The sequence below is a fragment of the Halolactibacillus miurensis genome (assembly GCF_900116255.1).
GTDB classification, from domain to species: Bacteria; Bacillota; Bacilli; order Bacillales; family Amphibacillaceae; genus Halolactibacillus; species Halolactibacillus miurensis.
In genome coordinates, this window is sequence record NZ_FPAI01000008.1 from 1 (window position 1) to 57,671 (window position 57,671).

The following is a 57,671-nucleotide window of genomic DNA, read 5'->3' on the forward strand; positions in this document are numbered from 1 at the left end:
ATGTTTCAGCTGCATAAAAAGAGCCGAAACATGTGAAATATAAGCTTGAAATTATTGGTTAAAACTTCTCGCCAACACCATTTGACAAAGAACCTATAAACCTCACCCCCGTGCCTTTGACACGGGGGTTATTTTGTCCCTTGATTGATGCCATTCAATCAAAGGACGTCATTTTCAATCATCGTTTCGTTCTCCTTTCGTTAACTTCCATCCTATTGCTTAAAGTCCTTACTGGTTAATTCTCGCCTTCTCCATAGGCTTTATCTCGCCTTATTTCTACTCGTATATGTCTCCCTTATCGAGACTTTCTCATTAGCGTCATTTTTCCCTCTCTAACGAAGATCATCGCTAAGTAAAACCGGTTATAAGCAATCGTTTTTGACTTCATTTGATTTTTTTTGAAATAAAATGATAGAAAATGATTGATTTTTGTAAGCGTTTCAGTTATGATAAACCTATAGTAAGAAACAAGCACTTTTATCTTTTATTTTTACAGCACATGACTTTAATTTCAGGAGGGTTAAAACATGAAAATCACTGAATTGTTGACAAAAGACACTATTCTACTTGACATGTCAGCGACATCCAAAGCAACCGCGATTGACGAACTGGTTGAGGTATTGTTATCGGCAGGAAAAGTCAATGACAAGCATCAGTTTAGAGAAGACATCAACGCACGCGAAGCCCACACTTCAACAGGGATTGGCGATGGCATTGCGATTCCACACGCGAAGTCTAAAGCCGTCAAGACACCGGCAATTGCCTTCGGTCGGAGTCAATCAGGGGTCGATTACGACGCGCTTGACGGGAAAGACAGTCACTTGTTCTTTATGATTGCCGCACCTGTTGGGGCAAATAATGAACACCTTGATACGTTAGCCCGACTATCCAGTATGTTAATGGATGAGAGTTTCCGCCAAGGAATATTAACAGCTTCTTCTAAAGAAGAAGTCTTAAACTTAATCGATCAAAAAGAAGCTGAACGCGAGGAAGGTGAATCACAGATGAGTCACTCAACGAAACGCATACTAGCTGTAACCGGTTGTCCAACCGGTATTGCCCACACCTATATGGCCGCCGATGCCTTAAAGGCAAAAGCGAAAGACTTAGGTGTTGATATCAAAGTCGAAACACGTGGGTCTGGTGGGGCGAAAAATGTCTTAACCGATGAAGATATTGCCTCAGCCGATGCGATTATTATTGCGGCTGATACAAATGTTGACCAAGAGCGGTTTAGCGGAAAAGTACTCATTCAAGCAGGTGTTACCGACGGGATTCGTCGTCCTGAACAACTGATTAACGACGCGCTCAAATCTGATGCACCTGTTTACCGCGGCAGTGGTAACCGATCGACTAGCGCAAGTAGTGGCAAACAAAAGAATGCTTTCTATCGTCACTTAATGAACGGTGTGAGTCATATGTTGCCGTTTGTTGTCGGGGGCGGGATTTTAATCGCCCTTGGCTTTATGTTTGGGATTGAGGCACACGTGGAAGGTCATGAAACGTACAATGAATTTGCCCGGGCGCTTAATACGATTGGTGGCGGAAATGCTTTCGGTCTGATGATTCCGGTATTGGCTGGATTTATTGCGATGAGTATCGCTGACCGGCCTGGACTCGCCCCTGGTATGGTTGGTGGCTTTATGGCAGCTCAAGGGACAAGTGGTTTCCTTGGTGGTTTAATTGCTGGTTTTATGGCAGGTTACATTGTCGTACTGTTAAAGAAATTGTTTGCCAATATCCCACAATCACTTGATGGGATTAAAACGATTCTGATTTATCCATTACTCGGCATTTTCACAACCGGGATCATTATGTTTTATGTTATTGAACAACCGGTTGGTGCCTTTAATACGGCCTTAGGTGATTGGTTACAATCACTTGGGACTGGTAACGCGATTTTACTCGGTTTAATTCTTGGTGGTATGATGGCCGTTGATATGGGTGGTCCGATTAACAAAGCAGCCTATACGTTTGGTATTGCGATGATCGCAGAAGGATTCTTAACACCACATGCGGCGATTATGGCGGGTGGTATGGTGCCACCACTTGGTATTGCGCTTGCGACATTTGTCTTTAGAAATCGTTTTACTAAAGAAGAACGTGATGCTGGTGTGTCTAACATTATTATGGGGGCAAGCTTTATCACTGAAGGCGCGATTCCATTCGCGGCAGCTGACCCGGGACGCGTGATTCCTTCGCTTGTTGTTGGTTCAGCAGTATCTGGCGCCTTATCCATGTTCTTTGAGATTGGTCTTCCTGCACCTCACGGTGGGATCTTCGTTATTCCACTCGTGGAAGGTAGTGCCCTGATGTATATTGTCTCTATCTTAATTGGAGCTGTCATCTCAGCCATGATGCTCGGTCTATTAAAGAAACCAATCAAAGCCTAACGATTGTAACATCACGTTTATATTGATAGACAAGAGGTCTTAAATAAGCTTTCTTCTCTATGATTTAAGCACGTAACCAAGCCGCGGTTACGTGCTATTTTTATGCGTTTTTTATACATTGATTCATTTAATATGGTACAATAAGGCTAGTCATGATTATCGAAAATTTAGAAGGAGGACACTTTCATGCCCTGTCCCCACTGTACGATCGTTGGACATAAGATTACCTTTTCACTTGATCGTGAACGAATTGACTTAATAAAAAATCATTTCACCCAACACAACTTCCCGATGGATATAGAGGAGGATCAACTAACGACCCACGAACAAGGCGCACGTGAATTAGTCGACTTTCTTTTGGCTATGGACTTAGCGACTGATGTTACATTTAAAATCAATAGCTATGACTGGTTACCACTAAGCGACTTTAAAGATTATCAAGACGCCTCATGGGTTGATGAATTGTTGTTTGAACCGTTCATTCAGATGCATTTCCAACCGATTATTAAGTCTAACGGGGAGATTTTTGCTTATGAGATGTTGTCGCGCTTTGTCGATCGCCAAGGTAAGAAAATATTTCCGGATGTGATGTTTCCTGCCGCAAAAACACGGGGACGGACCTTTGCCTTAGACCGTATTTGTCGCATTAATGCCGTTCGACAAGTGAAACGCTTATTGCCGAACCAAAAAGCCTTTATCAACTTCATTCCAACCGCCATCTATTTACCTGAATTTTGTTTAAAAACAACGACAGATCTTGCCCATGCGCTTGATATTGATAGCTCTCGATTTGTGTTTGAAGTCGTTGAGACAGAACAAGTAAAAGATACGGCTCACCTTCAATCAATCCTTAAGTACTATCAAGATAATGGTTTTCAATATGCGTTAGATGATGTCGGAAGTGGTTACAATACGCTGAACTTTTTAAAAGAATTAAAACCACCCTATATCAAACTTGATCTCACCTTCGTTCGCGATGTCAACCGAGATCTTGACAAACAACGGATTGCAAAAGAAATTCTAAAGATGCGTGACCAATTCGACGCGATGGCGCTAGCAGAGGGCGTTGAAACAATAGAAGAATTCAACTGGCTCAAACAAGCCGGCTTTGATTTATTCCAAGGCTACTTATTCGGTAAGCCAGAAAGCGAGCCACTCACAACCCCATCGATTGATTTAACTTCTCTTTAACTCACAAAGAGCCCGAGATATGATTGTCTCGGGCCCTTTCTTTTTTAAAATCTGTTCCTAAGGCGCTTGCTTTCATGCTTGAAAGACGACTGTTTGTCGCTTTCATTTGTGGAAGAAAGTTGTTTAAAAAGGTAAAACAAAAAACAAACCTCTTACATTTTGGCCGATTCATTAGCCAAAATGAGAGGTTTGTTTCTAGTTTGTATCCGTCATTTGTCTGTGCATTTTATTTTTTTAATGCTTTTTTATCTCACAAATGAAACTGTCGACGATACATTAGCCATCCACCCGCAAGTAATACACACCAGAACCCAAAATACATGAAGAGATACATCGTTGTAGCCGTCTCCGGTAACGCTTCATGATTACCTTCTTCTTCTGATTGGTTATCTTCGTGCGAATCTTCATCAGGCGAAGCTGATTCATCCGTTGGATCATCCCCTGGTGTTGCTTGATCGGATTCGTGATCTTCCTCTTTATCTGCGTCCGCTTGATCATCTGGATTGTCAGTGTCGTCATCGACTACATCGTCATCTGATTCCTCTGGTGGCGTCATATCATCGTTATCGTCTGCCACTAGTTGTTCGATTAAACCGTAGCTACTAAAATGCTTCACATGCATGATAACTTCACCTGTTGTTTGATCCACGGATATAATATCTGCATTGTGGTCAAATACCATCGCGTTATCATCATTGACATAAAGAATATTTAAACGGGTCCAATCGGATACTTTAGTCGGGTCGATCTTCATCTTTAGTGTAATCCCTTCTTCACTAAAGTCAATCGCTTGATCATCCCCTGATAAAACAAAACGGGTAAAACGACTGATAACGTGATAGGCGTCTTGATCAATCATTGCCGACAAGCTATCGGTGATATCTTCCATTGTCAGTGTGACTTGGCCGTGATTTTTTAAGGCACTGACCGGGATACTGACGGTTAACTGTTCTGATGTTAATTCAATATGCCCTGAATCGTCTAATTCGGTTACAAGTGTTTCAGTAAATGTAACCTTACCATTCGGTAAGTCTAGTTGATACACAGCTGTTTCATCGTCCGATATGACGCGATCAAAACCTGCGACGGCATCGACAAGCACTGGCGTCATCTCATCTGAGTCATCCTCACCTTCTGAATCTGTGTTATCTCCTGAGTCATCCTCATCTTCTGAATCAGGGTTACCTTCTGATTCGTCCTCGTCTCCTGACCCGACCACGACCTCATCAAACTCAGGCCCCGCTTTTATAAGAGGATGAGTCGTATCATAATAATCCGAAATTGCTTCATCATCTAACGCCTGTCCATTATAAATGATGACGTCATCGATATAGCCTTTATATGGTGAATCCCAGTAGTTGACCCCAAGCCCAAATGTCGCTTCATTTGTCTGAAAGACATCCGGGAAATCATTACCTTCATAAACTTTTTCACCATCAATATAGATTTGAACATGACCAAAACTAACGGTAAATGTTACCTGTGACCAGGCGTTGACCGGGATCATAAAATCGAGTTCTGCGTCATACCACGTTGTCCCAGACCACAGCTTCGTTTTCCCATTACCATGTGAGCCGCCAGGTAAAAAGGAAAGCCAGCGCTCAGCCGTATCTGCCGCAAAAAAGGCGGAAGTAAAATCAACAAGGGTCTCTGGTTTTAACCAAAAAGAGACGGTGTATTCTTTCTCTGTGATCAGCCCTTTCCCTAGGTTCACACCTGAATCTCCGTCAAAGTAAAGCGCACGCCCTTCTCCTGCTTCTACAAATGTCGCGGTCTCTCCTGGTTGGTCCAGGCGCTCTTTTGTCGGGGTAACACTCGTAAAGTTGCCGTAACTATCTTGTAAATGGTCATTAAAACTAAAGTGAGCGCTCGGTGTTACGTCTGGTAAGGTTGTACTGACTTCCGGCACCTCACCTTGGTAAAGGTCCTTCACATCTTGATCCGATACCGTATAGGACTGGTAAATAACAAGTTCATCCATCCAGCCTTTAAACGCTGAATCAAATGGATTGACACCGAGATAGATAGTAAGCGCCTCGCCATTAACAACCGAATTAAAGTTATTAAAGCTCGTCTTCTTTTTACCGTCAATGTAAATATGTCCTTTACCGTATTCATTTGTTAGGACGACATGACGCCACTCACCTGGTGTGGCTACTTCATTCGTTATCCCATCAAACCATTTTTCTGTCGGGGTGGTGACTCTTGACCAAACTAAAATCTCATCATTCCACCCTTTTGGATTAACGGTGAACCAATGATCCGCATCACGCATAACAAAAAGTGACGGGGTAAAGTTTGTGGTCACTTCAGGGTTAAACCAAAAACTAATCGAGTAATGGTTATCTGTTAGTAACCCTTCCGGTAACACTAAACCTGATTGCCCATCAAAGTAAGCCGCTTCGTTTTTTTGTCCTGCTTCAAACGAGATACTCCCCTCATTCGTTTCATCATCATGTGGGGTGTCATCTGTCACAATTGCCGCATCGAATTGACCGGTTTCATCATCTAAATGACCGTCAAAACTAAAGTGTGCTTGTAACGTTGGTTGTTTTAAACTCCTCACGACGATATCAAATGTCTTTGTCTTAACAACATCGTTTAAAGTAACGGTTGCTTCAAGTGTGACAACCGCATCCGCGTCACCAATTACCGGACGCGTCACCGTCCCGTCTGAACTTATAACGGCATCATTTGACGATACCCAAGTAATCAATGCCCCTTTGGTCCCCGTTGTTGGTAAGGTCACGTTTGATATTGTCTCACGAGGTAAATCAAGCGCTAATAACGTTTCTGTCACACTCTCTTCGTCTGTAAGGGCACTCGCTGGATGCATGATGCCCCATAGAGATTCGCCATTTTCACTTAACGCCGTAAACGTCGTCAGCCACTGGGCACTTGTTTCATCCCATTGCGTTAAGACCACACCTTTTGCTGTTAGTTCCTGTGTTTCAATCGTTAAGTAAGCGCCGTCTAATGACCATGTACCAGTAAGTGTGCCGGTTATCGTATAATCATCATGAAGTTCAATCAATGTTGATTCAACGATCTCGACTGCATTGTTTTTACCATGATTCACATATTTATATGTGCCCACAATTTCCTCTACACTGATGGATTCATCCAGCACTTCCCCAGCATAGCGTAAAGGCGCCATCACACGCCAACCGTCTTTGTTATTAAAGAGTTGGTGCACGCGCAGTTCATGTTGTTCGCCGCGATCCGGGAACCTTGCATGAAAGACGTTAAACTGTTGGTTCGTCGCCCAATCAGTATAAATGGAATTGTGTCCTGGTGACACATAACCGTAGCCCCTGCCTTCACCTGGTTCACCTGTTGCTCTCGTAAATAAAAAGTTTCCCGTTAATTTATTACCATACCCCGCATTATTGACACCACTCGGTAACACCGCAGGTTCGCCTGCCCTGTCAAGATACGGTCCATCTGGCTGTTCTGAGCGGAACTGACGCATATGGTAGCCACCATCTGCCCCTAGCCAACCATAGGTTACATATAAATAGTAATACCCATCATTAGCATTATACTCGACATAAGGACCTTCACCGGACTTCGTGTAGCCCCCTGAGATTTTCGTACCGAAATAACGGTCAATCATTCGACCATCCGCGGTTGTTCCATCCTCTCCTGGATGAATCACTTTCCCGGTTGTTTGGTCTACTTCTAACATAAAGATGCCACCTGACCATGAACCGTATGTCATCCATAGTTTACCATCAGCATCATAAAAGAGATTCGCATCGATCGCATTGGTGAAAAGCGTATTATTGTAGTCACCAGAAGCGTTAAACCAACCTTCTCTCACCCCACGGATGACCCCTTGTTCAATCAGTTCAGGGATATTTGTCCCGTCTACATGTTTATTGACATCACTCTTATCATCATACGCTTCTTTATTGGTGAAGCCTGAATAAATAAGGGTATCCACATGTTCATACGGTCCTTCAATTGTCTTCGATACAGCATAGCCAATCACAGAGCGAATATAAGTAGAAGAAGCACTATAATAGATCATATAGGCACCCGTCGTACCATCTTCCCACTGATAATCTTTATTAAAGAACGCTTCCGGTGCCCATACCGCATAACCTCCAGCACTATCGGCATCATCTTCACCTGCCCATAAGAAAGCTTCAGCTAAATTCTCACTCAAGTCTCCGTATAAAGCATTACCCGGTGTTTGATAGCCATTGGTGAACGTCTCCCAGTTCATTAAGTCGGTTGATTTAGCTGCTTCGCCGTGCGTCCCAAACGCATAGAAATAACCATCACTGGCGATAATTGATGGGTCATGCACACTCACATTCGTAAATGTTGGGACGTTTTGTTTTTCTGGTAATGACGGTATGTCCTCATTTGATATAGTGACATCACCCGGTTGTTCCGGCGTCTCTTCTGGTTCTTCTATACTATCATGACCAAAGCTAGGCGCGGTTGTTGCATAATACGATTGAATCATCGACTCGGTCACGTTCGTGCCATCATAGAATACCAACTCATCCATTAATCCATGATAATAAGCATCTGGAAAGGGATTAAATCCGAGTAAAAATTCATTGTGTCGCCCCGTAAATAAGTCGGGTATACCTGACATTGTTCCGATTGCTTCACCATTAACATAGATGGTTGTGACACCACTATCTGATGCGATAAAGAAGTGATTCCATTCATCATGGTTAAGCTCTGGTAAAGGCTGATAGTGATAACTAGCTGGTAAAGTATCTTTTTCACCTACTTGATAAATGTACTCACCCTTACCACCAATGGCTGGCGACAAGCCCATTCGCGATAGACCCATGCCTGCATAAAAAGCACTTGTAAAATTAGAAATCTCAGCGGTTTGCTTAAGCCAGAAGCCTACGCTATAAGTATCTGATGTAAGCAAATTATCCGGCAGCTTGATCCCGGTTGTGCCGTCAAATCGTACAGATTGATTCACCCCATTCTCCTCATACGTGAATGTATAATCTGATTGTTCTCCCCATTCCGACACACCCTCTTCATAACGTGTCCAAGCTGTGCCTGTTTTTTGACTATCGGTTTGATCGGCTAAATTCCCATCAAACGGGAAATAAGCCGTCGGTGAGACGGTTTGTCCACCCTCTTCATCTGGTACTGTCGTTTCTGCGATTAACCTTAAAGTTGACGTTGGAAGCAACAAAGAGATAATTAAAATCATCGACACTAAACGCTTCATCTAACATTCCTCCTGTAAGTGATCTATACGTATAAGAAAATGAGAACACACACTAAAAAAATCCAGCTCCTTTCCTCGATAGTTCAATCGTTTTAATCAAGTCCATTCGATTAGTAAGCGTTTTCATTTTGCTTGATTATACGTACATAATTATAATTATAATATACTAGATAAAAGTTATCAGTACAAGTTGTTTAGCATTTATACAAGTTCAATCAATATTAATATAAACATCAATATGACATATGTATAATACAATAACATTTACTTTTTAGTTAACAAAAGTGACAATCATTGATCCATCCTAAGATACCCAGCCACAGATGTATGTCCATGTCTGAAATCGATAAAAAAACAACCTACTAAACACTGCTTATGCAGCTTAGTAGGTTGTTTAAAAGTTATTTATTGCTCAATAACTTAGGCGGTCACAAACGCGTCCACTCTTTTCATGACGGCTTGTTCAATCGCATTGAGTTTTGATTTTGTTTCAAGTTCTGCTTTACCAGTCACACCGAAATAAAACTTCACTTTCGGCTCTGTACCAGATGGACGCACACAGAACCAAGACCCATCATTTAAGAAATATTTCAATACGTTTGATTTTGGTAGATCAATCGTAGACGCTTGATCTGTTTTTACTTCTTTTCGTTGACTTGTCTGATAATCTTCAATCGCCGCAACAGTAAACTCACTTACCTCAGTAGGAGGTGTTTCTCTAAAATCACGGATTAATGCGTCAATTTTTTCAGAGCCTTCTTTACCTTTTAACGTGAGTGATCGCAGTGATTCATAGTAAAAACCATACTTTTCAAATAGTGCTTCTAGCCCTTGGTAAAGCGTCTTACCTTGTTGTTTATAGTAAGCAGCGACTTCAGCCGCTAGCATCGCTGCTTGGACGGCATCTTTATCACGGACAAAGTCACCAACTAAATAGCCATAGCTTTCTTCATAACCGAATAAGAATTCACGCTCATCTGATTCAAAGTTATAAATTTGTTCACCAATAAATTTAAAACCTGTTAAGGTATCGATTGTCGTTAGTCCATGATATTCAGCAATATCACGGCCAATTTCACTCGTGACGATTGTTTTTAACACCGTTAAGTTTTTATTGAAATGGTTCGTTTTCTTTTTCGCTTCAATTAAGTAATCAAGCATTAGCGCACCGACTTGGTTACCCGTTAAGACGACAAACTCACCGTCATTATTTTTAGTCGCCACACCCACACGGTCAGCATCTGGATCCGTTCCTATTAAAATATCCGCATCCGTTTCCATTCCTTGTTTAATAGCTAAAGTGAACGCTTCACTTTCTTCTGGGTTAGGTGATTTTACGGTACTAAACATTGGATCAGGTAATTCTTGTTCTTTTACGACATCAACATGGGTAAAGCCCATATTTTGAAGCGCTTCTCTAACCGGTAAATTACCTGTCCCGTGAAGAGGTGTGAAAATAATTTTCAATTCATCCTGGACAGATGCAATCATATCTTTATCTTGTACAATCGATAATAAAGCCGCTTGATAAGCACGGTCAATATTTTCTCCTACCATCTCAATCAAGTTTGCTGCCTTCAGTTCCGCTTCGTTACCTGCTGAAATCGTTAGTTCATTTTCAACCGCATTTACTTCAGCAACGATTTGTTCTGCCTCATCAAGTAACACTTGGCATCCCTGGTCGTTGTAAACTTTAAAACCGTTATATTCTGGTGGATTATGACTGGCAGTTACCATGATGCCGCTAAAGCAATTGAGATGACGTACCGCATACGATAACTCTGGTGTTGGTCTGAGTGCATCAAACACATAAGCCTTAATCCCGTGGGTTGCGAGTACTTTTGCTGCTTCCATAGAAAATTCCGGCGATTTAAACCGTGAATCATAAGCAATCACGACGCCGCGTTTTTTCGCTTCTTCACCATTTTTCTCAATGTAGTTACTTAAACCTTTCGCCGCTTTACGGATTGTATAAATATTTAAGCGATTCGTTCCTGGTCCTAATTCCCCGCGCATACCGCCGGTACCAAATTCAAGGTTTTTGTAGAAACTGTCTTCTAACTTCTTCTCATCATCTTTCATTTCATCTAACTGTTGTTTTAATTCTGCGTCAAGCTGTTCTGCTTGTAGCCATTTTTCATAAGCTTGTTTATAGCTCATTTGTTTCGCCCCCTAAACAATTGATAGTGCTTACACGTCTTTATTATACCAGAAATAGCTAACTTGTGAATAAAAAAAACGAAAAGAGTTACCGATAAGGTAAATTCTTTTCGTTTTTACTTTATTTGATGATCAACATGCATGATTGTTCGTGTTTTTTTACTTTTCTTGTTTCAATACCGCAACACCAAATGGTGCGAGGTTTAAGTTGTCTGTTACTGTTTCATCCGTCAACAGCTCCACATACGCTTGGTCGAGTCTGACTGTCACCGCAGTAGGGTTAAAGTTCATCACAAAAATATAAGCCGCTTCATTACTTTCACGTTTACTTACCTGAACACCCTCAGGTAGCTCACCTGAAAAAGCAGGTGTGATATTCAGTCTATCGATTAACGACCGGTAAAAATCTTGTTGGAACCTAAGCTCAAATCGAGCCGCTTGATAATAAGCTTGACCTTCACCGAGCGTATTAACCGTCAGTGCTGGGTAGCCTTGGTAAAAGTCTTGATCATACGTCATCAACGTAGCTGCTGTTTCAGTATGGGCCAGGTCACATAATTCTTTAATGCGATATGTGCCATTTAAAGCTAACGCATTACCGACTAGTGTCGTAGCAGCATTGTATTCCCCGTCACTTAACGCATCGATTTCTTCTGACCAAATACCTAACGTCGTTCTTAGTGGTCCTGGGAACCCGCCTAAATGGGTCAAGTCTGTTTCATTCACAATCCCTGACCAGTAAGTGGAGACAAATGTGCCACCCTTTCTTACATAGTCTTCAATTTTCTCACCGACTCCACTTCGAACCATATATAGCATTGGGGCAACGACGAGTGTGTAAGGAGATAAATCACGTTCTTCGCTAATCACATCGACATTTATACCAAGCGCATGTAAGGCACGATAATGTTCTAATACAGTTTCCTCATAGTGGACGCCGATATTACGCGGGCCTTGACTGTCGTTAATGGCCCAACGGTTTTCAGTATCAAAAATAAGGGCCACTTTAGCATGAATCCGCGTGCCAACAACCTCTTTTAATGCTTCAAGTGAATGGCCAACCTCCGTCACTTCTTTAAATACACGGGTATGTTCATGACCCACATGATCAACCACTGCTCCGTGGAATTTTTCACTGGATCCTCTACTTTTACGCCACTGGAAATATTGGACCGAATCAGACCCATGGGCGACCGCTTGAAGTGAACTTAAGTGATGCATCCCTGGTTTCTTTAACTTACTAATGTCTTGCCAGTTCGTCAGACTTGGTGTGGATTCCATTAATAAGAAGGGTTTCCCGTCTTTTAATGAACGGAACCAATCATGATTCATCGCCGTATAGCTCGCAACCGTTAAATCATCTTTAGCCCCGTGCCAAGTAGGATAGGAATCCCATGAGACGATATCTAAGTCATCTTTAAATCGGTCATAGTTTAAGCCATCAAATAACTCCATAAAGTTTGCGGTGACTGGAATATCTGGATTTTTCGCCTTAAGTGGTTTGACTTCGTGGCGATAAAAATCAAGTGTTTGATCAGTCACAAATCGCTTCCAATCAAGATTTTGACCGTGGACAAACTCTTCACCGTGTGGCGCTGGTGACTCGACTTGAGTAAATGATGTGTACGTATGACTCCAAAAGGTTGTCCACCATGCTTCGTTTAACTGATCAAGTGTTCTATATTTTTCTTCAACCCACTCGCGGAAGGCTTGTTGACAATAATCGCAATGACAATCGCCGCCATACTCATTGGAAATATGCCAGCCTAACACTGCCGGGTGGTTGCTATAGCGTTCTGCTAACTTTGTATTCATGATCGTTGTTTTCTCGCGGTACACAGGTGAGGTGTAACAATGATTATGACGCATGCCGTGTAAGTTACGCTTACGGTGTTCGTTTACCCGCAACACTTCTGGATATTTTTCTGACATCCACGTTGGACGAGCACCGGTCGGTGTCGCTAAAAAGACGGACACGCCATTGTCGTATAACCGGTTAATCACTTCATCTAACCACTCAAAATCAAATACCCCTTCTGTCGGTTCTAATTTAGCCCATGAGAAAATCCCGACCGACATGACATTGACTTTTGCTTGTTTCATTAAGCGTAAATCTTCCTCAAATATTTGCGGATCATGGGCCCATTGTTCTGGGTTATAATCCGCTCCGTGTAACATCACAGGGTTTTTTGTTACTGATTGACACATATTATTCACCTTCATTTTCTTATATAATTAACTCATTGACAAAACGTCAGTTATTCCGTTCACTTTTAGTATAAAGCGCTTCCTAACTGATTAATAGGGGGAAAATAATCTACTCAAGGTTCAGATTATTAAACTTTTTCATCCCATTAATCTTTTTTGTGTGTATCACGGTACTGTTTCGGTGTCATCCCCGTCTTCGTTTTAAAGGTTGAGACAAAATGACTGACCGCATTATAACCGACCATCTCGGCAATTTCTCTTAACGTGAGCGTGACATCCGTCAATAAGAGTCGTTTGGCTTCACGCATGCGCAGTTGAACTAAAAAGGCATACGGACTAAGACCGAAGGTCTCGTGAAATAACTTATTGATATGTTGCGGACTTAAATGCGCATGGGCACTCATTTCTTGCAGGCCGATATTGTCCTGGAAGTGCGCTTCTAAAAAGTCAACAATTGGCCTGACCCGGCTAAACGATTGATTCTTTGTTAGAGCTGATTCAATCTCTCCGTATTGTTTAATGGTCATTAAAATGTCATACATATAACTCGAGCGAATAAAACTTTCACTGATCGTCTCTTCATGTTGATCCGTTAAAAAGCGAAACACGCGGTCAATACTTGTTTTAAAGACACCGGGAGTCTTTTCTTGATAAACGGCCGCTTGATTCATGGCAAGTACGTCTAAAATTTTATCAACAGCTTCACCACCAAACGTTGCATACACGGTTGACCACGTCTCTGTTTTATCATAATTCGGATGATAACTATGCGCTGTATACGGCGGCAGCAACAACCCTTCTCCTGGTTTTAGCGTAATCGTTTGATCGATACACGTAATGACCCCTTCACCTTCAATTGTTTGAAGCCAGTGATAGTAGGGGTAACCTTCCGGGCGTTCAAAGTCCAGTTCTTTCGGGTTATACCCAATCGAATCTAGATAAATCGGTACGTTATGATGATCGGTATACGTATACCTAATTTTCTTCTCCATCGTTCACATCCTCATCCCTCTATTAGGTTGATCGATACTGTTTATTTTTTAGTTTGACTACATAGGTCCCACATAGCCACCCCTTATGTTCTTAGTATAACTTATTAAGTTATTTTAACAAAGCCCTTTCCCTCCGATTGCTTGTTTCAACACCGTTTGACCATTAATTCGATAATCTTCTTAAAACAGCCTAGTCAAACGAGTGAATATGTTTTAAAATAGACATGTTAAAGACCGAAACATAAAGGGAGCGAATGTGGTGACAAATAATCAATTGAAAGATGAAGTAAAAGTATTTAGTTTAAGTTCAAATAAGCCATTAGCTGAGGCGATTGTTAAAGAACTAGGCATTGACTTAGGGGATTGCACAATTAAAACGTTCAGCGACGGTGAAATACAAATCAATATTGAGGAAACTGTACGTGGATACGATACTTACATCATTCAATCTACTAATGATCCGTCGGATCAGCATTTAATGGAAACGTTAATTATGTTAGATGCCTTTAAGCGCGCATCAGCCAAAACCATTAACGTTGTTATGCCTTACTTTGGTTACGCGAGACAAGACCGTAAAACGCGCTCACGTGAACCGATTACCGCTAAATTGATTGCTGATTTAATCGAAAAAGCAGGCGCTACTCGTGTAATGGCGATGGATTTACATGCGACACAAGTACAAGGCTTTTTCGATATTCCAGTAGACCACTTAAATGGCCAACCGATTTTAGCTGATTATTTTATTGAGAAAAACTTAGAAGATGTCGTTGTCGTAGCACCAGATCACGGCAGTGTTAAACGCGCGCGCTCATTTGCAGAAAGACTCAACGCACCGATTGCGATTCTTGACCGCCGGGGACCACGTGACACAGTTGAACATGGTCATTTATCTGTCGTAGGTGACGTTGAAAACCAAACGTGTATCTTAATTGATGACATCGTCGATACTGGCCGCCGCATTTCTACTGGCGCTGAAGTCCTGATCAAAACAGGCGCAAAAGAAGTCTATGCGACCTGTACGCACGCTGTTCTGTCTGGGATTGCTAAACAAAACATCGAGCTGTCTCCGATTAAAGAACTCGTTGCAACAGATACGATTAATATCTCAGAAGACAAACGCTTTGATAAACTAACCGTTCTTTCAACCGCTGAACTATTCGCCGAAGCGATTCGTCGCGTACACTTTGAAGAACCTGTTAGTCCATTATTTAATTACTAATCATTTATAAAGAGAAGATGCCCCAGCATCCTCTCTTTATTTCACTTTATTGTAATCGCTTTTATATTTGTTCTTTCTATTCTTTTTAATCTTATCCACCTTTTTTATCCTCCATCACTCAAGGCGTTCGACACCTCTCAATGAATCAGATAGGTAAGTTAAAATTACAATTATACCCAAAATATTATATATGATATCTTTACTTTTTCATACTGAGAATCCTTTTTGTTCTTATTTTATCGCTTTCATGTTAATATGAAATTAAGACATAATACGAGGAGAGATTACATGGACAAGAAACGTTTAATTATTTATCCGCTATTATTTTTAATTACCCTCGCCATTGCCACCCTTGGCTTTACTCGCTTTGGTTTCGATGGTCTGATTCTACCGATGGGGGTTACCTATCTCTATTTCACAATGATCTTCCTCATTGCGACCGCCATTAAGAACAACTCTATCGTTGATATCGGTTGGGGTATGGGATTTGTGATTGGTAGTTGGGCTACTTTACTGACGACAGATGACAAAACAACGTTATCTTATATCGTTGTCGGCTTTATTACCTTCTGGGGATTACGGCTAAGTCTAAGATTGTTAAGACGAAATTACGGGAAACCTGAAGATTTCCGTTACCGTCAATGGCGCGAGGAGTGGGGAGACAATGTCGTCCTGATTGCCTTCTTCCGAGTATTCATGGTTCAAGGCATTATTAATTTCGTCGTTGGCTCTGCCGGTTACGCGGTTATAAAATATAATACGTTTGATTTTACTGGTGTTGGTCAGTGGCTTGTTTATATTGGCTTAGCCATTGCTTTTACCGGACTATTCTTTGAAGTTGTTGGCGATGAACAGTTACGTCAGCATATTAAAAAGGGCACACGGACGTTGTTACAGTCTGGCCTTTGGTCAGTGACCCGACACCCGAACTATTTCGGCGAGATTCTCATTTGGATTGGCCTTTACATCGCTGGTCTGTCCATGCTTGTGGCGGATGAGATTTCCGTTATCTTCTATGTTTCACTCATTCTTTCACCTGTGATTATGAGTACGGTTCTAATTAAAATCTCGACACCGCTCCTAGAAAAAAACATGGAAAAATATGATGGCTGGGAAGACTATAAAAAACGCGTACCAATGATTTTCCCTTGGGGGAAAACGGACGCTTAAATACGATGACAACAGATGACGGTCACAGTGCCGTCATCTTTTTTTGTCTACCTTCGTCTGTTTATAATGCGGGAACATTAACGACATAATACCTTGCCTATTTTTTCACATTTTAAACAGGTTACTTTTTTGCTTGAAAATCAGCGTGAATCCGATATAATAGGAACGTTGCACAAAAATGTGTACACGTGGTTCGCAATCATCCCACGTAAAAAAACTAGCAGGAGGAAAAAATATGTTGAAAACAAAATCTTTAGTCACCAATGCGGTGATCGCGGCTCTTTATATAGCGATCTCGCTCGTACTCGAACCACTCAGTTTCATGAGTGTTCAGTTTCGTGTACCAGAAATGTTTAACCATTTGGTCATCTTTAGTCCAAGATACTTTTTTGGGATTGTTATGGGGGTTTTTATCACCAACCTCTTTAGCCCACTTGGCGTGTATGACCTGTTCTTTGGCGTGGGTCATTCCATCATATCACTCGGCTTACTCATTCTCATTCGCCGTTCAGTGAAAAACGTGAAAGCTTTGCTTGTCATTAATACGGTGATTTTTACTGCGACGATGGCGATTATCGCGCTTGAGTTATATCTCGCACTAGAATTACCTTTCTGGGCTACTTATTTAACGACAGCCCTTGGCGAATTTGGTGTAATGGCGATTGGTGCACCAGTGATGTACGCCTTAAATAAATCACTAAACTTCAACAAAATTATCGAACAACTCTAATGATTGCCTTGTTTCTATAATAGAAATGAAGATTGGCTTGATGATGATCATAAAACCATCCGTTCTTAAGTCAAAGCGGGTGGTTTTTACTATTTAGAAACAAAAAAAGCCTCCCCTGGCACAATACCATCACCGATCACCTCTTGTTAATCGGATGACGACTTACTCAGTACTCTAGGGAGACTTCTTTAATTATTATACAATTTTTTACCGATAGGGCTAATTAATTGCTGTTAAAAAACAAGGCATTAATCCACTTTTGAAAAATCCCCTCGTCTTCTGGTTCTAAATCTTCTAACCCTTCGTGATACACCTGGTAATGATTTTTCCCATCATGCTTAGCCGCATACATCGCTTGGTCTGCCCGGCGAATGAGGGCTTCTTTCGTTTCACCATGTTCAGGATATAGACTGATGCCAATGCTGGCGGACACTTTTAGTTCATGTGATCGAATAAATACCGGTGATTGTAAGCTGTCAAGAATGCGTTCGGCAATGGTTTCGATTTCTTGTTGTTCTGTCTCTTCAAACACAACGATAAACTCATCTCCACCGAAACGCGCAATCAAGTCTTCTTCCCTGACACAGTCATCCAGTCGCTTAGTAATCTCGACGAGATACAAATCACCTACCTCATGGCCAAGTTCGTCATTAATCGCTTTAAAATCATCTAAATCTAAAAACATCATAGAGAATGGATGACCGTGACGTTTAGAGCGTGCGAGGGCTTTTTTAATATGACGATCCAACATTTTACGATTCGGTAAATCCGTTAAATCATCAAAATACGCCATTTTTCTTAACTGATGTTCTAACGTTTTTTGTGCCGTCACATCAACAAACTTCCCGTAAATTTTAATAATCCTACCTTTGTCATCGGCGATCGGCTTGGCGATTTTTTGAATCCACTTCTCTCCCTCGGTCGGATGAGTGATCCGGAAAGTGTGATCAACACTGACGCCTTGAAATAATAACCGGTGATGGTCGACAACATCAGCTAAGTCATCTGGATGAACAAGCTGATGCCATAAGCGCCCATCTTGGTTAAACTGTGCTTGCGTATAACCAAATAACCCTTCGACACCAAGCGAGTAGTAAAACGCGAGTTGTTTAACATCTTCAATATAAAGCGTTGCCCCGTCAAACGCATCAAAGAAAGCTTCATACTCCGCTTTATCGCGTTCTGCTTCTGATAAAGTTTCCCTTAAGAGAGCAACATCGTTCGTTTTTGCACTAAGGGCTTGACTCATGTCATCGATCTGCTTCGTCTTTTCACGGTGATAATAACCGCTTAAACCCAAAACAATGAGTGATAGTATCACGGTGACAATTGATGATATAAATGTTGATATCGCGATGAAACAAACTAACCCGATGATACTTTTGTAAGCGTATTGATTTAACCATGGTTTCATGATGTCTATCTCCTTCATCGTATATAAAATGAACAGGTTAAATAAGAAAAGTTTCCTTTCTTTTCTCTCTTTCTTTTGTCAATATTAAAATTTTATCAGCAAATAATGAAAATGCAAACAAAATCGTTAAAAAAGTCCCCATTATTTTAAAGATTATTCTTTTTAGCCGTTTGGATCACAATAAGCCCTTTCATCCCATTTACAATTGTGTTTAAACTCGCTACAATAGGGAACGTTAAAAGTATAAACATCCATACGATAACGGCAAAATATTTGAAAAAGTATGACGCAAAGCTACGGATCTAAGGAGTCTCCCACTCTATGACCGCCGAGCTACCTATGGAATGGTAGGATGATTTATCTTTTGAATCACATTATCGGAAGAAGGGATTCAAATGCCAACGATTTTAATCGTTGATGACTCTCGTTTTATGCGACAATGGCTAAGGCGAATCATTCAACAACAGAAAGCGTACACCATCATTGAAGCTAGTAACGGAAACGCAGCCGTTCAACTATACAAAGACAATCATCCCGATCTTGTCTTAATGGATATGATCATGCCACAGATGACAGGACTCGTTGCTTTACAAGCCATCATTGATTATGACCCTAAGGCAAAAGTAATGATGTGTTCCTCTATGGGGACAAAACAGCACGTACGAGAGGCCCTTCATATCGGTGCTAAAGACTTTGTCGTTAAGCCCTTTTTTGATGCCCTCCCCGAACGGGTTCATAAACTTCTTTATCACTCAAGTCATTAATTTTTTCCACTAATCGCTAAGATTAGTGGTTTTTTACACATAACAATTAGTCATATCCACCTATCTGTAGTATACTTATACGTAACTATTCTAACGAGATGCGAGGTGATACCCATGCCGAGTCAACGTTTTCACTCCCTTACTAAACATGAACTGTTAGCGCTTTATGATTTAAAAGATTTTGCGATTATTATTTTTGACGAGACACTCACTTTAACATCTATTTCACATACAAGTCCACCAATTAAACAGTGGTTCTTAAAACATAACCTGTCGAGCCCTATCCATATTCAGGAGGTGCTTGACTTAAATGATACGGCTTACGATATGTTAACGACTTCTCTACATACAGATGGTAAGTACACCTTAACAGCTCCAGCCATACATGAACATGACACATGGGTGACGGTTCAATTGGAAACGGTCCAATTAAAAAATACCGTCGCTATTATCGGTACTTTCCATCTCTATCAAGACGTGATGACACTTCATTCACTCGCTAAAAATGTGCTCTATCACGAAACACCTAACGGTGTATTCACTTTGAATAATGAGGGTCACTTGATTTATGCGAATGCGATTTCGAAAGAACTTTTTCATCATACCGACGCATCAAGTGAAGGGTTACATTTTCTTGATATCATTAGTACCAAAGACCATAAAAAAGCACAGTTAGCTTTTAATAAAGTGATAAGTGGTAATACAACGGAACTTGAATTAACTGGTCTTACGAAAGACCACCAACAAAAACAGCTGCACATAAAAGCCATGCCACTGTCAAAACACGGTGAGATCTATGGTATCGTTGGACTGTTACGTGATACGACCGAAACGTATCGTATGAAAGAGCGATTAAAACAGTCAGAAGTCGAGTACCAATCGTTGTTTAAAGAAAACGTGGATGCGGTGATGACCTTTGACTTAGACGGACATTTTACTGCCTTAAATGAAGCTACCACTAAACTCACCGGTTATCACCGAAGCGATTTACTTGGTCGAACATTTAACTTTCTTATTGAACCAGACTTACTTGCCCGAACACTCACGAACTTCCATGCGACCGCAAACGGTCACTCGATTGAATATGAAACAGTCATTCAAACAAAACAAGGCACAAAACGGACGTTGAATATCACCTTGATTCCGATGGTGATTGATGATCATGTGCACGGCATTAACTGTATCGCTAAAGACGTGAGCGAAAAGAAACGTCTGAATGAAGAGTTACGTTATTTCGCCTATCATGATCATTTAACGGGGTTAAAAAATCAAATCGCTCTCTCCAAAGATATTGATCAACTCATTAATGATCCTATCATCACATCCTTTGGGCTTTTGTTCATTGATTTGGATCGCTTTAAACTGATTAATGACACCCTCGGTCATGCGAAGGGTGATGAGTTATTAAAGAAAATCGCGAAGCGGATTCTCACGACTCAAGTAGACATGCGCCAATTTTACCGCTATGGTGGTGATGAATTTATTATTGTCTATCAAAACGCACACATAAAAGATGTCGAGCGCTATGCGAACGAGTTGATTCACTTAATGAGTCAGCCGTATGTGATTGATGGCATTGATATCGTCAACACACCCACCATCGGTGTGAGCTTTTATCCAGACGATGCATTAACTTCTGAACAACTCGTGAAAAAAGCTGATCAAGCGATGTATCATGCCAAAAATATTGAACGGGGCACGGTTCAGTTCTATCAAACGAATCTTCCCGTTCAAATGGAAGGGATATTAGAAATAGAATCATCTTTGCGTAAAGCGATTGAACACGATGAGTTTGTCTTACATTATCAACCACAAATCGAAACAAAAACAGGTGTCATCCACGGGGCGGAAGCTCTTATTCGCTGGGAATCACCAACACGTGGATTAATTCCACCGAACGTCTTTATTCCACTGGCGGAAGAAACAGGACTGATTATCCCAATTGGGGAATGGGTGATTGAAGAAGTTGCCCGAACGATCCGTTCATTAAAAAAAGCTGACATTATCCTTCCCATCAGTATAAACTTATCTATTCGTCAGTTTTACCAGCGTAACCTTGTCGAACGGATAGAAACAATTTTAAAACGTTACGACGTGGACCCTTCACTGATTACGATTGAAATTACTGAATCGATGGCGATGGATGCCGCAACGGCCCTTGTGATTTTACAAGAGTTAAAAGCGCTTGGTGTAAAGATTGCCATTGATGATTTTGGGACTGGTTATAGTTCATTAAATTACTTGAAGCAATTTCCGATTGATTATTTAAAAATTGATCAGTCGTTTATCTTTGATATTTTAGATGACCGTGACGACCGGGATATTACTGATTCGATTATTTTACTTGGTCATCGTCTCAATATGTCACTTGTCGCTGAAGGCGTCGAGACCAAAGCCCATGTTGAATTATTACGCGGGATGCACTGTGATATACTGCAAGGCTATTACTTTAGTAAGCCAGTACCTAAAGATGCCCTGATCGACTTTATCACAACCTATGAACACACTTAACCATCCCCCTCTTTTTTTATCATTTTAAACGATTTTAAAAGCACTGCCTGAGTCATCAGACAGTGCTTTTTGTTTGGGTTATTTTAAGCTTTTTTTGTCATTGTTTTTTAACGTGCTACTCGATCTTAATAGAAGAGTTCATCAAGTGCTTGTTGGTGATATTGATTGATTTTTTCTGTTAAGTCAGCAGAAATATCATATGGATTCACATCACCATTAATTGCTGCAGCTTCAATATCTCCATATTCACCACCGAAGTAAACTTCATCTAAGAACGTTTGGAATCCTGGCATCGCCGCGCCACCTAATGGAACCGGTGATTTCGCACGTGCTAAGAAATCATCATAATATTGTTCTTCAGGAAGTAATTGACGTAAGCGATCCCATGTTGCGGCATCATCAACGATTGGTAAGCCGTCTGGATGAGTAAATACTTTCGTACCGTCTTCTCGCGTTAACGTTTCAAATGCTTCTAACTTCGCATCCCAACCTTCTAGACCCCAACCGAAGAATTTAAGTAATTCATAAGCTTCACGTGGGTGTTCTGTCGCGGCTGAAATCGAACCAAAGTCAACAAAGGCTGGTTTGTTTTCTGTTGAAGCTTCGTCACCTTTTGGCACAACGTAAGGGACCCATTTGATCCCTTTATCGACAAACTCATCTGTCTTAAAGAGGTCCACTGTCCACCATGCATCCATTTGCATCGCTACGCGACCTGATGAGGCAGCCCATAGTAAACGGTCACCAAAAGCAGCTTCTGCTTCATCTGTATCAAAGAATGGCGAGTGGTTACCATTACGCACAAGTTCAGCATGGAGCGCTAAAGAATCATCCCACCAACCAGTGAGGTCATACTTTTCTCCGTCCCAACCAAATTCACCAATATTGTCACCGTTCACAATCGGTCCCATTGTGACAAGTTTAGTGAAAGTATTGTATCCAAAGATGCCTTCTTCAGGCACGGTCATTGTTTTAATTAAGTCAATCATTTCATTCCATGTCCAATCCGGTGATGGCATCTCAACGTTTTGTGCTTTGAAGAGATTTTCATCTAAGAAGATTGTGTACGGTAAGTAACCGGCAGGTGCGGCCATTTTACGTTCACCATCAAAATATCCTTGATCTTTCAATGTATCTAAGATCATATCACTTTCTGGATCACTTTCAAATAACTCAGTAAAGTCACCTAACCACATGTTTCTAATGGGCACATCGACGTTACCTAAGTACCAGAACACATCTGGTAAGTCACCTGTTGATGCGAGGTTTGTTAAATGGTCATTCCAACCTTCTTGTTCAAGTTGATGCAATTCTACTGTGATGTTTGGATATTTTTCCATAAACTTCTCAGCTAAGAATTGTTGCAGTTCAAAGTTTTGCCATGACGCATACGTTAACGTAATGTCCTCTTCTGTCATTGGCGGTAAGCCAGCTGGTTCATCTGTTCCTTCATCGTTACCTTCATCACTGCCACCATCTGTTTCAGCATTCGAATCGTTACCACCATCATCGGCAGCACCATCATCTCCACACCCTGAAACTACTAACACTAAAGCCATCAATACCGACAAGATCAAAAGCCATGATTTTCTCGTCATTTTTACTTCCCCCATTCTTTAATGGAATTTAATTTATATCACAGGGCGAAATTATTCGCCCGTAATACCAGTGTTGTCGACACTTTCAACGAAGTATCGCTGTAAAAAGAAATACGTAATAAGGAGTGGTAAAATGCTGACCATCGTACCGGCCATCTTAATCCCCTCATTAATCTTGTTTGGTCCTGCTTCTGTGGCAGGATAGAGTGTTTCATAGTTTTGACTAAACGACTGTAACTGTAATAAAATCGTCGTTATATCTGTGCTCGAACTCGTTAAATACAGCGAGGTTAAATACGTTTCATTCCAATACCAGACAAATGAGAATAAGAACGAGACGATAAAGGCTGGTACAGCCATTGGAATCGCAATTTTAAAGAAGTTAGTAAATTGACTCGCCCCGTCAACTTCAGCCGCTTCATAGAGCGACTTCGGTGTTTGTTTAAAGAACTGATAAAAAATCAGAATGAAAATGGTACTGTTTAACCCTTGCCCAAGTCCGGCGGGAATAATAAAGGCTAAGATTGAACCCGTTAAACCTAAATCACTAAATAACCGGTAAGTCGGCATCATGGTAATTTGCGGCGGGACGATAAAGCTAAAAATCATCAGTCCAAACCAAAACTTTTTAAGCGGAAAGTCAAAACGACTAAATCCGTATCCAACAAGGGACGCAATCATCACTTGTAAGATGGTTGGAAACAGCGCAATCTGTAAACTTCCAAGTAAAGCCGGTCTAACGTTTAAGACTTCATACGCTTGTTTATAGTTAGTCATGTAGACGCTGGAAGGAATCCAGTTAATCGCCGTATCAAGTAAATCATTTAATGACTTCATACTCGTCACAAACATATAGAGAATCGGATATAAGTACACAAAGCCAATCCCAAGCAGTAACGTATAAATCACAAATTTTAGTAAGAAACCTTTACGATCATTAAACCCGAGGAAGAAGTGTTCCATTCTCAGTTTAATTAAGCGCAGTTTTTGTTTGGTGTTTAGTGTGTCATTCTTAAGAATAGTGACAACACTGGTTGCGTTTTTTGCTGACAAGTGAATCTCCTCCTCACGCTCGTGTTGATTTCTTTTCTCTAAAGACTAAGAATATAATCAGTAACATTAACGCAATAATCACCGCATACATCCAAGCCATCGCAGAAGCAAAGCCATACCCTCTTGTTGCATTAAACATATTGGCATAAATCAAATCAATGATCGGATTCTGCCCACTGTTCGCCAGTGAAATAAGTGTATACACAAGATTAATTAATATAATCGGCTTGATTGTTGGTAAGGTAATCTTCCAGAAACATTCCCAACTCGAGCCCCCATCGATCTTCGCTGCTTCATAAAGATTCGGATCGATTTTTTGTAGCGAGGCTAAGAATAACAGAATCTGTACTCCTGAATACCAAAGAATCGTAATGATTTGATTAAACAAGTTACCAACGACTTCCGCAAAGAAGTTTGGTAAGAAACTTGTTAGAATGCTCATAATCACGTCTTGGTCTAACATCGGTATCGCAGTAGCTCCCTGATCAACCAGTTGGTTGATCACCGGGCCACTAGCGACAATAACCGGTAAGAAAAAGATGGTTCTAAATAGTCCTTTAAATTTCACGTCTTGATTCAGTAACATCGCAATGACTAACGCAAAGACGACGATGACAGGAATCCGAATCAATGTATCCACACCAAAGCTAAATAATTCCGTAATGAAAAACATATCTTGTAGCCACACATCACGGTAGTTATTAAAGCCGACATAAATGAACTTTAATCCGAGTGGGGTAATTCGCATATTGTTGAGACTATAGTAGAAACTTTGAATCATTGGGTACAAGACTAAGACTAAAAACCCGACGAGCCAAGGTAAAATAAAGAGATACCCATAAATTGTTTCACGTTTTAATTTCATTGTCCTGTCACCACCTTGTAACTCATTGCTTCAATCGTTTCTGATCCACTGTTTAAGGTTTGATCCGCATAGTTCACATAAACAATGGTGCCGTTATCATACGTCACTGTTGTTAATTTACCTTCACGTGTGTAATCATCAATCATCGCGCCACTTGTCGCGTCATGTACCGCACTTAATTCATCATAATAGTGTTCAATCGTTTCTTTATAACGATCATACTGCGAACTATAAATCCATGATGAATTTGTATTAATCAATGCTTGCGGTGACTCTGCCGTTAATAAGAAAGATGGATTCAAGCCTTGTTCAACTAACTGTAAGAAGAATTCATCTTGATTCGCTTGGAAGTTAACATACTCTGAGTAGAGCGGCATCGTTCCACTTAACACGAGTGACAAGAACGGGATATCTTCGTCTGTGAACACATAGTTTGACGATTGGACCGGTGTATTCATAAACGCATCCGTGCTACCCCACAGGTAACTAAACGGTTGATCTAATACTAAGTCAAGTGATGCACTATAATCTTCTACAACCGGTTGATACGTATTTTTCGTCGTCATTCGGTCGAATTCTTTGCTGCCTTCACTGTAGCTAAATAATGTATGGGTAATGCCTGACAACATCACACCGCTTAATTCTTGATCAAGATAATCCTCTTTTAAATCGGTTAGTAAGTCAGCACTTGTTTCTGGATGTAAGTAATGGAAGATATCGTACACATTGCCGTAGACTTCTTCTTCATACCGACGTTTATTGAATTTACGCATGACTTTAAGCTGCGTATTTGACAACTCTTCTGTATTAATGCGTAACCCGTCGTGTTTCAAGTACAACGCAATCCCTTTATCCTCGAGTGATTGCTGAAAGGCGGTAAGTGATAGATCATCATCTAACGCATTGTTTGCTGCTACATGTCGAATCGGTAAGCCGCCATAAGGGCCACCGTCTTGCCAACCAGTAAAGACAGACATCAATTGATCGCGACCGTTCGCCTGAATATCTGAAAGAATCTCTTCTGCCTGTTTAAACGTCGTCATCGGAATGGTTTTCTTAAACAGTAAGCCGTCTTCAAGTTCGGCACCTAAAAAATCGGTACGCAGTTTAAAGTCACTTTCTGTCACGTTAAGTAAATCATTTTCTAGTAAATACTCACGGTATTCTTTCGCCAGTCCGACATAATCAGCCGCATCACCAGAGACAAAATTAAAATGCACTTTAACATTAAAGTCATTACGCGTCCGTTGACGGACGACCATCGTCCCCGACTCTTGTGAAGTCGGTTGGTTGTAGACTTGACGGTAAATGAATTTTGACGTGATCCAGTTGTACGGTAAAATGGCGCCGTTTGGATAACTTTCAAGCTTGGCACTATATTGACCTTCTTCAATAATGCCGATATAACCCATTTCAGTATCGGTGTGTACCATACCATAAACTGGCATCAAGATTTTTTCGGTATCGTTAAATGGGTTCATCCCATTAAAGAGCGATAACACAAACGGATCGTCTATTCCCACATTTTCACCATAAATCATTTTTGAGTACGGTTGAGAGAACTTTCCGTTGTTATCATCCAAGTGAATCAGCGCCCCGGAACCATCCGGAATCATCATGTATCCTTCACGTTCTCCGAGAAGACTAGACCCTAGAAACGGATACACATAGATACTTGAGATTTTATATTGATCGGAAGACTCAGTAATGGATTCTTTCGGAATATCAACGGTAATACCTTTATCTGTTAAGGTAACTGACACGTCAAAACCAATCTCTAAATCAGGGTAATCTACTGAAGCCGTAAAGCCATCGGCCCTTGTTTCAACTGTTTTCTCTGGATTTTCAGAGTACATGTCGGCTTGATAAACGACAATGTTTGTCCCAACTAAATACTCCATGACGATGCCGGACTTCATAAAGTTCGTCCAAGACTCATTCCCACCAATGGGTTCTTCTACGGTTGAGTACATCACCGCACCTGTTTGTTTGTCTCTTAAAATAACCGAGAGATTTTCTTCTTTTAAATACAATTCATAGTAATTATTTTCTGTTAAGAACTGATGTCCTTGAATCGTTGCTTGTTTTTTTTCGTAAACATGTTGAAGTTCTTTTACTTCATCCAGTTCCTCATCATCCACCTCAACAGCAGGTGGTGGCGTATTTTCTCCTGGCGGTGCTGGTTCTTCTGTCGGTGCTTCTGTATCAGGTTCAGCAACAGGTGGTACACCAGGGGACGCGACATCCCCACCCGGCGCATCACTTGAGAGGAAGGTGTACAGTAACCCGCCGAAAATGACGAGAAACAACACGAGCTTAATGATTGTTTTTATTTTCATTTCTTTTAAACGTTTACCTATTTTCAAAGCGATACACCCCCTCATTAAAGACTGACACGACGAACTGGACCATTTGGACAACAAGGATGTAAATGATAAACAGTGAGAGTAAAGTAATGATCATCATAAAAATTGTAATAAAGATGATTTTAATCGTTTCTCTAATCGTATAGTCATTCATTTCTTTAATCATCATAAAGATTAACACCGCCACCCACGCATAAATAAGCGTGTTAGCTAAGCTAAGTAAATACTGTTCATTCAAAGTTAAGACATTACTGATCAGAATCGTCCAAGGTTTGAATAAGAAGTAAGGCATAAAGCTATAAACAAAACCGATAAAGACGTGTTTGAATTTCCCTTCTCCGTCATTGATGGTCGTAATTAAATAATTGGAACCGACAACGAGTGCAAATAAACCAAAGAACAGAGCCGTATCCATCCCTAACGCATATTCACCTTCGACAACATTGCGGAAAATAAACCCAGTAAAGTAACGATCGATAATATACATCACATAAAGAATGATTAACCAAAAACTGGCCGAGAACACACTCCCTTTATTTTCATACTGAATACTATAGAGCGTGTTGAGCGGATGTTTGATCATGTGGCGAATAAATGCCACATCTTGAAAGAATGTTAATCGATACTTTTCTGTCAACTTATCCAAAAATGTTTTCACGGTCTTTGTCTTACGTTCAAAATATCCATAGACTTTGACAAGAACAACGATCAGAACGATGATAAAAATCAAGGTCATAATATGTTCTCTCATCCATAAATTACGCACTTCCCAGAAAGCATTACTGTAACCAGTAATATACTTGGCCTGACGAAAAGCTGTCAGTGCTTCGCCGTATTGTTCTTCTTTATACAAGGCTTCACCTAAACCTTGATAAGCAAAGTCAAACAAACCATTTAGCCGAATCACTTCTTCCCATGGACCCTTACTCGCTTCATAATCCCCGTTTTGATATAAGTACAACGCTTCGTGAACTAAGTCCGCAAATTCTGTCGGCTTAAATAATTGAATTTGGTTACGATCACTATCAAGTGCATAAAGATGGTCATTGTCATCAACCGCAAGAGCGGATAAGCGTCTAAATAAACCGACGCGCTGTCGACCATCATCTTGGCCACCAAAGACAAATAGTAGGTTTCCTTCGGATGTGTATTCGTAAATAAAGCCATCTTCAGCCCCAACAAAGATATTTTCTAGACTACCAATTTCTACTGAGACTGGAAAATCATCTTGGACCCGCGTGTCGAGAATATTGCGACCGGCCACGTTCAACTTACGTAAGGCTTGCACGCGCTCACCTTGTGAGACGTTGTAGACGAGGCCTTTCTCATCGATATTAATATTTGTTGATGTTGACGGGACAACGTCTAACATTTTATCTAACTGTTCTTCGGTGAAAATTAACTTTCTAAAGGCGGTAAGCGGCGAGACCGCTGTCGCATTCGGTGCGTAGTAGCCTAAAAACTGTCCTGTATTAGCATTAATTTGAATGATTCCATTCGCATTTCCGCGAGAAATAATATAGACATTATCGCGCTTATCAACCGCGACTTTTTGCGGAACAAAGTTTGCCGTCTCACCGAATAAAATCCCTTCCGGACGACCAAACTCATTCACGAGTTCACCGTTTTCAGTAAAGACAAACACTTTCATCTTGTTTTCATCTGCGACATACACGAGGTCATCATGAGAAATAAATAACCCCGTTGGCTTTTGTAAAACATCTTCACCGAACGCGCGGACAAACTCACCTGACTTTGTACCGACTAACACTCGGCCATTACCGGTATCGGCGACGTAAATAAAGCCGCTTCGACTAATTTTCATATCTTGTGCTTGCGTAAATAGCTCATCACCAAACCGCACAATTGTTTCACTTACAGTATAGGCTGTTTGCGTTTCAACATAACGACCGTACCCGTCTTCGGTGAATGTTTTATAAGCTGTATTCGCCTGTAAAACATCAGCTGATTGAGTGAAAACAATGAGACTAAGGAGAATGAGCGCTACTATCTTTTTCATCGTCATCATCTCCTTTATTTTAGTCCTGAGTGCGCCATCGTGTTCATAACCTTACTTTGCAAGAACACAAAGAGAATGAGGTTTGGAACAAACATAATCATCGAAGCAACCGCGGCCATCCCTTGACCAACGACGACGTTCGTTTGTGCCGCTAGCGTATTCATGAAGAAAGCCAGTGTCCGCATATTTTCACTTGTCGTATAGAGATTCGATGTCTCCATATCATTCCAGACCAGTTGAAACGCTAAGATAGCCGCTGTAGCGATGGCCGGCTTAATCAGTGGTAAGATGACGCGCCAGTAAATTTTAAAGTCGGTGGCCCCGTCAATAACCGCTGCCTCAATGAGCGAATCAGGTATTTGATCAATAAACTGCTTGATTAAAAATAACCCTACCGGCATCGCCACAAGTGGTAACACATGCGCAAAGTACGTATCTTCTATCCCAATCGTTGTCACAGTTAGAAAGCGTGGAATCATCACCGCAATCGGCACAAACATGAGCGCCGTGTTATTCACTTCTAACAACATCTTCTTCCCGCGGAACTGTTTCTTTGATAACGCATAACCCGCAAGGGTTGATAACGCCAGTGATAAAAACACGACAATCACTGTGACAAACAAACTGTTAAACACATAACGTGACAACGGAATACCAGACTGTTCAGCGAGTTGCGACAAGTTTTGAAAGTTTTCCAAGGTCGGATTACTCACAAAGAATCTTGGCGGGAATGCATATAATTCATCGAGTGGTTTAAAGGCATGATTAAAGATAAATATAATTGGTAAAGCCATGAAGATCGCAAAAGGTACTAAAAATAGATAGAACTTCAGTTGGCTTACATGAAATTTTTGTGGGTTAATCCCACTGCTTTTAAATGCCATACTATCCTTCCTTTCTTATGCCTCACTAAAGAGTTTTTTCGAGATGGTCGCAAAGAGATAAATGATGAGTAAGAGCACCACCGATAAGGCAGCCGCATAACCCATTTCAAAGCGAATGAAACCATAATCTTCAATGTGGTTGACCATTAACTGACCGGCATAAGACGGTGTCGGATTGGCGCCCGTCAACTGGACCCCAATCGCACCAGCATTAAATGTACCAACGATCGCCATCACTGCCCCAAACAACATTTGCGGTTTCATCGATGGAATCGTAATATAAATGAGTTCTTGAAAACGATTTTTAATCCCATCAATCGCCCCTGCTTCATATAAGGTTTGATCAATGTTTAAGACACCGGACATCATCGCTAAGAATCCGACACCCATACTACTCCACAAAGCAACGACAATCATAATGACTAAAATATAACGGGTGTCTTGTAACCAAATAATCGGTTCATTAATGACACCTAACGTCATTAAAATATGATTCGCATAGCCTGATTGGTTCCCACTAAAAATGACCCGCCAAACAACAGCCATCGCAATCCCCGCCGTCATAGATGGCGAGTAAAAAATAAGCGCAAATACTGTCCGTGGTAATTTCGGCAATTGGGCTAACACCCAGGCAAGGAGGAACGATAAAATGTAGCCGCCAGGCCCGACAATCACCGCAAATAAAATCGTATTAGGAAGCACATACTGCATAAAGATTTCATCTTGTGTTAATAAGTTAATGTAATTCATAAACCCTACAAAATTAGGTGTTTCAATCGTGTTAAAGTTCGTAAACGATAGAAAGATCGCCATCACAACTGGCACGACAATAAACAAAGTAAATAGTGTAAGGTAAGGTGCTAAAAATAGATAGGGACTTTTTTTATTTCCTTTCATATCTTAGATCCTCCTCCCTTAGTCTCGAATCGAAAGTTCTGGATTGGGATAAGGTTCAACAATAACCCCATCCACCATAAAGCCGAACTCCTCGAGTTTTCTTTCTGTTTCACGATTTACCCGTTTACTCGCAAGGTCGATCGCGGTTCTTAAATTCTCACCATCAAGAACGATGGCATTGTAAGCATTACTTAGTTCACGTTCGAGTAAATAACTACCTGGTACACGTGGTACTTCGGCAATCCACTCGGCTTGGTCTAAAATCACTTGTTTATGATCATGTTTCCACGGCAATTCTTGATAAGCTGAAAGATTCGCTGTATTCCACATATATTCTGGTCCGTAAGTGGTCTGAAGCGTATTACCAAAGGCGACTTGCGTATCCGCATTTGCCCACCATTTCATAAAGGCCCAGGCGTCATCAATTTTTCCAGTATCTTTAAACATGATGTTACTTTCAGCGCCACCCGTTGACCAGCGCTCGATGTCACCCGATTCATTTTCAATTCCCGGAATAAGGGCAATATCCCAGACGTTCTTAATTTCTGGTGCCGCATTTAAAATTAAGTTATACATATAGTAATCACTGATCCCAATCGGAATTGAACCATCTCTAAACTGTTGATAAAAACTTGGCACATCATACGGGACGTTATAAATGGTAAACATTTCGGTTAATAAGCGTACCCCTTCAATCGCCTGATTACTATTTAGCTCCGTTTTATGAATCGTCTCACCATACAATTGACCTCCGCTTTGATAGATAAGCGGCATCGTTCCCGCAAAGATTTTCATCCCTGGCATACCGGCCGTTGGATAGAAGAAATTCATTCCTAAACGCTGTAGTTCTGGTAAATACGAGCGTACGTCACTAATCGTATTTGGAATCGGTAAGCCCATTTCCGATAAAATATCTTCCCGGTAGAACATGACCCAGAAGTTCATTGTATCTGGAAGCGCATAAACCCCACCTTGAATTGTCGCTGGGACAAGCATACCTGGCGCAAAATCACTGGCCACGTCCTCGTAACCTTCTAACTGCGATAAATCTTCTAGTGCCCCGCGGATCCCTATTTCAAATGGTAACGCGTAGTTCACACCAAGCGCGACATCTGGTGCTTCACCTGCGGCATTAGCCAAGATGAGTTTATTTTGGTCAGGCATCATCGATAGGTCAACTTTCACACCGGTTTCTGATGTGAATGTTTCATCAATCAGTCGCTGCATAATTTCTACATATTGACGCGGACGATTGACCCATACTTGTAAGTTTTCATCATCTGTATTTGATACGTCATAGTCTTGTTCCCCAAAGGTATTCACAAATCGTTTAATACTGCCCCATGTTTTTTCAAACCACGAAGCCGATTGAGGTATCTCAACATCTTCTTGATAGAAGTAGAAACGATCAATGCCCATTCCGTTGTTATTCATCTCTTGCATCAAGTTTCCTAAGTAAGCGGTCACCGAGTTTGTTCCGGTGGCGAGCTCACCTTTTCGTTGAGCGAGTTCTCTTGGGTTAGCGATGAGACTTCTTAATTGTTCTTCTGCTACGCGTAAACCACTAAAGGCACCGACCTCTCCTGATGACGGGTTATACGACTTCATCTCTTCGTATAGGTTATTCATCCGATCAGCCCAGTCAGTCATTAATTCAAACACACCAGGAATGTAGTCATTAACATCAATATCACGGAACCGGTCAACATCTGGTCCGACGAGATTGGTGAGTTCTAATGATAACGCTTGAATTTCACGCGTAAGTTTCTCAATTTCTTCAAGCGCTGATTTAATCGGCGCAATCGAAATTTGAAAACTGACATCATTGACGCCTTCTTCTAAGTACACCGTTAACAACTCATCCGCATCATCGACTAATGAGACATGTTGATAATTATTTTGATAAAAGAACGGATAATCTTTTAGTAACTCATGTGGGAATTCACCGTTAATCTGAATATTCATGAATACGGGAAAGTCCGCTTTTGCATCTTGTTGATAATTTAGTCCTAGATGATAAAACCCTGCTTCTTCAACCTCAACTTTGTAGTGAATCGTATCACCCGGTGTTTTAAATGAATCCGGATCGATATGATTTAGCACCCGTTTATCGCTGCTATAAGGAATTAAATTAACATTATAAGAACTGTTAGCACGTATAGCCGAATTGTTGCGTAAGTCAAGTTCATTGGCCGCTTCTACTTCGATAAAAGCATCACCTGTGACCGTCCCTCGTTCATACGATGGGACTTCTATTTGACTACTGATTTCAACTGATTTAATTAACAGGTTCCCCTCTGAAATGGTTAAAGCTAAATCATTGTTACCTCGTTCAAGTTTTACCATTAATGGTAAACTTGTCCGATAACTTGAATCAATCACGTATTTCATTTGCCAATCCTCGTATTTCATTGGCTGTGGAATAATCTCATTCCCGTATTTATCAAGTGGAATCTCCTCTGGATTTTTCCAGCCGTGTTCAAAAATAAGATTTTGCATTTCATAAAAGGGTGTCTCACCATTAACTGTCATCGAGAGCTGCGTAGGTAACACATTCTCTCCCTTAATTTTGTATTCGAAACCGATAATATAATACGCGGTTTCTGGTACGTCAACGGTCAGGGTACCGGTCTGGTCTTGATCAATAAAAATCACCGGTTCACCTTCGTAAGTGTCTTGTTGCTCACTGTTAAGCGCACTGACGTCATCAATGATAATTGGTGCCCCGCTATAATGCTCGCTTTCCGTTCCTTCTATATAACGGCTATAACGACCTTCTCTTACATCTTCTGTGATTAACGACTCCGCCGACGCGTCCCCCTCAGCTTCTACATGATGGATCGGTTGTAGTAAACCAAGGCCTAACCACACCATCAAGACACTACTGATGATGACACGGCTATCTCTTCTTCTTTTCAAAACCATCACCTCTAACTCATTCATAGTCTTTTACGATAATTCCGATAGGTTATCCGTATCTTTTTTTCTATCGCTTATTCACTTATAAATATATACGTATATGTAAGCGGTGTCAATGATATATTAATAAATTATCTTAATTTTTTTTGATTTTAATTAACCTTTATGTTAATATGTTGGTGAAATAACTTATATAAAGTACACAATCACCCCATATTCAATTTTTTTATGTTAACTCACTTATTAACTAACTAAAAACGTAAGGAGAATAATTCTATGCAGGCTCAAATTGATTCCACCTCTTTACCGCTGTATGAAGCGCTGGCCAGTGAGGTTCGTTTAAACATTATTCGCTACTTATCCGAACAGCAACTGAATATTAAACAACTTGCCGAACGCTTAGACCTATCAAGTGCCATCGTTACCCGTCACGTCAGTAAGCTCGAAGAAGCTGGCCTTATCCGGACGGAAAAAACCAAAGGGAAATCAGGCATTCAAAAAATCTCAACGCTTGTCGTTGAGGATATTTATATTAGTTTCCCTAAGAAAGTGCAGGCCGCTTATGCTACCCATGTTGTCTCAGTCCCGGTCGGACACTTTACTGATTTTAACGTCTCACCGTCATGTGGTCTTGCCTCTACAAAAGACTTCATCGGACCGGTTGATCAACCGAAATACTTTTTATCACCGGACCGAATGGATGCGGGAATCCTTTGGTTCACCAAAGGTTTTGTTGAATACAAACTACCGAATTATTTAGAAGCGCATCAATCGCTCCAACAAATTGATATTTCATTTGAAATATCGTCTGAGTTTCCATTCGCTAATCCGCACTGGCCAAGTGATATTACTTTTTCACTAAACGGCATTGAACTAGGTGAATGGCAAAGTCCCGGTGACTTTAATGATGAACGCGGCCGACTGACACCAGACTGGTGGCCAGAGACAATTAATCAATATGGTTTACTGAAAACGTTACGGATTACCTCACACGGGACGTATATTGACGGAGATCCGATTTCTGAGATTACCACCAAAGCTTTTATGGACATCTCCGATGCGTGGTCCTTAAAATTCGAAGTCAAAGAAGAGGCGAATCACGTGGGTGGGTTAACGTTGTTCGGGAAATCTTTTGGTCATTTTGAACAAGATATCGTTGTTAAAACCTATTATCTCTAAAGAAAAACGATTAATCGGGCAACTTGTCTATACTTGTACGGTTAAGTCCTCCTAATAAAGTTGACTATGATGCTCGGTCCATACTACCCTATTCAAATCGTGACTGAGACGAAGGAAAATAATCCACTAAAAAAACGTACAGCGAGTCGATCGCGGTACGTTTTTCTCATTGTTAAAGGTTACTCAAAATAGTCATTCAGTTCATTTTTAAATTGACGAATGCCCTCATCACTTAAGATCACTTTGCCATCAAAGAACACATGATTATCTTCGCTTACTTCGCCGGTAATCATACATTGCTTCGTTGGTTTGTATTTACTTAAGATCACACGTTCACCATCAATAAAAATTTCTAGCGGATCTTTCGGCTCAATATCCAACGACCGTCTTAATTCTTTTGGTAAAACAATTCGACCTAAATGGTCTGTCTTACGGACAATACCTGTACTTTTCACATCGATCACTCCACTTCTTTTGTTTGTTTTTCATATGTTTGAGCATTTTTAACAATGTTTACAGTTAGTTTTTCCCTTTTCCTCATTTTTAAAACCTTTATCTCAAATTTAAGATATTTTTTTATTTTTTGCTTTTTCTATCTCTCCTATATCGTTTCATTCATGACTTATCCTAACTGGACACGCGCGCCTTGATGGGATAGTCTATCTATGTTACAGTTATTTTATGAACATGTTCATAAAATAAACACGTTTTTTAGGAGTGGATGGCAGGTGGATAAAAAAGCACTACAAAGAAAACGCATGTGGCAATATTTCATTGATGCGGCTGTCGATATTATCGAAGAGGATGGATTAGAATCATTAACGATCCGTAGAGTCGCTGATTTGGCTGGTTATACGTCATCTACAGCTTATAACTACTTCGATGATTTAAGTCATCTTAAGTTTTTTGCGTCACTTAAATTTACTAAGCCTTATATTGATGACATTCCAAACTACATTAATAAGAAACAACCGACACTCATCCAATGGCTTGGGTTATGGGAATGCTTTTTAAAGCATAGTTTTAATGACCCTCACATTTATTACATGGTCTTTGTCGGAGATTTAGGCGACACAGCAAAAGATTTATTTAAAAAATATTACACAATGTACCCAGAAGAACTTCTGGCTGTGCCAGATGAATTAAAGGGCATTCTTCAAGAAGAAAGCTTTTCAAAACGTAGTGCTGACTTTTTATCAAAAAGCGTGACCGAAGGCTATCTAGATGAAGCAGACCTCTCCACACTGACAGAAGTGACGCATATGATTTGGGTAGGAGCTCTTGTTCATTATTTAAATCATCGGCGCAGTTGGACAAAAGACGATGCGATTCACTATGTTTACCGTGAGGTTGAACATGTGGTTATGCGCTACGTTAAAGAGGAGAAAAGAACAAAACTAAAAAAACAGCTGCTGAAGAAAAAATAAAACAAAACTAAGTGATACCGCTCGTATAAGTGAGCAATACAATAGAGATAAAGGATGAGAGAACATGGTTTTTAACATACAAGATTCAGACACACGACGGGTAAAGACAGATTTTGACCGCAAGGTCAAAAAACTAGAGCACGTCAAAATCGCTATGCCTGACGGAAAAACACTAAGGGCCCATATTTGGTTACCTGAAGATGCTTTAGAAAATCCCGTACCCGCCTTATTAGAATACTTACCGTATCGTAAGAATGATTTTACCGCGATTCGCGACTCGGCTCGGCACCCTTATTTTGCGGGCCATGGTTATGCTAGTATTCGCGTCGATATTCGCGGGTCAGGTGACTCGGACGGGATTTTACTTGATGAGTACTTAAAACAAGAACAAGACGACGCGCTTTCAGTTATTGACTGGATCACCAGTCAACCGTGGTCGACTGGTCGTGTCGGTATGTTCGGAAAGTCTTGGGGCGGCTTTAATAGTTTACAAGTCGCCTCACGTGAACATCCAGCCTTACAAGCCATTATTACTTTATGTTCGACAGACGATCGTTACCAAGATGACGTCCATTACCGCGGGGGCAATATTTTAGCTTCTGATATGTTGTGGTGGGCATCAACAATGTTTACGTATAACGCTCGCCCGCAAGATCCATCAGTCGTTGGTGACTCGTGGCGTGACAACTGGCTACAACGTGTAATGGAAACACCGCCGTTTGCGATTGAATGGTTATCTCACCAACGACGTGATGATTACTGGAAACATGGGTCGATTAATGAAGATTACAGTAAAGTGAACATTCCTGTCTTTGCGGTCGGTGGTTGGCAAGATGCTTATACGGACGCGATTTTTAGAATGGTGGAACATTTGCCAAACGCCAAAGGCTTGATTGGTCCATGGACTCATGAATACCCAGAAGTCGCAACACCAGAGCCGACGATTGGTTTTCTTCAAGAAGCCGTTCGCTTCTTTGATCATTGGTTAAAAGACACAGATACCGGTATGTATGAGGAACCAAAATTTCAAGCTTGGATTCAAGAACCTGAAAAGCCTCAAGTGACTTACGATAAAAGACCAGGTCGGTGGATTGGGATGGATCACTGGCCAAGTGAGGACGTTACCAGTGAGAAATGGTATCCGAATAAGCAGTCGCTTACCGAGGCAATGAAAGACACCAACACTATACTTATACCAAGTGTTCAAGAACATGGATTTTATGCGGGGACGTTTTGTCCATTCGGTCAGCCTGGGGACTTACCCGCTGACCAACGTCTAGAAAACGGTAAAGCGGTTGTTTTTACATCTGACGCTTTGACAGAAGATCGTGATTACTTCGGTGAACCTGTCTTTCATGCGCGACTATCAACCGATCAAGATAATGCGATGGTCGTTGTCCGTCTTATGGATAAAGCACCTACCGGTGAGTCCACGTTAATAAGCTGGGGCATGTTGAACCTCAATCACTATAAATCGCATGAACACCCAGAAGCACTTGTTCCAGGAAACATCTATGACGTGAAGGTTAAACTGGATAGTCTTGGACAGAGGTTAACGAAAGGTCATCGATTAGAAGTTGCGATTGCACCAACCTACTGGACTAAAGCTTGGCCATCGCCAAAACCAGTGAATCTAACCCTTCATACAGGGATGGGTACGTATCTCGACCTGCCTGTTAGACAGCCGAATGAAAGAGACGAGGACGTGCGGGTGTTTGATATGGCAGAAACCGCCTCTATTATTGAGCGAGAAGTCTTGCGCAAAGAAGAGCGGTCATTCGATATCGTTCATCGTCCCATTGATTCAACGTGGCAAGTGATTGATTATTCTGATGAGGGTAGCCGTAAGCTCATGCACAACGGCGTTGAACACGGGAGTATTAATAAAAATATCTACTCTATTAAAGAGAATGATCCGCTCTCAGCGACCGCTGAATGTTACTGGGAATTAACGGTTGGTAGAGATGCGTGGCAGACGAAGGTTGAAACGTACAGTAAAATGACGTCAGATGAAGAAAACTTCTATTTAACCCATACCATTAAAGCCTTTGAACACGACCAAGAGGTCGCTTCAAACAAGTGGGAGCATACAATTCCTCGTGACTATAATTAAATTTAAAAAACCGCTAAGGCGAGTCGACTGACTGCCCTTAGCGGTTTTGTTGTTCTTTCATCTTGATCTGATATTATTTTTTAACTGATATTAATTAAAGTTATAAGCGGTCACAATTGGCGTACGGCCTTCTACTTGGTCGTTAAAGTATTCATAGAGGCATGTGCCGAGGAACGAACCTGCCACGTTATAAACATTTTCATAACCTAAGTTTTGAAGCGCTTGGACCATATTGTAAGAGCGTTGCCCTGAACGACAGTGCACATATACAGGCACATCCGTTGGAATCTCATCTAAACGTTCACGGAACTGGCTTAATGGTATATTGACCGCATTCGTAAAGTGACCCCGCTTGAATTCACCCGGTTCACGTGCATCAATAATGTGGGCGTTTGATTCTACAAGTTCACGCATCTGAGTTACTTGTACTTGTTTGATGACGCCGTTAAGGACGTTTAAGCCGTTTAAAGCGGCCATGTTGACAACATCTTTAGCGGTACCAAACACTGGCGAGTAACAAAGTTCAAGCTCTTTTAAATCTTCTAAAGTTGCGTTCATCATAATCATGGACGCAATCACGTCAATACGCTTATCGACATTACCGCGGCCGATCGCTTGCGCTCCCAAAACGCGACCGGTTGGCTTTTCAAAGATTAACTTAAAGTAAACCGGGTGACTGTTTGGCATGATGCCTACTTTATCCGTCGGAATTACATAGCTAAAGTCAAAGTCAAAACCTTGCGCTTCAGCTAGACGCGCATTTAGACCGGTTGATGCAGCATTCATGTCAAATACTTGGATCGCACTTGAACCGATGACACCTGTGTTACGGTGTGGAATATTATACATATGGTCAGCTGCTGCGCGTGCTTGACGTTGCGCTGGTCCCGCAAGAGCTAAGCGAGTTTTTTGACCGGTTAGTTTATGATGGACTTCAATCGCATCACCGACCGCATAAATATCTTTATTTGATGTAAGGTAGTTGTGATCGACTTTAATACCGCCGGTCACACCAATGTCAAGACCTGCTTCTTTTGCGAGTGTTGTCTCCGGACGGACGCCAATCGCCATCACGACCGCTTGAGCTTTGATTGTCTTACCTGATTGTAACACGATGTGGTCGTCTTTGACTGATTCAATCCCGTCACTTAAGACAAGGCCCATGCCTTTATCGACCATTTCTTTATGAAGAATTTGAACCATATCGTAATCAAAGGGTGCCATCACTTGGTTTTGCGCTTCTACAAGTGTGACCTGCTTACCTGCGTGTACTAAGTTTTCAGCGACTTCAATACCGATAAAACCACCACCAATAACGACAACATCTTCGACCGTGTCTTTTGACACAAATGTATTTAATTTTTCAATATCAACGACGTTACGTACGCTAAAGACATGCGGTGAATCAATTCCATCAAGTGGCGGCATAATAGGATTTGCCCCTGGAGATAAGACGAGCTTATCATAGGCTTCATCATGTATTTCATCTGTTTCTAAATTTTTAACCGTAATCGTCTTGTCATCTTTATTGACTTTTATCACTTCTGTTCTGACGCGTGCTTCGATCTTATATTGTTTACGGAAGACTTCCGGATTCATTAATACTAATGTTTCACTGTTTTCAATTTCACCACTTAAGTGGTATGGTAATGCACAGTTTGAAAAGGATACGTGCGGTCCACGCTCAAACATGATCACCTCTGCTTCTTCATCTAATCGACGAACACGTGCAGCAACAGATGCCCCACCTGCGACACCACCGACAACTAATACTCTTTTACCCATAATTTCTTTCCCCTTTCGAATGTTAAGACCTGTGTATTTTTCAACAAACTTATATAAGTGATATTGTTCACAATAATTATTATACCACTAGGGGTATGTTGAGTCAAGAGTTACCTTGCACTCTTTCTTGCCTCTCTGTTAGTATGATTTAACTTTCCCGTTATTTAGCTGAAACAATGGGCGATTGAGATCTCGTTAGTTAAAATGAAGTAGCGATAAAAGGGAGAAAAATTAAAAAAGAGAAAGAAAAAACGTACACATCCTGTCTAAGACACCATGTGTACGTTTTTAGTATTAAATAATTTGAAAGCTGACCCACGTATCGAACGTGTCTCTAGCTGGTACTTTAATTAAATCTTCTTGTCTATTTAATTCACCATTTTTTCTCGTCCATGGTTCGACACAGACAAAGCGTTGGTCTTGTTCGGTCCACAGGACAGTATAATGAAACGGTTCGTCCATTTCCATATTAATCGACTGTTGGTCCACAGTTGCTTTAACTTGTGTATGGGTATTCTCTAAAAGTACCGCTTCTTTTAAATGTGTTAAATCGATTTGACCAGTAAAGGCTTTTTCTTCTTCATCGTTATAATCATAATACGTTTTAGTTGGAATATCTAAACCGACAACCTTTTTATCTGATTTAAAGTACGGGTGTAGACCCGGATAGATTGGCATCGGTGTATCGGATAAATTTTCATAAGATTGGTGAATCAATAGCTGATCACCACGAAGTGTATAAGTAAAGATCACCTTAAAGTCAAACGGGTACACAGCTTTTGTACTTAAGCTACTTCTAAACAGAATAGAAATAAACGCATGTTCTTCATCGCTGTGCGTCTCAAGTACTTCCCAAGGATGGATTCTTGCGAGTCCATGGTTTGGCATATCATACGTCTGATTGCCCCAATGATACTGCTTATTTTTTAGTTGACCAGAGATAGGGAATAACACGGGGATCCCCCCACGAACATTTTGTTTACGGTCAAATAACGTTGCTTCATTTAAGTATAACCGCTCTTCATTGTTTGTGCCGTAACCTGTAATGATACCGCCACGTTCTGGACAAACCGTAATCCAACTGTTGCCGGTTGGGTGCTTTAATTGATACATTGTAAACATGTCTTTCTCAAATTGCTCAATCGTATACATGAATAAATCGCCCCTCGCATTGATTAATTAAATGACTAAGTTGCTCTCTCTTTTTACACAACATTTACATTATAACAGACTATCTTAAAAAAATCGTTGTTTTCAGACAATTATTCTCCACTCAAGTGAAAATAATCACATAACCTTACTCCCTTTCTAATATAAAAGAAAATAACAGAAAATTAACAGCCCACATAAAAAAAGAAGGTCGTCTCATTGTTTAGAGACCACCTTCTTCTTCATTATATTATTTTAAAAGACGTATAGCTTGAGCCAAATCGTTCAACAAGTCATCGATATGCTCAGTCCCAACAGAAAGACGCAGTAACGTATCCGTGATGCCTCTTTCCTTGCGAACAGCGACTGGCATATCGGCATGTGTCTGGGTAAAAGGATAGGTCACAAAGCTTTCCACACCGCCTAGGCTTTCAGCAAAACTGATCAGTTGAAGTGATCGAAGAAACGGGCTAATATGAGCGGCCTTTTCTAATTCAAAACTAATCATTGCACCCGTCTCAGGGTAATAGACCTGTTTAATAGAAGGATGCGCACGTAAATATTGCGCGAGTCGTTTAGCTGTTTCTACTTGACGGTCTAGTCTCAGTGGTAACGTCTTTAACCCGCGCATTAACAAATAACAATCAAACGGCGCTAACGTCCCACCACTCGCATTATGACTTTGAAATAATGACGCATAGACTTTTTCATCCTTCGCCACCACAAGCCCACTTAAACAATCATTATGCCCGGCTAAATATTTTGTTGCGCTGTGAATGACGATATCCGCTCCAAGCGTTAATGGCTTTAGTAAATATGGGGTTAAGAATGTGTTATCAACAATGAATAAGATATCTCGTTCTTTAAGCAAGTCCCCTAGCGCTTTGACATCCACTTGTTTCAACAATGGATTCGTCACCGATTCTACGAAGATGGCTTTGGTTTTATCGGTAATCGCATCCGTGAAGGCCTGTATATTGAGCGGATCGACGTATGTAAATTTCAATTGAAAGCGCGCTTCATAGTCTGAAAACAAACGATACGTCCCACCATATAAATCACTTGAGACAATCATCTCATCATTTGATTGAAATAGCGATAATACGAGTTGAATGGCTGCCATACCCGAAGATGTTGCACAACACCCCGCGCCTGATTCGATTGCCGCAAAGCCTTGTTCTAGCGTATCTCGGGTCGGGTTGTTTGTCCTTGTGTAATCAAATCCTGTTGATTCATGAAGATCATTATGTCGATAAGCTGTTGATAAGTGTACAGGATAAGTGACCGCGCCTGTACTCGGTTCTTGCTTGTTGCCGAGTTGTGAAAAATACGTGTCTAATTGATACATGCGATGCGCCTCCTTTAGTTTAATACTTCTTAAAAGTCGTTGCGTTTTTGACCTAAACAGTAAAATCGCCCTCTTAACAGTTAAGAGAGCGCCTTAGGTCTTAATCGCTCTTATCTTTAGGTCTATGCCTTTTGGATTTAGCACCTTCCTCTAAATTAGAGAGGTTGCTGAGACATCACAGGGCCAAATCCCTCCGTCTCTCTTGATAAGAAGTATGTAATTGTTTGAAAAATCCATATATGGTTTATACTATATGATAACGACTTTCTGATTAAAAAACAAGTACTATTCAGAAAATTCTTTAATCTAACGGATCAAAAAAACACCTCCAAAGCATTTGCCTTGGAGATGTCTCTATAAAAGCTCGCTTATTCAATGTGAAAGTATCAATATTACGAACTAGTTCATCATATAGCTAATCGGAGAACCTGGCCCAAGATCCCAGCTAAATAACATCCAAACAATAAGCATGAGCAACCAACCGAGTGTAAAGAAGATGGTGTATGGGAACATCGTTGAAATCAACGTTCCAATCCCCATTTTCTTATTATACTTTTGCATAATGACAATGATCATCGCAAAGTAAGGCATCAGCGGTGAAATAATATTACTGGTTGAATCGGCAATCCGGTAAGCCATTTGTGTGAGTTCAGGTGAGTAACCTTGTTGCATCATAATTGGCACAAATACCGGTGCCATCATCGCCCATTTAGCAGAGGCTGAACCGATAAATAAGTTAATAAAGCCTGAAATAAGAATAAACAACAGAATTAGGACAATTCCACCTAATTTTACTGAATCTAAAAATTCAGCTCCAGCAACCCCAATAAGTAAACCTAAGTTTGATTCAGTAAAGTAACTAACAAACTGACCTGCGGTAAAGGCAAGCACGATAAACATGCCCATGGAAGCCATCGTATCTGACAGCTTATTCGCCATATCAGTATCAGTATTAATCACTTTCGTTACTTTTCCGTACACAAGACCTGGAATAAAGAACATAATCATAATGATTGGTACGAGTGATGACATAAAGGGTGATGAAATGACGCCACCGTCATCCGCACGTAATAAACCGTTAGCTGGTACGACGAGTAACCCAATCACAATGACCGTGATGAGTAGACTTAACCCACTATAACGTAAGCCTTTTTTCTCGAGTGCTGACAACTCCGTTAAATCATCCTTATTGACACTACCTTTAAACGTTCCTAAGCGTGGTTCAACAATCAGTTCTGTGACCAGCGCACCGACAATCGTAAGCAAGAACACAGAGGCAATGACAAAGTAATAGTTCATCGCTACGTTCATATTATCCGCATAAGCTGGATCAATAATTGCTGCTGCTGAAATTGTCATTTCCGCAAGCATCGGGTCAAGTGATGTTAGGAGTAAGTTTGCACTAAACCCGGCAGAGACACCCGCAAAAGCAGCGGCAATACCCGCAATCGGATGACGGCCAAGCGCGATAAAGATAACCGCACCAAGTGGAGGGAGCACAACATAACCTGCATCAGAGGCAAGTGATGACATAATCCCGGCAAATACTAATCCGGCTGTAATGAGTGACTTTGGAATTGATAAAACAAATCCTCGTAAAGCCGCTGAAATTAAGCCGCTACGCTCAGCAAGTCCAATCCCTAACATACTGGCAAGCACCACACCTAATGGCGCAAAGTTAATAAAGTTATCAACCATCGCTGTAAAGATATATTGGACACCCTCACGACTAAGAAGATTTTTGGCTTCAATCATTTCCCCAGGGTTCCCTGGATGTTCGACACTGACGCCTGTCGCCGCCACAATGGCTGATGCGACTAAAACAACGACTGACAAAATCGCAAACAAGGTTACCGGATGGGGCAAACGGTTACCAGTTGTTTCGATCATATCTAAAAATCGTTGAAACAGACCTTTTTTCTTTTCTGACATAAATAAAACGTCCCTTCAAAGCTGAATTAATATAATTTTTAGATAATTTGCGACATTTCTTTTTTATCGCAATAGTGTCCATTATAGCTATCTGTATCCGTTTTGAAAAGGCTATTTCCAATAGTTCTAATGTTAAAAAAGTTCTTTTTTTTCTGACATTTCATTCTGTTTCATTTTCTATTATCTCGACTTTAACAGAAAAAAAGTAGAGCCCCTCAAAAAACTACAAGGGCTCTACTTTTACCTATGTGAACTATGCGCGAAACCAGTGACGGGTGTTGTTCGCAATTTTCACTAGCATTAACATCACAGGGACTTCTACGATAATCCCAACGGTGACCGCGAGGGCGACTGGTGAAGTCACACCAAACAAACTGATCGCGACCGCAACGGAAAGCTCAAAGAAGTTTGAGGCGCCAATCATGCCCGCAGGGGCGGCAATATCATGGGTTAAGTTCAACTTCTTCGCTACAAAATAAGCTAAGAAAAAGATAAAGAATGTTTGAATAATAAGTGGGACGGCAATTAAGACAATATGTCCGTAGTTAGAAAGAATCGTCTCCCCTTGGAACATAAAGATTAAAATCAATGTCAACAATAATCCAATAGTGGTCGTATGTTTAAACTTAGCTAAAAAGGTCTCTTCAAAATACGTTTCTCCTTTTGTTTTGACCATATGTTGTCTCGTCAAAAGCCCACCAATCAAAGGAATAACAACGAATAATACAATCGATAAAATCAAAGTATCAAAAGGTACTTCAATACCAGAGACACCTAATAAAAGCGCAACGATTGGTGTATAAAGTAGTAACACAATTAAATCATTTGTTGCTACTTGAACAACCGTATAAGCTGGGTCACCTTTAGTTAAGTGACTCCAGACGAATACCATCGCCGTACATGGTGCCGCTCCTAAAATCACCGCACCCGCGACATATTCGCGTGCTAAATCCGCTGAAATAAATGGACTAAAAATAAAGTAAAAGAACACGTAACTAATCGCATACATCGTAAACGGTTTAACAAGCCAGTTAATGACCCACGTTAAATAGATCCCTTTACGGTCTTTGGAGATGCGTTTCACACTTTTAAAATTCACCTTCATCATCATCGGATAAATCATTAACCATATTAAAATCGCAATGGGAATGGAAATCTCAGCATAGGTTAAATCTTGCAAGTAGGTGGTGACATCCGGAAATAAGACACTGAGTAAGACACCAAACACCATACATAAGAGTACCCAAACAGTTAAATATCGTTCAAAAAAACTAATCCCTGACGTTTGTTCCTTTGTCATCTTGACTATTCTCCCCTTTTATCGAACAGCATTCAATTCGTTTTCCGTCTTTGGTCAATTGAAGGAGTTTCTCATGTTGGGACGGTAAGGTCGATAACACACATTTAATTAATGGATATAGCTCGTGTTTTTCATTTAAATAGTAGAACACCCACTGTTGGCGTTTGTCTTCTTTCACAAGTCCGACATCCTTTAATTTACGTAAATGTTGACTAATTGCTGGTTGACTCATGCCAAAGAGTTCGACGAACTCACACACACAACAAGAATCACCCTCTAATAACTTCAACATCGTTAATCGTGTTTTATCGCCCATTAATTTAAGAATTATTGCTGCTTCCTCTATTGGTAACATATCACTCGCTCCTTCTATTCTTAGTATATAATCATTCGCTTATATAATCAATTACTTATATTGAAATTTACATCATCTTTACAAACAAGACCTAATAACTGACGTGTTTTCGCCTCTTATTACAGTTCGTTCATCTATCATCCTAACGAGATCCTAAACCTATCTTAGCCGATAATGTTTTTCCTTGCATCTCTTTTGAATCAAACTCATAATAGTAAGAGAGAGGAATGAAGAAAAAGCGGAAATAATTAAAGTAATGAAAAAGAGAACGTTCAGTGATCAAACGGTTTTTTACTGTTTTCACTGGGACACACCTATCTTCAATCAACTATATTATGGAGGAATTTTTATGGTTACGAAACATCGTTTTAGTTTAGGGGAAGAAATCGCCAATGCGGTGAGTCACGGCGTTGGCGCCTTACTGTCGATTTCTGCACTCGTGTTACTCATCGTCTTTAGTTCATTAAACGGCAGCTGGGTTCATGTCGTTAGTTTTACGATTTACGGCGTAACGATGGTATTTTTATATACTTCGTCGACTTTGTTACATAGCTTACCGAACGGTCGAGCAAAAGATGTGTTTGAAATTCTTGATCACTCTTCGATCTACTTCTTTATCGCTGGCACGTATACGCCTTACTTACTTGTGGCGGTGAGAGGAGAAGTGGGGATGCGGCTATTTATCATCGTTTGGACCATCGCCATTTTAGGATCGATTTTCAAGATATTCTTTGTCCAACGTTTTGTCCTTGTCTCAACGTTGATTTACATTTTAATGGGCTGGTTAATCGTCTTTACTTGGTCAAGTTTAACCGCCAATATTGCGCCTGGCGGGATTGTGTTACTAGCGATTGGTGGGATTCTTTACACCTTTGGGGCTGTATTTTATATGTGGCGCTGGTTTAAGTATCATCATATGGTCTGGCATTTATTTGTGTTAGCCGGTACGATCGTTCATTTCTTCAGCGTTCTACTCTATGTCTTGCCTATTACACTTAGTTAAAAAAGAGTCACAGCCTCTCCTACAAGAACAGGGAGCTGTGACTTTTTTGTTTGTGATTAACTGTAACGTCAATGGAAATTATTTCTCTCGCTTTGTTAACTGCCCATGTGATAAGTGATATTCTGTTAACGTCAACTGTAAGGCGTTTGTTAATTTTTTCAGTGACTGATACTCACCCTTAGTCACCATCGATAATACTAAGCCGTCCGTGGAACCTAGACGACCCGTTCGACCGGCGCGGTGAACATATTGATCAACTTCACGCGGAAGGTCCATTTGAACAACTTCCGTTAAGTCATCAACATCTAGTCCGCGACTACTCACATCCGTTGTCAACATCAACTGGCAATCGCCTTGTTTAAAGCTTTTAATTGACTCTTTACGCAATTCTTTTGGTAAATCACTATGCAACATTAAACTGTCGACATGATGATACGTTAAACGCTCATAGGCTTTTTCAAGTGAAGCAATATCATTAAAGAAGACTAATGTCTTTTTCTTTTCCGCATGTATCAGCTTTCTTAAATAATCAAACTTATCTCGCTTCTCGCCGAGTAAGTATCCGTGTGTAACATCAGGTAATACAATGTCTTCACGTTTAATCGTGATTACTTCAGGCGTGTCCATCCACTCAGAGACAATGTGTTTCGCTTGATCACTAATAGTGGCTGAAAAACAAGCAATCTGACGGCTATTATCTGTGCTTTGAATAATACGGTCGAGGGCTTGTTGATGTTCAGGTATAACAAGTTGATCCACTTCATCAAGAATAATTGTCGATACTTTATGCATCTTTAATTTCTTTTGATTGATTAATTCAACCATTCTTCCCGGTGTCCCAACGACCAAATGCGGTTTCTTTTTTAATTTTTCTATTTGCCGTTTGACGTTGGCACCACCAATTAAAGCTTGCACGCGAATATCTGAGCCTTCTTTTAATTGTTGGATCCATTCAAAAATCTGCATCACAAGCTCATGACTGGATGCGATGATCACGGTCTGTAAATCAAGTGTGTCTGTCTCTAGTTGGTTGATTACCGGTAAAAGATACGCCAATGTTTTGCCGCTTCCGGTTGGGGCAGTGACAAACATGTCTTGTCTTGTCTCAAAGTAAGGCAAGACTTTTTCTTGAACGGGCATCAACGTATGAATCCCTTGTTTTGCGAGTGCGTCATGTATAAATGGTTGTAAAGTTAATGTCATGTGTATTAGCTCCTTATTCTTCTCATCGAATCATTGATCCATATTAAGATCTCAATCTATGCCCCAGTATATCACATCCTCGCCCTTTAAGTCGCCCTTCATTTCTGCCGGGTGACTAGCGCTTTTAATAGCCCTGTTAACGAACGCACAAACATTTACGAACAACTACTGATATTTTTATTATTTCGATTGAGTTATACGTATATCTAAGTGTATAATGAAAGAAAACGCTTACTTAAGGAGGCACTATGCGACGTTTTCTCTCTGCTTTACTTATAACGACTGTATTTCTGATTGTATTTCCCATCACAACTTTCGCCGACAACCCGGTGATTAAAGACCGGTTCTCTGCTGATCCAGCGGCGTTAGTCCATGACAACAAGATTTACTTATATACCGGGCACGATGAGGCTACTCCTAATGATTCTTTCTTTGTGCTAAAAGAATGGCTCATCTTTTCAAGTGATGACGGTAGTGATTGGACATATGAGTCAGCTCTTCCCCGCACAACTTTTGACTGGGCGATTCATCATTCTGCCTGGGCATCACAAGCTGTTGAAAAAGACGGGACGTTCTATTGGTATACGACCGTTCATAACTCTGGTCTTTCTGCCCCTGGCTATGCGATTGCTGTGGCTTCAAGCGACTCACCGACAACGGGCTTTACTGATGCCATTAACGGTCCGCTAGTTGATTCGTCGATGACGACAGCACCAGACTTTATGGGAGATGTTCCTTGGGACAATATTGACCCCACCGTATTTGTTGATGATGATGGGGAGGCGTATATGTACTGGGGAAATACACACCTTTATTACGCCAAACTAAAAGACAACATGATTGAATTAGAGGGTGATATTGAACGCATGGAGATTCAAAATATGCCCGGAAACTTTACTGAAGGGCCGTTTCTTTTTAAACGTGATGCGTTATATTACCTAACTTTTGCATACAACTATCCAGAAGAACTCGCCTATGCCGTTAGCACTTCACCAAATGGACCGTGGTATTTCCAAGATAAAATTATGGATAAAATTCCAAATAGCGGTACGAGCCACCCCGCTGTTATCGAATTTGATGGGGCGTGGTATTTCATTTATCATACTGCCGCATTACCTGGAGGCGGTGAGTATCGCCGGTCTGTCGCCATGGAACCGTTACATTTTTACGACGACGGCGCGATAGCTAAAGTGACGCCAACGGCATCAGGAATAGACACCCATAGTCTGACCATCGCGCCCACTGACTCAGAACTCATGGTGCGACAAGTCACAAATGCTTTACGGTTAGCTGACGGAAACACACACCATGTTGATTATCGTTGGCATGAAACAACCGGTCTAACAGGTGAGACTCCTACCGTTTCTTATCAAATCGATAATAACCCAGGGGTCTATTTAACCATCAATGAAGACAACAACGTTCAATTACAGCGCTATGACGGCTCAGATACTCTCGCCTTAGCTTCGAGTTTTATTAAATCTGAAACAACGAACGGGGTCATGTTACAACCCGCGAGTGACCCTCATCTTTACTTGTCCGTCAGTGATGAAAGGTTAACCTTTCTCCCACTAACGGATGACCCGTCAGTGACGCAACAATTTGTGATAGAAGCGCAATCCCCTATCATTCCAGAACAAAGAAAACCGTTAACGTTACCAGTGGAGAACGACTCGACAGCTAAAAATGAAACAACTGTTGATTCAACTTTAACGACAGAAGAAAGTACAACGAGTGATCAACAAACAGACGAAGTCCCACTCACTCTAATACTGACTCTATTCGGTAGTTTAATCGTCCTTGTTTTCGTCTTTTACTACCGAAATAAGAAGCCAAAAGCATAAAAACACTTTATATTCATGACACCGCCAGTGAACCTAAAATAACAGTGACAGTATAATTTTTAAATGACATGAGACTAAAAAATAAAACAAATACAAACACCACCCCTTTAGATCATTCTAAGTGGGTGGTGTTTGTTAGTCATTCGTTTCAAGTAAAGCATGTAAACCGACGGTTTTTTCTGTTTCTAAGACGAAGGCAATCCCTTTACCAGGCTTATGGAGTTCACAATCTTGTTTAATGCCTGATAAAATTTCCATTGTTTTTTCTTTTTCTATGAGTGTTAAGACGATGTCTTTTTCTGGTTCGATTAACATATTAAATAGCTTGGTTTGTTCATGCACACCGGTACCACGTCCGCGTAAAATCGTCCCACCATCAGCACCATGTCTCTTGGTTGATTCAACGACATCCTCTGCGTCTCCACTATTAATAATGGTCACAATCAAATCATAACGTTTATCATCCAACATCGACTCATCTCCTCTTCTTCTACTACAGTCCGCAATTTCTTCACCACTGAGCATGGTAATGCCTAACACGTTCTTCACATCTATTGAAATGGTCACCCCACGGGTATTCTTCCCTAAATTCGCCTGTTGACCCAACAGTTCAAACACCTCGTTAAACATCGCTTCATCAACAATGGTTAATATCACTTCTCGCTCTCGGTGAGTGGGGATTCCAAAGATGCGTAGACGTTCATTCATCCGGTAACCTTCTGCTAAAAGAATCGTACTACCTGTCGCCCCAACGGCCCGGATTTTGCTGACAAGCTTTTTTGCTTCACCTTTTTTGACTATAGTCATAATTAATTTTTGATCATTGATTCGTTCCATCAAGACGCCTCCTTGCGACCGCTAGAATAGAGCTGTCCTAAAAACAAGACGGATAAGATTGGCGCTAAAGCTACTAGAGCGATCATACCAAATCCGTCAACAAGCGGATCACGACCTTCTGTGACCCCCGCAAGCCCAACAAATAAACTCAACATAAACGTAGAAATCATTGGGCCTGTCACAATACCACCGGAGTCAAAAGCAATGGCCGTGAATAGCTTTGAACTTTTCCGCGCGAGATAAAAGCTAATAAGGTAACCTGGTAAGACAAAGTACCAAATTGAAAAACCGACAAAAATTCTCACAATCGACAACATAATCGACAGACCGACACCGATTGAAATCGTTACTAACAATACTTTCTTTGGAATCGCTCCGGCTGTGATCCGTTCCACTTGTTTAATCAACACTTGTAAGGCTGGTTCAGCATACGCCGCAAAAAAGCCTAACACAAAACCGATGGGAATAAAAATATAGCGGTACCTTAAGCCACCAATCACTTCGCCCATCTGTTCCCCAATCGGTATAAAACCGACATTCACGCCTTGTAAGAACAGTGATAAGCCAATAAAGGTAAGGAAAAAGCCGACTAACACATCTCGTACTTTACGCCACTTCAGTCGTAAAAATAACACTTGAAAGATAAAAAAGAAAACGAGTAATGGTACTAACGCATACGTCACGTCTAATAATACACCTGAAAAGCCATCAAATAAACCATTCATCCGTAAATCACTCCCAACAATAACACCGCAATCACCGGTCCAACACTGGCGAGTGCAATCAAACCAAAACTTTCACTACTGTTAGCTTTTTTACTGAGGACACTCGTCACACCAACACCGAGTGATAAAATAAACGGTACCGCCATCGCTCCTGTTGTTGCGCCCCCTGCATCTAGGGCAATTGGCACAAAGGAGGGTGGTGTCACTAAAGCGAGGATAAAAATCGCCATATAACCTGCCCCAAGTAACTTTAATAGCGATATGTTAAAAATCATTCTCAACAAACTTAACGCCACAAAAATACCGACGCCAAGCGATACAAATAATAGTAACACAACCCCTGGCACGTCACCACCAGAAACAAATTCTACTTGATTACTTAACACTTGCACCCCAGGTTCAGCAATCGTGACGACAAACCCGAGCAAAAAACCAAATCCGAGAATCAATGAAAGTTTACCCGTTTTAGATAAGCTCTGCCCGACCATCTCACCGACTGGTGATAAGCCTACTTCAATGCCAAGTAAAAATAAATAGATGCCTACACTTGCGAGGATCGCGCCTAAAATAAAATCAATAAATACGTCCATCGGTAAGAAGACGACGGTAAACTGCAAGATCGTAATTAATAACGATAACGGCACAAATGATTTGAGTACATCGATGAATGTCTCTTTTAATGTTGTCATAACCTTCTCTCCTCTATCTATCGTTCATAAGACCAACATACTTTTAAATACCTTATTCCCTAATTAGTAAATATCAAACAATTAATGAAGCTTGTTAACTAATCATAGCACGTTGCGTCAAAAAAAGCTGAAAATAAGACTTTAAGCACTTATCAATTGTGCAAACGTTTTCTTCGTTATAATATATACAACACTAGTTTTAATCATTGTTTTGTTTTATACATACAAGTGTTTACATGTTTTAAAAGAAAACACTTGCATAACCTTTTGCTATCCTTTAGAATACTAGTTATCGATTTGTGCAAACGCTAGCACAAAAAATAGATAAACTAACTAGCGGAGGGATTTATTATGAAAAAATTTGGTTCATTTGACTTCTGGCAAAAGCTAGGTAAAGTCTTATTAGTGGTTGTAGCTGTGATGCCAGCTGCAGGTATTATGATTTCATTAGGAAAAGTTGTGGCCATGGCCGGCGGTGATATCACATTACTCCTTTCAATCGGTCGTGTCATGGAAGAGATGGGTTGGGCCGTCATCGGTAACTTACATATTCTCTTTGCCGTGGCCATTGGTGGTTCGTGGGCAAAAGAGCGTGCCGGCGGTGCCTTTGCGGCACTTCTATCCTTCATTTTAATTAACCGGATCACAGGCGCTATTTTTGGCGTGAATGCCGGTATGGTCAATGACGGCGAAGCTGTCGTGAACTCTTTATTTGGTCGTGAACTTATCGTAAGCGATTACTTTACGATGGTCCTTGAAGCACCTGCTCTTAATATGGGTGTGTTTGTCGGTATTATTTCTGGTTTTATTGGGGCTATGGTGTTTAATAAATACTACAATTTCTCAAAATTACCGGCAGCATTAGCATTCTTTAACGGCAAGCGTTTCGTTCCATTTGTCGTCATTTTATGGTCTGTCATTGTAGCGGTTGTGATGTCTATTGTCTGGCCATTCATCCAAGGTGGGTTAAATAATTTTGGCGAATGGATTGCGGGCTCACGTGATAGTGCGCCATTTATCGCACCGTTTGTATTCGGTACACTCGAACGTCTCCTACTACCGTTTGGTTTACACCACATGTTGACGGTACCGATTAACTATACAGAACTCGGCGGCATCTACACAATTCTCACAGGCTCTAACGCTGGAGAAATTGTGGCCGGACAAGACCCACTTTGGTTAGCGTGGGTATCTGATTTAAATAACTTACGAGAAGCAGGTGACACAGCAGGTTATGATGCGTTACTCAACAGTATCACACCAGCACGCTTTAAAGTTGGTCAAATGATTCTATCCACATCCGCTCTGATTGCGGCAGCCGTTGCGATGTATAAAAATGTGGATGATGATAAGAAAACAAAATATAAATCGATGTTCTTATCTGCGGGACTCGCTGTTTTCTTAACCGGGGTAACAGAACCGATTGAATTTATGTTTATGTTTGCTGCCCCTGTTCTTTACGGGGTATATGCGGTGATTGCCGGTCTAGCTTTTGCCTCTGCTGACCTGATAAACCTTCGGGTGCATACGTTTGGTAACATTGAATTCTTAACCCGTCTACCGATGAGTATTAATGCTGGTTTAGTCATGGACCTTGTGAACTTTGTGATTGTGAATATCATCTTCTTTATCGTAACGTATGTGATCTTTAACTTCATGATTAAGAAGTTCAAGATGCCGACACCTGGTCGTTTAGGTAACTACACCGATGACAACGGGGAACAAGCAGCCGCTAAAAGCGGAACGAACAGTCAAGAACGTGAGGGTTCTAGTGAAGTGAAACAAATTGTCAACCTATTAGGTGGGAAAGACAATATTGAAGACGTCGATGCCTGCATGACGCGGTTACGTGTCACGGTTAAAGACCGTGACAAGGTTGGCACAGAAAAAGCTTGGAAACAAACCGGTGCGCTTGGTCTTGTTTTAAAAGATAATGGTGTTCAAGCGATTTACGGACCAAAAGCCGATGTGTTAAAATCTGAGGTACAAGATTACTTAGGGGATTAATTCATGCGGCTACTCACATTAAACACGCATAGTTATATCGAAGACAATCAACAAGAGAAACTGGATACGCTCATAAAAACTATCATCGCAAATAATTATGATGTCATTGCCTTACAGGAAGTCAATCAGTTAATAGATTCTCCTCCTGTTGGTGAGACAGTAATTCATGAAGATAACTTTGCGCGCGTGATCGCTGAGAAGTTACAAGTATACGGTCTCACTTATTCCTATCACTGGGCAATGGCGCATATTGGCTATGATCGATACGAAGAAGGGGTCGCCATCTTAACAAAACATCCGGTCATTGACACATCTGTTATAACGCTAACCGAGGCGACAGATAAGACCTACTGGAAAACACGGATGGCGATTAAACTGACGATTGATTATCATGATCAAATGATTGACTGCCTCTCTACGCATCACGGATTTTGGGATGACCCAGACGAACCGTCACAACAACAGTTTGACCGGTTACTCACGCACATAGACGCGTCCCGACCTACTTTCATTCTTGGTGACTTTAATACCGAGGCTGCTGTAAGAAAGGAAGGGTATGACTATTTAATGAGTAAAGGGTTATATGATACGTATACACTGGCTCATGACAAAGATACCGGTATGACGGTACCAGGGGTGATTGATGGTTGGAAACATGCGTCAGGTAGTAAACGGATTGATTATATTTTTATGAATCAACCTTTCTCTGTGCCTGTCTCACATGTAATTTTTAATGACGATAATCAACCCATTGTATCCGATCATTTTGGAGTCGATGTGACGGTGTCGTTAGATATATAAACCTGAATTGTAAAGTCACATGCATAAAAATGAAGGCCACACCTTTTTTAAAGGTGTGGCCTTCACTTTTTGCTTAAATACGTTTAAACTTCGCTACTCAAATGGGTACAAAACGATGATGACTCCATTCATATGGAAGCTTCTCATTCACCTATTCACTAGCTTCACTGACAAAGTGGTCAATGAGAATTCGTTGATCCAACCTTATTTCTTCTTTTAACCGGTCATGTGTTTTATTAAATAGTAGTGGCGTCATTTCTACGCCTTTGTTGATATCAAACATCGTATTGTACCAATGACGTCTGGCATATAAGTCAAGCATTGAAGGGCGTCCTGTCATACTTTCGTTTAAATAATCCGTATAATAACTGGTCAAGTTCTCTTGGTCTAGCATACGGTGACTTGATTCATTGAGTACTTGATAGTTTTGATCACGCGTCATCGCTTGAAGTAACTTAAAGGCCGTGTCTTGATAATGACTTTTCTCACTCATTAAGGCGACCATTGACCCTTCCCGGTCAATACCGTTTAGCCCCAGCGGTAGCTGTGTCATGCGCCACTTCCCTGCTTGTTCTGGCACCCAACGTTCTAAATGAGCGGTGCCATACGTCGGCATTTGGAACATAATTAATTGATCATTTTGTAGTAAGTATTGGCCGTGACTAGACCAAATCGAGCTCTCTGGTCTAATATCGGCTTGATAAAATAAAGACACAACATCAATCAATTGCTCAAATGATCCGGTATCAAACTGATAGACATAGTTGTCATCGAATGGATAATGCGTCCTTAACCCAAGTTGCAGTAACGCCTGATTGGATTCGAAGATGAACTTTTCTTGATCGACAAATGTACGGGCCATCGTAAAATAATTCGCTTTTGTTTCCATGTAGGTCGCTAACGCCTCAGGTTCACTTGGAAACCCGTTACTTTCTAACAAGTCGTGCCGGTAGTAGGTAACGTATGGAAAGTAAGTCAGCGGCACACCGTAACGCTCACCCTCTACATTAATGTAGCGGTCCATTAATGGACGCGGTAAGTCTTGATACAAACTATGTTCCGTAATAAGGTCATTAAAATCAACAAGCCCATCAATTTCAGAAAACAAACCAACGTATTCATCGGGAATAAAAAATAAATCAGGCGGACGTTTATACGTCAATGCTTCATAATAACGGTCTACGACTTCTGCCGGATTAATCACTTCTAGTTCAAGTTTCATATCCGTTTCGTTCTCAAAAAAGTAATCCATTGAACCGGTCAGTATATCTGCCGTTGTCCAGATGAGTAACGTCTCATCCTCCGCTGGCATTGCTAAAGGATTAGCTGAAACGCTTATGGGTTCGTAATCTGTTGGTTTTTGTTCACATGCGGCAAGGGTGATGGTTAATAAGATAAACAAAAC

At 40.9% G+C, this 57,671-nt stretch carries 40 protein-coding genes and 3 riboswitches (1 of these 43 running past the window's edge); of the genes, 14 read left to right on the forward strand and 26 right to left on the reverse strand.

Annotation, left to right across the window (positions count from 1 at the left end):
• The first annotated feature begins 527 nt into the window (after positions 1–527).
• Positions 528–2,393 (forward strand): PTS fructose transporter subunit IIABC, encoded by a 1,866-nt coding sequence (locus BM390_RS06725; RefSeq protein WP_089853639.1) that lies wholly within the window; start codon positions 528–530, stop codon positions 2,391–2,393.
• Between the two features lie 186 nt (positions 2,394–2,579).
• Positions 2,580–3,584: an EAL domain-containing protein gene (locus BM390_RS06730; RefSeq protein WP_089853642.1), complete on the forward strand. Its 1,005-nt coding sequence runs from the start codon at positions 2,580–2,582 to the stop codon at positions 3,582–3,584.
• Positions 3,585–3,834: 250 nt separating this feature from the next.
• Here the strand turns inward: BM390_RS06730 and BM390_RS06735 are convergent, their stop codons facing one another.
• From BM390_RS06735 to BM390_RS06750, 4 genes are all read right to left on the reverse strand, one after another.
• Positions 3,835–8,799, reverse strand: coding sequence for a LamG-like jellyroll fold domain-containing protein (locus BM390_RS06735; RefSeq protein WP_089853645.1), 4,965 nt, complete (start codon positions 8,797–8,799; stop codon positions 3,835–3,837).
• A gap of 420 nt (positions 8,800–9,219) precedes the next feature.
• Positions 9,220–10,959: a phospho-sugar mutase gene (locus tag BM390_RS06740; protein WP_089853647.1), complete on the reverse strand. Its 1,740-nt coding sequence runs from the start codon at positions 10,957–10,959 to the stop codon at positions 9,220–9,222.
• A 159-nt stretch (positions 10,960–11,118) separates the two neighbouring features.
• Entirely contained in the window at positions 11,119–13,167 is a 2,049-nt protein-coding gene (locus BM390_RS06745) for a beta-galactosidase (protein ID WP_089853650.1), read from the reverse strand.
• Between the two features lie 146 nt (positions 13,168–13,313).
• Positions 13,314–14,159 carry an AraC family transcriptional regulator gene (locus BM390_RS06750; protein ID WP_089853653.1) on the reverse strand — a complete coding sequence of 282 codons (846 nt, stop codon included), beginning with the start codon at positions 14,157–14,159 and terminating at the stop codon, positions 13,314–13,316.
• Positions 14,160–14,418: 259 nt separating this feature from the next.
• Between BM390_RS06750 and BM390_RS06755 the strand changes: the two genes are divergently transcribed.
• The 3 genes from BM390_RS06755 (at position 14,419) to BM390_RS06765 (ending at position 17,278) form a co-directional block, all read left to right on the forward strand.
• Positions 14,419–15,378: a ribose-phosphate diphosphokinase gene (locus BM390_RS06755; protein ID WP_062321449.1), complete on the forward strand. Its 960-nt coding sequence runs from the start codon at positions 14,419–14,421 to the stop codon at positions 15,376–15,378.
• A 288-nt stretch (positions 15,379–15,666) separates the two neighbouring features.
• Positions 15,667–16,548 carry a DUF1295 domain-containing protein gene (locus BM390_RS06760; RefSeq protein WP_177220654.1) on the forward strand — a complete coding sequence of 294 codons (882 nt, stop codon included), beginning with the start codon at positions 15,667–15,669 and terminating at the stop codon, positions 16,546–16,548.
• Between the two features lie 182 nt (positions 16,549–16,730).
• A riboswitch (PreQ1 riboswitch) is annotated at positions 16,731–16,775 on the forward strand.
• A gap of 8 nt (positions 16,776–16,783) precedes the next feature.
• Positions 16,784–17,278, forward strand: coding sequence for a QueT transporter family protein (locus BM390_RS06765; RefSeq protein ID WP_307725274.1), 495 nt, complete (start codon positions 16,784–16,786; stop codon positions 17,276–17,278).
• A gap of 223 nt (positions 17,279–17,501) precedes the next feature.
• Here the strand turns inward: BM390_RS06765 and BM390_RS06770 are convergent, their stop codons facing one another.
• A complete protein-coding gene (locus BM390_RS06770; protein WP_062321446.1) occupies positions 17,502–18,692 on the reverse strand; it encodes a sensor domain-containing diguanylate cyclase in 1,191 nt (396 codons plus the stop codon).
• 253 nt (positions 18,693–18,945) lie between these two features.
• Positions 18,946–19,033: riboswitch (cyclic di-GMP riboswitch) on the forward strand.
• A 54-nt stretch (positions 19,034–19,087) separates the two neighbouring features.
• On the opposite strand from BM390_RS06770, the gene BM390_RS06775 reads away from it, so the two are divergent.
• On the forward strand, positions 19,088–19,456 hold the full coding sequence (locus BM390_RS06775; protein ID WP_089853660.1) for a response regulator: 369 nt from the start codon (positions 19,088–19,090) through the stop codon (positions 19,454–19,456).
• Positions 19,457–19,570: 114 nt separating this feature from the next.
• On the forward strand, positions 19,571–21,967 hold the full coding sequence (locus BM390_RS06780) for a bifunctional diguanylate cyclase/phosphodiesterase (RefSeq protein WP_089853663.1): 2,397 nt from the start codon (positions 19,571–19,573) through the stop codon (positions 21,965–21,967).
• A gap of 125 nt (positions 21,968–22,092) precedes the next feature.
• On the opposite strand, the gene BM390_RS06785 is transcribed toward BM390_RS06780, so the two are convergent.
• From BM390_RS06785 to BM390_RS06820, 8 genes are read right to left on the reverse strand one after another with little or no spacing between them, the layout of a single operon-like run.
• Positions 22,093–23,565 carry an extracellular solute-binding protein gene (locus tag BM390_RS06785; protein ID WP_177220655.1) on the reverse strand — a complete coding sequence of 491 codons (1,473 nt, stop codon included), beginning with the start codon at positions 23,563–23,565 and terminating at the stop codon, positions 22,093–22,095.
• A gap of 51 nt (positions 23,566–23,616) precedes the next feature.
• On the reverse strand, positions 23,617–24,618 hold the full coding sequence (locus tag BM390_RS06790; RefSeq protein ID WP_246806748.1) for a carbohydrate ABC transporter permease: 1,002 nt from the start codon (positions 24,616–24,618) through the stop codon (positions 23,617–23,619).
• Between the two features lie 13 nt (positions 24,619–24,631).
• Positions 24,632–25,483 carry a carbohydrate ABC transporter permease gene (locus BM390_RS06795; RefSeq protein WP_062321435.1) on the reverse strand — a complete coding sequence of 284 codons (852 nt, stop codon included), beginning with the start codon at positions 25,481–25,483 and terminating at the stop codon, positions 24,632–24,634.
• Positions 25,480–27,849 carry a DUF5696 domain-containing protein gene (locus BM390_RS06800; protein WP_089853669.1) on the reverse strand — a complete coding sequence of 790 codons (2,370 nt, stop codon included), beginning with the start codon at positions 27,847–27,849 and terminating at the stop codon, positions 25,480–25,482. Before BM390_RS06800 ends, BM390_RS06795 begins: the two co-directional genes overlap by 4 nt.
• Positions 27,836–29,869: a YIP1 family protein gene (locus BM390_RS06805; RefSeq protein ID WP_089853673.1), complete on the reverse strand. Its 2,034-nt coding sequence runs from the start codon at positions 29,867–29,869 to the stop codon at positions 27,836–27,838. The genes BM390_RS06800 and BM390_RS06805 overlap by 14 nt, the downstream gene beginning before the upstream one ends.
• Positions 29,870–29,883: 14 nt before the next feature.
• Positions 29,884–30,753, reverse strand: a complete 870-nt coding sequence (locus tag BM390_RS06810) for a carbohydrate ABC transporter permease (protein WP_089853675.1) — start codon at positions 30,751–30,753, stop codon at positions 29,884–29,886.
• Positions 30,754–30,768: 15 nt separating this feature from the next.
• Complete coding sequence (locus BM390_RS06815) at positions 30,769–31,650, reverse strand: carbohydrate ABC transporter permease (protein WP_062321422.1); 882 nt, start codon at positions 31,648–31,650, stop codon at positions 30,769–30,771.
• An 18-nt stretch (positions 31,651–31,668) separates the two neighbouring features.
• On the reverse strand, positions 31,669–34,569 hold the full coding sequence (locus tag BM390_RS06820) for an extracellular solute-binding protein (RefSeq protein WP_177220656.1): 2,901 nt from the start codon (positions 34,567–34,569) through the stop codon (positions 31,669–31,671).
• Positions 34,570–34,845: 276 nt separating this feature from the next.
• On the opposite strand from BM390_RS06820, the gene BM390_RS06825 reads away from it, so the two are divergent.
• Positions 34,846–35,748 carry an ArsR/SmtB family transcription factor gene (locus tag BM390_RS06825; RefSeq protein ID WP_062321413.1) on the forward strand — a complete coding sequence of 301 codons (903 nt, stop codon included), beginning with the start codon at positions 34,846–34,848 and terminating at the stop codon, positions 35,746–35,748.
• A gap of 179 nt (positions 35,749–35,927) precedes the next feature.
• Here the strand turns inward: BM390_RS06825 and BM390_RS06830 are convergent, their stop codons facing one another.
• Positions 35,928–36,203, reverse strand: coding sequence for an AbrB/MazE/SpoVT family DNA-binding domain-containing protein (locus BM390_RS06830; RefSeq protein ID WP_062321411.1), 276 nt, complete (start codon positions 36,201–36,203; stop codon positions 35,928–35,930).
• A 273-nt stretch (positions 36,204–36,476) separates the two neighbouring features.
• Here BM390_RS06830 and BM390_RS06835 point away from each other — a divergent pair, with 273 nt between their 5' ends.
• Entirely contained in the window at positions 36,477–37,175 is a 699-nt protein-coding gene (locus BM390_RS06835; protein WP_246806749.1) for a TetR/AcrR family transcriptional regulator, read from the forward strand.
• Between the two features lie 64 nt (positions 37,176–37,239).
• Positions 37,240–39,288, forward strand: a complete 2,049-nt coding sequence (locus BM390_RS06840; protein ID WP_089853684.1) for a CocE/NonD family hydrolase — start codon at positions 37,240–37,242, stop codon at positions 39,286–39,288.
• 90 nt (positions 39,289–39,378) lie between these two features.
• On the opposite strand, the gene BM390_RS06845 is transcribed toward BM390_RS06840, so the two are convergent.
• The 7 genes from BM390_RS06845 to BM390_RS15425 all read right to left on the reverse strand — a co-directional run bounded on the left by BM390_RS06845 (position 39,379) and on the right by BM390_RS15425 (position 47,461).
• A complete protein-coding gene (locus BM390_RS06845) occupies positions 39,379–41,073 on the reverse strand; it encodes an FAD-dependent oxidoreductase (RefSeq protein ID WP_089853688.1) in 1,695 nt (564 codons plus the stop codon).
• 294 nt (positions 41,074–41,367) lie between these two features.
• Positions 41,368–42,225 (reverse strand): aldose epimerase family protein, encoded by an 858-nt coding sequence (locus BM390_RS06850; RefSeq protein WP_089853692.1) that lies wholly within the window; start codon positions 42,223–42,225, stop codon positions 41,368–41,370.
• A gap of 247 nt (positions 42,226–42,472) precedes the next feature.
• Positions 42,473–43,570: a PLP-dependent transferase gene (locus tag BM390_RS06855; RefSeq protein WP_089853696.1), complete on the reverse strand. Its 1,098-nt coding sequence runs from the start codon at positions 43,568–43,570 to the stop codon at positions 42,473–42,475.
• Between the two features lie 107 nt (positions 43,571–43,677).
• Positions 43,678–43,782: riboswitch (SAM riboswitch) on the reverse strand.
• A gap of 187 nt (positions 43,783–43,969) precedes the next feature.
• On the reverse strand, positions 43,970–45,502 hold the full coding sequence (locus BM390_RS06860; RefSeq protein ID WP_089853699.1) for an AbgT family transporter: 1,533 nt from the start codon (positions 45,500–45,502) through the stop codon (positions 43,970–43,972).
• A 253-nt stretch (positions 45,503–45,755) separates the two neighbouring features.
• The gene (arsB, locus tag BM390_RS06865) at positions 45,756–46,802 is read right to left on the reverse strand and encodes an ACR3 family arsenite efflux transporter (protein WP_062321468.1); all 1,047 of its coding nucleotides are present in this window, start codon (positions 46,800–46,802) and stop codon (positions 45,756–45,758) included.
• The gene (locus BM390_RS06870; RefSeq protein WP_089853702.1) at positions 46,774–47,157 is read right to left on the reverse strand and encodes an ArsR/SmtB family transcription factor; all 384 of its coding nucleotides are present in this window, start codon (positions 47,155–47,157) and stop codon (positions 46,774–46,776) included. The genes arsB and BM390_RS06870 overlap by 29 nt, the downstream gene beginning before the upstream one ends.
• Positions 47,158–47,299: 142 nt before the next feature.
• Positions 47,300–47,461: a hypothetical protein gene (locus BM390_RS15425; RefSeq protein ID WP_156321364.1), complete on the reverse strand. Its 162-nt coding sequence runs from the start codon at positions 47,459–47,461 to the stop codon at positions 47,300–47,302.
• Positions 47,462–47,506: 45 nt separating this feature from the next.
• On the opposite strand from BM390_RS15425, the gene trhA reads away from it, so the two are divergent.
• Positions 47,507–48,160, forward strand: coding sequence for a PAQR family membrane homeostasis protein TrhA (gene trhA, locus BM390_RS06875; RefSeq protein ID WP_062321405.1), 654 nt, complete (start codon positions 47,507–47,509; stop codon positions 48,158–48,160).
• Positions 48,161–48,238: 78 nt separating this feature from the next.
• On the opposite strand, the gene BM390_RS06880 is transcribed toward trhA, so the two are convergent.
• Positions 48,239–49,363, reverse strand: coding sequence for a DEAD/DEAH box helicase (locus tag BM390_RS06880; RefSeq protein ID WP_062321403.1), 1,125 nt, complete (start codon positions 49,361–49,363; stop codon positions 48,239–48,241).
• 248 nt (positions 49,364–49,611) lie between these two features.
• Between BM390_RS06880 and BM390_RS06885 the strand changes: the two genes are divergently transcribed.
• Positions 49,612–51,207 (forward strand): glycoside hydrolase family 43 protein, encoded by a 1,596-nt coding sequence (locus BM390_RS06885; RefSeq protein ID WP_089853705.1) that lies wholly within the window; start codon positions 49,612–49,614, stop codon positions 51,205–51,207.
• Positions 51,208–51,342: 135 nt separating this feature from the next.
• Here the strand turns inward: BM390_RS06885 and BM390_RS06890 are convergent, their stop codons facing one another.
• From BM390_RS06890 to BM390_RS06900, 3 genes are read right to left on the reverse strand one after another with little or no spacing between them, the layout of a single operon-like run.
• Positions 51,343–52,044: a P-II family nitrogen regulator gene (locus BM390_RS06890; RefSeq protein ID WP_062321399.1), complete on the reverse strand. Its 702-nt coding sequence runs from the start codon at positions 52,042–52,044 to the stop codon at positions 51,343–51,345.
• Positions 52,044–52,769, reverse strand: a complete 726-nt coding sequence (locus BM390_RS06895; protein WP_062321397.1) for a DUF1538 domain-containing protein — start codon at positions 52,767–52,769, stop codon at positions 52,044–52,046. Before BM390_RS06895 ends, BM390_RS06890 begins: the two co-directional genes overlap by 1 nt.
• Positions 52,766–53,458, reverse strand: a complete 693-nt coding sequence (locus BM390_RS06900) for a DUF1538 domain-containing protein (protein ID WP_089853708.1) — start codon at positions 53,456–53,458, stop codon at positions 52,766–52,768. The genes BM390_RS06895 and BM390_RS06900 overlap by 4 nt, the downstream gene beginning before the upstream one ends.
• A 351-nt stretch (positions 53,459–53,809) precedes the next feature.
• On the opposite strand from BM390_RS06900, the gene BM390_RS06905 reads away from it, so the two are divergent.
• Positions 53,810–55,465 (forward strand): PTS transporter subunit IIBC, encoded by a 1,656-nt coding sequence (locus BM390_RS06905; RefSeq protein WP_089853711.1) that lies wholly within the window; start codon positions 53,810–53,812, stop codon positions 55,463–55,465.
• Positions 55,466–55,468: 3 nt separating this feature from the next.
• On the forward strand, positions 55,469–56,266 hold the full coding sequence (locus tag BM390_RS06910) for an endonuclease/exonuclease/phosphatase family protein (protein WP_089853714.1): 798 nt from the start codon (positions 55,469–55,471) through the stop codon (positions 56,264–56,266).
• A 151-nt stretch (positions 56,267–56,417) separates the two neighbouring features.
• Here the strand turns inward: BM390_RS06910 and BM390_RS06915 are convergent, their stop codons facing one another.
• On the reverse strand, positions 56,418–57,671 hold the 3' portion of the coding sequence (locus BM390_RS06915) for an ABC transporter substrate-binding protein (protein WP_089853717.1). Its footprint extends 21 nt past the window's final position; 1,254 of the gene's 1,275 nt are visible here — the last part of the coding sequence; its start codon lies off the right edge, out of view — the gene reads right to left on this strand; its stop codon occupies positions 56,418–56,420.

What these genes read in the sequence shown, in the direction of transcription:
- BM390_RS06725 (WP_089853639.1), top strand. Translation starts at nt 528, where the DNA reads ATGAAAATCACTGAATTGTTGACAAAAGACACTATTCTACTTGACATG.
- BM390_RS06730 (WP_089853642.1), top strand. Translation starts at nt 2,580, where the DNA reads ATGCCCTGTCCCCACTGTACGATCGTTGGACATAAGATTACCTTTTCA.
- BM390_RS06735 (WP_089853645.1), bottom strand. Translation starts at nt 8,799, where the DNA reads ATGAAGCGTTTAGTGTCGATGATTTTAATTATCTCTTTGTTGCTTCCA.
- BM390_RS06740 (WP_089853647.1), bottom strand. Translation starts at nt 10,959, where the DNA reads ATGAGCTATAAACAAGCTTATGAAAAATGGCTACAAGCAGAACAGCTT.
- BM390_RS06745 (WP_089853650.1), bottom strand. Translation starts at nt 13,167, where the DNA reads ATGTGTCAATCAGTAACAAAAAACCCTGTGATGTTACACGGAGCGGAT.
- BM390_RS06750 (WP_089853653.1), bottom strand. Translation starts at nt 14,159, where the DNA reads ATGGAGAAGAAAATTAGGTATACGTATACCGATCATCATAACGTACCG.
- BM390_RS06760 (WP_177220654.1), top strand. Translation starts at nt 15,667, where the DNA reads ATGGACAAGAAACGTTTAATTATTTATCCGCTATTATTTTTAATTACC.
- BM390_RS06765 (WP_307725274.1), top strand. Translation starts at nt 16,784, where the DNA reads ATGTTGAAAACAAAATCTTTAGTCACCAATGCGGTGATCGCGGCTCTT.
- BM390_RS06770 (WP_062321446.1), bottom strand. Translation starts at nt 18,692, where the DNA reads ATGAAACCATGGTTAAATCAATACGCTTACAAAAGTATCATCGGGTTA.
- BM390_RS06775 (WP_089853660.1), top strand. Translation starts at nt 19,088, where the DNA reads ATGCCAACGATTTTAATCGTTGATGACTCTCGTTTTATGCGACAATGG.
- BM390_RS06780 (WP_089853663.1), top strand. Translation starts at nt 19,571, where the DNA reads ATGCCGAGTCAACGTTTTCACTCCCTTACTAAACATGAACTGTTAGCG.
- BM390_RS06785 (WP_177220655.1), bottom strand. Translation starts at nt 23,565, where the DNA reads ATGACGAGAAAATCATGGCTTTTGATCTTGTCGGTATTGATGGCTTTA.
- BM390_RS06795 (WP_062321435.1), bottom strand. Translation starts at nt 25,483, where the DNA reads ATGAAATTAAAACGTGAAACAATTTATGGGTATCTCTTTATTTTACCT.
- BM390_RS06805 (WP_089853673.1), bottom strand. Translation starts at nt 29,869, where the DNA reads ATGAAAAAGATAGTAGCGCTCATTCTCCTTAGTCTCATTGTTTTCACT.
- BM390_RS06810 (WP_089853675.1), bottom strand. Translation starts at nt 30,753, where the DNA reads ATGGCATTTAAAAGCAGTGGGATTAACCCACAAAAATTTCATGTAAGC.
- BM390_RS06815 (WP_062321422.1), bottom strand. Translation starts at nt 31,650, where the DNA reads ATGAAAGGAAATAAAAAAAGTCCCTATCTATTTTTAGCACCTTACCTT.
- BM390_RS06825 (WP_062321413.1), top strand. Translation starts at nt 34,846, where the DNA reads ATGCAGGCTCAAATTGATTCCACCTCTTTACCGCTGTATGAAGCGCTG.
- BM390_RS06840 (WP_089853684.1), top strand. Translation starts at nt 37,240, where the DNA reads ATGGTTTTTAACATACAAGATTCAGACACACGACGGGTAAAGACAGAT.
- BM390_RS06845 (WP_089853688.1), bottom strand. Translation starts at nt 41,073, where the DNA reads ATGGGTAAAAGAGTATTAGTTGTCGGTGGTGTCGCAGGTGGGGCATCT.
- BM390_RS06850 (WP_089853692.1), bottom strand. Translation starts at nt 42,225, where the DNA reads ATGTATACGATTGAGCAATTTGAGAAAGACATGTTTACAATGTATCAA.
- BM390_RS06855 (WP_089853696.1), bottom strand. Translation starts at nt 43,570, where the DNA reads ATGTATCAATTAGACACGTATTTTTCACAACTCGGCAACAAGCAAGAA.
- BM390_RS06860 (WP_089853699.1), bottom strand. Translation starts at nt 45,502, where the DNA reads ATGTCAGAAAAGAAAAAAGGTCTGTTTCAACGATTTTTAGATATGATC.
- arsB (WP_062321468.1), bottom strand. Translation starts at nt 46,802, where the DNA reads ATGACAAAGGAACAAACGTCAGGGATTAGTTTTTTTGAACGATATTTA.
- BM390_RS06870 (WP_089853702.1), bottom strand. Translation starts at nt 47,157, where the DNA reads ATGTTACCAATAGAGGAAGCAGCAATAATTCTTAAATTAATGGGCGAT.
- trhA (WP_062321405.1), top strand. Translation starts at nt 47,507, where the DNA reads ATGGTTACGAAACATCGTTTTAGTTTAGGGGAAGAAATCGCCAATGCG.
- BM390_RS06880 (WP_062321403.1), bottom strand. Translation starts at nt 49,363, where the DNA reads ATGACATTAACTTTACAACCATTTATACATGACGCACTCGCAAAACAA.
- BM390_RS06885 (WP_089853705.1), top strand. Translation starts at nt 49,612, where the DNA reads ATGCGACGTTTTCTCTCTGCTTTACTTATAACGACTGTATTTCTGATT.
- BM390_RS06890 (WP_062321399.1), bottom strand. Translation starts at nt 52,044, where the DNA reads ATGGAACGAATCAATGATCAAAAATTAATTATGACTATAGTCAAAAAA.
- BM390_RS06895 (WP_062321397.1), bottom strand. Translation starts at nt 52,769, where the DNA reads ATGAATGGTTTATTTGATGGCTTTTCAGGTGTATTATTAGACGTGACG.
- BM390_RS06900 (WP_089853708.1), bottom strand. Translation starts at nt 53,458, where the DNA reads ATGACAACATTAAAAGAGACATTCATCGATGTACTCAAATCATTTGTG.
- BM390_RS06905 (WP_089853711.1), top strand. Translation starts at nt 53,810, where the DNA reads ATGAAAAAATTTGGTTCATTTGACTTCTGGCAAAAGCTAGGTAAAGTC.
- BM390_RS06910 (WP_089853714.1), top strand. Translation starts at nt 55,469, where the DNA reads ATGCGGCTACTCACATTAAACACGCATAGTTATATCGAAGACAATCAA.